Raw genomic sequence first — 57,671 nt, 5'->3', positions numbered from 1 at the left:
AAAGGCACTGGACATGAAGGATGTTTTTATCCCTTAGAAGAATTTGATTCTCTTGATGCAGTAGTTCAAACAGAATTCTCTCTTTTTATGAGAGCTTGTTTTCTTGATCTTCCTAAAGAATTTGAGCAATTTATTCAGTGCGATCGCTGTGGTTATATTGGCCAATCAATTTTAAGTAAAAAAGACCATGTTTCCTCACAAAAAATGTACTGGCACCTCTGTCGCCAATGTAGTTATCATAAGTATCATAGTATGTCAGATCCAAAGGTTAGAGATATTTATTTTAAACGGTTTGAAGCAGTGTCAAGATCAAATAATTCAATGTAAACTCATATTGTAATTATGTCGTAATGAGAATCATGAAATCTTTTATTTTAATTCTATTTTTATCCTTTTTCTGGTTGTTAAATCCTTTAAATGTAGGGGCTGAAACTTCAAGCTCTTGTCCAGAAGGAATGACTTATATTCCTGGGGGAACCTTTCGCATGGGATCTGATAATCAAGACTTTATTGAAGAAAAACCTGTTGATGATGTAACGGTAGATAGTTTCTGTATCGATACTTATGAAATTACTAACTCACAGTTTGCCAAATTTGTCAAAGAAACCGGTTATCAAACTATTGCGGAGCGTCCCCTCTCTAAAGAACAGTTTCCCAACCTTCCCGACGAACAGAGAAAACCTGGATCTTTGGTCTTTCAACCCCCAAATGAAGGTATCGAACGGGTTGCTTATCTTAGTTGGTGGCACTGGGTAACGGGGGCAAACTGGCAGCATCCTTATGGAGAAGAGAGTGATATTCTCAGCAAAGAAAATTATCCCGTTGTTCATATCTCTTATGATGATGCTTTAGCCTATGCAAAATGGGCAGATAAACAACTCCCTACCGAAGCACAATGGGAATATGCAGCGCGAGGGGGACTCCAAGGAAAAGACTATACCTGGGGCGATCAATATTCGGCAAAAAATGCCAACACTTGGCAAGGCATTTTTCCTTTTTTTAACACCAAAGAAGACGGTTATTTAGGTGCTGCTCCGGTTGGTTCTTTTCCAGCCAATGGCTATGGGTTATATGATATGTCTGGGAATGTCTGGGAATGGACGCAAGACTGGTATCAAGTGGAACGGGAAAATATGGCGCATAAAACAAACCCTAAAGGACCCAAGATAGGCTATGACCCGAAAAAGCCCCAGGATAAGTTAGTTCATGTTATAAAAGGCGGTTCTCATCTCTGTGCTAAGAATTATTGTAGTCGTTATCGTCCTGCTGCTAGAGAGTCCCAGTCACCAGATACAGGAACCACTCATATTGGCTTTCGTTTGGTGAAAAATTTTTAAATTCAAGGCAAAAGGCAATAGGCAAGAGGCAAAAGTCAGTTTATTTACAATGTTTCCTGTAAAACCTTTGTTACTGTTAGCTGAGAGGTTACATTTAACGTTGATAATATGGATGAGGCGATCGCATCATTTCCTTTAAATATTGTTTCTTCATATAATCCTTCTACTAAACTTAATACAGTAATTTGTTGTTCTATCGGATCAACAATCCAATATTGAGAAATTCCTCTAGCTTGATATTGCGACCGCTTGTAACGATAATCCCTATTTCTATTTTTTTTCCCTGGTGATACCACTTCTACAACTAACTGAGGGGGTGGCATATCCATTGTTACCGTTGAACGACTCGCTGATTTTAAGGCAGTTGCTAATTCTTCTGTTAATATCATTAAATCAGGTAAACGTACCGTTGCTCTAGTTCCTGTAACTACAATTTCTGTTCCAATTCTTAAACGATATGATGGAATTCCCTGCTGAAGAAAATAAGCAAATAAAAACGAGGCAATACGTAAATTCAAGTCCCTTTCAGGAGCCATAATTAATAACTCTCCATCTTCTAGTTCATAGCGAGTCTCTGTATCATCGTCATAGTTAAAATAGTCTTCTAAAGACATTATTTGAGAGGTGACAACCATAATGACTAACCTTTAATGAAAGAATCATCTTAATTACAATTGTACTTTAATATAAAATATATCAAAAATCTTTAAGTAATAATTATGTCAACATCAGAACCTCCAAAAACTGATATTTTCCTTAAAATAATCAAGTGGAGTCGTTATAGTAGTGTTTTATCCATTTTCTCTTCTCTCGTTAGTTCCATCTTTATGTTTGGTTTGGGAACAGTAGATACTGTCAAAGTTTTTATCAGAGTTGCCACAGGAAATGAAACCGCAAGGGGTGAAGTAGAATCAAGTATTATTATTATTGTTGATTTATTAGAAGCCTTAGATGATTTTTTAGTCGCTTTAGCTTTGTTATATTTTGCTTCAGGAATTTATTTTTTATTTCTTGGATCTCAAGATAATTTAATCAACTATCCTAGTTGGTTGCGGGTTAATAGTATTACTACTCTGAAAAAGACCTTATTAGAAATATTAGTTGTCTTATTAACCGTTGTTTTTATTAAAGGTATTTTAGAATCTGAAACCATTCAGACTGTAACGTGGAATATTTTAGTGATTCCTGTTTCAATTATTGCGATCGCTCTTAGTATTCGTTTGATTTTAACTGAGAAAGAAACGTAATTAAAGTTCGGAGTTCGGAGTTTGGACTATAAAAAAATTATTGTTTATAATCAAGCCATAATTGTTTAAATTGTTCCCTTTTGTATTTTTATCAATGCCTATAGTAAATCCTGTAGGGGCGAACGGCCGTTCGCCCCTACTTAAAACTTATTATGAAAGTATCAACAGTTACAGATAGTTACAAAAAAGGACAACGGGACTTCTCAAATCAAAAACTGAGAGGCCAAAACTTTGCAGGAGAAAACTTATCAGAGGCAAACTTTAGTAACTGTGATATCCGAGGGGCAAACTTTAAAGGAGCAAACCTCACAGGGGCAAACTTTACAGGAGCTAAAGCAGGGCTACAAAAACGCTGGATGATAGGGTTATTATTGATCGTATTGATCCTTCTTTTTATAGCTGGAATTTCTTCTGTTTTTATTGGTGGTTTAATTGCTTATTTTTTTAATAGTTCTAGCATGGCACAGAAAGTGGCAGCATGGACAAGCCTAATTGTATTAATAATTTTTTGTTTTTTTACATATTTTAAAGGACTAGGTAGGGGTTTAAGAGTGGTAGCGATAGCCTCTGCTTTAATTGGAGCAATTGTTACAAGTATAGTCTTTACCTTAATGCCTGGATCTGACTTAGCTGGAACTGTAGTGACAGCAATCATTGTTGGTATAGTTTTCAGTATCGCCTTTGCTGGAGCATTTATTGCAACTTTTGCTGTAGTTTTTGCCGTAGTTTTTATTGTGAGAGACGGTTTTACTGGTTTTGGATGCTTTATCCTCGCTTTCAGTGGAACTAAAATTTTTGCTTTTACTGGTGCTGGAAACGGAGCTTTTTTAGGAGCGGTAATACTAGCTCTGTTGGCATATTATATTGCTTATCGTGCCATGAAAGGCGATTCTAGAAATGCTTGGATACGCAACTTTGCTGTCGCCTTTGCTGCAAGCGGTGGCACTACTTTTAAAAATACGAATCTAACAGATACCAACTTCACCAAAGCAACACTAAAAAGCACCGATTTTAGACAAGCGATTTTAATCCGTACTTGTTTTAAAAACACTGAAAAATTAGATCGGATTCGTCCAGGTAAAACCTACCTCAGTAACAGCAATTTAAAACAATGGTTAATCGGAACAGGAATTAATAAAAATTTTGATCGCCAAGACTTAAGAGGGGTTCATTTACAAGCAGCTAATTTAACCGATGCTAGTTTTATAGGAGCAGATTTAAGTAACGCCAATTTACAAGATGCTGACTTATCGAGAGCAAAATTAATTCAAACACAATTAGATAATACCGACTTAACCGGGGCAACATTAACAGGTGCAACTATTGAAGATTGGGGAATTACTAGCCATACCAATTTACAAGGAGTAAGATGTCGTTATATCTTTATGAGAGAACCGACAAAAAGCGATCCAAACCAACGCCGTAAACCAGATAATTGGGAAGAAGAATTTGAAGATGGCGACTTTGCTGAATTTATTCAACCCTTAGTAAATACGCTCGATCTTTATCATAACCAAGGAATTGATCCTCGTGCCATCGCCATTGCTTTTAAACAGTTAGCAGAAGAACATCCAGACGCAGAATTACAAATTGTCGCTCTCGAAAAACGAGGTGATGATAAACTATTAATTAGAGCAGCAACTGCACCGGAAGCAAATCATTCTGAATTGAATAGGGAGTATTTTACTAACTATAATCAATTAAAAATATTAAATGAACAATATCGAGCAAGATTAGAAGAAAAAGATAGTCGTATTCAATCCCTAGAAACCATGATTACGACTACATTAGCGAAACCAAGTTTTTATTATCAACATCAGGAGGAATTTATTTTGTCTAAAAAAATTGATAACAGTCAAAACACCAATCTTAGAGATATTAACGCTAATCAATCGATTGTTAATTTAGGGGAGATTAGTGGACAAGTTTCTAATAATATAAAACAACTTCCTGATAACGCCGAAGGTGGAAAAGCAAATATTAAAGATATTTTAAAAGAATTACAAACTGCTATAGAAACTGAAGAACATCTCAAAGATGTTCAAAAATTTGAAGCATTAGAAGCACTTGAAACCCTAAGTCAAGCCGCTAATAATCCAGAAGATAGTAATCTCAAAAAATTAGCCCGACTGTCAAAAAATGCTCTATTTGGAATTACCTCAAATATTCCCCACGCGACTCAATTTATTCAAGCGTGTAACGAACTCTTACCAGCGATCGCTAAATTATTAAAACTATAATAAACTCCTGACACCTGACTCCTTTTATTTAGAAGCAAAAATCTCTTTAATTGCTGCGATCGCTAAACAACTAATTCCCCCTAATTCTAATAGCCAATTCATCTGCATTCCTCCTATGTTCCATCCTAATAATTGATCAACATGATGAAATGATGTTGCTCGAATAAGGATAAAAATTACCAAAAAAGTAAGACCTAATAAGGGTAATAGAAAATGTTTAATTTTTGTTCCCATCCATTGCATTATAAACATTACACTAGCACAACTAATAGCAATCAATCCAATAATAAAATCCTTTTGAACGATACGCCGTTTCTCATACCATCCTTGTTCTATAGCCATTTTTTTACCTATTAGAGTAAACCAGGATTGTAAATCTAATTGTTTATTAATGCCTAACAACACTAAAATAAACGCTAATCCCCACCAAATTAAATTATTTTTATCATTTTTTTGTCCACATTTAAAACATAAAAAAGCAGTTATAAAATAAAAAAAAACTGTTAACCATCCCATGATTGTCGGGTCGCCATTTCCAGGTTTCCAACTATTATCTACTACAATAATTAAATACTTTATCATTATATTTATTTTAAAAATAATCTAAAATCTTATTGTTGTTTAAAAGGTAATTATTTTTTTGTATTGACTTTAAAATATATTTTTGCTTTTTGAATTATTACTCAATGTCTAGAAATAAAAAACTTTTTTCCAATAAGGAGAACTAATGATATAATTAGTTGTTAATTATCAATTTGCTAACAAGTATCTTAAGTGTTTTTTTCTTGATTTTTTTTACTTTATCCTTAATGAGTTCATTAATTTATAAAAAAAATCTTTAAAATGGTTTATGCTTAAGATCAACAGCTAACTGTATTATCATAGTTAGACCATTATCATAGTCATGACTCATATTTCTAGAATTTTAAGGTTAAAAAGTTTTTAAAATTTTGTTTCATGATTGTAACATAATTTAACTTGTTCATAAATAAAAACAAATTTGAATGAATTTTATCTTCGTTTTTGGGTTACTTGTAGCGGGACTGGTCTTGTTAGTGGTTGGGGCAGAAATTTTAGTAAGAGGAGCTGCCCGTCTAGCTGGAAGTTTAGGCATTTCCCCCCTGGTGATTGGCTTAACCATTGTTTCCTATGGAACCAGTTCGCCAGAAATGGCTGTTGCTGTCCAGTCTAGTTTAGTCGGTGAAGCGGACTTAGCTTTAGGTAATGTCATCGGCAGTAATATATTTAATATTTTAGTCATTTTGGGATTATCATCTCTAGCCATTCCCTTGATGGTAGCGCAACAGTTAATCCGTTTAGATGTTCCCATTATGATCGGGGTTTTTTGTTTAACCTTCTTTTTTGGTCTTGATGGAACGATTAACCGTTCTGATGGCATTATTCTCTTAATAGGTGGGATTATTTATACAGGATTTTTGATTTATCAAGGGTCAAAAGAATCCAGTGATCCTGATTCTGAATATGAAACAGAATATGGTAACAAAGGCCCTTTATCCCTGATGCAATGGATTAAAAATATTGCCTTTATTTTATTAGGAGTCGGGTTCTTAGTATTGGGATCACAATGGTTAGTCGAGAGTGCTACCACCATTGCTCGTCAAATTGGAGTCAGTGACTTAATTATTGGTTTAACTATTGTGGCTGCAGGAACCTCTTTGCCAGAGTTAGCCACATCTGTCGTGGCTGCCATTAAAGGAGAACGAGATATTGCAGTAGGGAATGTAGTTGGAAGTAATATTTTTAATATTTTAACCGTATTAGCCGTATGTGCTATGGTTTCCCCGATAGGAGTTCCTGTATCCGATGCAGTTTTACACTTTGATTTACCCGTAATGGTAGCCATCGCTATTGCTTGTTTACCCATTTTCTTTACCGGTAACGTGATTGCCCGTTGGGAAGGATGCTTATTTTTAAGTTATTATATTGCCTACACAACTTATTTAATTTTGTATGCAACCGAACATGATGGACTGACTATCTTTAGTAGTGTCATGTTATTCTTTGTCATTCCCATTACAGTGATTACTTTAATCATTGTTACCTTGAATAGTTTACGAAAAAAACAACAAACCAAACAACTTAGGAATCAATCGATAGAAGATAAAGATGAATTTAATTAAGGATTAGTTAAGGGAAGTAAAACAACAAAGAAAGTAGTAGGGAAGAAAAGATACAATGAGAATTGTGAACAGGAAAATGGAAAACATGAACATTGTGTTGAAAATTGGCGATCAAGCCATCTCATCTGAGGACATATATCCTTTACTTGCCCAATATCGCTTACTACCTCAACTCGCCAAAGAAATCATCATCGACCAAGCGATCGCCGATATAACCTGTACACCCGAAGAAACCACCCTCGCCAAGCAACAATTTTACCAAAAGCAACAAATTAGCGACGAAAATCAACTAAAAGTTTGGTTAAATCATCATGGCATGACCCCAGAACAATTAGAAACATTAAGCGTCAGAGATTTAAAAATCGAAAAATTTAAGCACCTTACCTGGGGAGACAAATTAGACCCTTATTTTGTCAAATGTAAAGGACAATTAGATCGGGTCGTTTACTCTTTAATTCGTACTAAAGATCCAGGAGTTGCCCAAGAACTCTATTTTCGTATTCAAGAAGGGGAAAATACCTTTAGCGAACTTGCCAGACAATATTCTCAGGGTTCAGAAGCTCAAACAGGGGGACTTCTCGGGCCAGTAGAACTTAACACGCCTCATCCCAAGATTGCCCAAATTTTAGCAGCCAGTCGCCCAGGACAACTATCACCCCCAACTCAAGTGGGAGAATGGTGGATTATTGTGCGTTTAGAAAAATATATGTCAGCCCAACTCGATGACAATACCAAACAACGACTACTTAACGAACTCTTCCAAAGTTGGTTACTGGCCCAACTTCAACAAAATGTTTCGTTTTCCCCCTCTCAAGGGTTCCAAGAGGACGAACAGAGTTATACTGAAAACTCTAATTAAACTATTGAAATTATTGGAAGGATTCATTATAAAAAAGAGGGTAAATAATTCTTCTTCAACCTCAAGTTTGATGAAAACCTTAAGTCATTTTTTGAAGTTAATTACTTCTTAAGTTTGTCTTAATACAAGAGTCGATCATCAACAAAAGTCATGTTTAACGAGAATCTCAATTAATATTTTTATTAAAACCCTCTATCATAGTTAGACAGACTTTTGTCACAAAGATTCAGCAAAAGATTGCTAAACTTCCGCGCTTAGGGATTAGAAGAACAGAATCGAAAGCTCTTAACTTGATTGCGTCATTATGACCCATACTACTAGCGACATACAAGATTTTCTTTATCACATAGACCCCTTTGACCAATTATCCGAAACCGCCATCACCGAAATGGCTAACAAATGTCAAATTTGGCGTTATCGTATGGGTCAAGTGATTTTAATGCGAGGGAAACTATCGTCTTACGTGACCATCCTCTTAGAAGGACAAGGACGGTTATTAGGGTACGACCCTCGAACAAAAATGCCCAGTACCCTACAAAGACTACAGCCAGGATCTATCGTAGGAGACGTTAACCTGATCAGAGGAGTTCCCTGCGAAACCGTTATCGCCTCCACAGAAGCGGTCGGATTAGCCCTAAAACAAGAAGACTTTTGGCGGTTATTAGAAGAATATCCCAGGCTAAAAGAGCGATTTAAAGACCAATGTACCATTAGTGAACTCTATGATCTCCTAGGCACTTATTTAGCGCAACAAGCTCAAGGAGATATCGATATCAAATCCCTGGCCGAAGACCTCTTAGAAGATGCTCAAGTTTACTACTTAGACCCAGGAAAAAATAGTTTACCCCCAGAGCATCAACAACAACTATGGTTAGTGAGTGGGGGAGGAAGCATCGAAAATTTTGCAGTGGGTAGCCGTTTAATAACAGACCATGGCCAAGCATCTGTAGAGGTGAAAGGTTCTCAGCCCGCTCGTGTTATTATTTTACCCTTGTTAAATCTAGGAGAAATCCAATACCAAAGCCAGTTAAATATTGGCCAAGAATCGACTGCTATTTCATTAGAGAAAGAAGAAGAAGAGATTCCCTATGCAGATGTAGAAGTAGTGGGAGTTGCTCCTCCCCCAGAACCTACTAGGAACCAAAAAAGGCGAAAATCCTATCCGTTTGTCAAAGGAAAAACCCCTTTAGGCGTGGGATCAGCCTGTTTTCAGATGCTTAGTCAATACTTTGGGATGCCCTATCGTCGAGATGTCATCCGTCGCATTCTCGCGCAACAATTACAACGAACAGGAACCCTATCCTTACCCTTATGTGGGGCAATTACCGAATTAATGGGATTGAATGCCCAATTAATTAAAATTCCAGCTTCTTCTTTTACTCAATTAAAAACCCCTGCCTTACTCATGTGGCAAGATAGTTTGGCGATTTTGTACGACGTGAGTGAGAAAGAAGTGGTCATAGCAGTGCCAGAACTGGGCATCTTAAGTCGTCGTCCCCGTGAGTTCTTAGAAATGTGGGGAGAAGGAGGAGAAGTTTTATTATTACAACCCACCAAAGAAACCCCTCAACAACGGTTTGGTTTAAGTTGGTTTATTCCTGCCTTACGACAATATCGCAGGGTATTAGCTGAAGTCTTTATTGCCTCGTTTTTTGTACAATTATTCGGCTTAGCTAATCCTTTAATGATTCAGGTAATCATTGATAAAGTGATTGTGCAGAATAGTGCGGATACGTTACAAGTATTGGGGACATTTTTATTAATTATTGCCATTTTTGAAGCAGTTTTGACCACCCTGCGAACTTATTTATTTGTCGATACCACTAACCGCATCGATATGAGTTTAGGGTCAGAAATTATTGATCACCTGTTGCGGTTGCCTCTACGGTATTTTGAACGAAGACCGGTAGGGGAAATTTCCACAAGGGTTAATGAATTAGAAAATATCCGTCAATTTTTAACAGGAACTGCCCTAACCGTCGTCTTAGATGCAGTGTTTTCGGTGGTCTATATTGCAGTCATGGTAGTTTATAGTCCCCTGTTAACCTTGGTTGCTTTGGGCATTGTACCGATTTTTGTGGCCATGACCTTGGTTTTCTCCCCCACCATTCGCCGTCAACTGAGAACCAAAGCTGAACGAAACGCCCAAACCCAGTCCTACTTAGTTGAGGTGATGTCAGGGATACAAACCGTGAAGGCACAAAATATTGAACTGCGATCGCGTTGGCAATGGCAAGAAAAATACGCCCGTTACGTCTCAGCCGGGTTTAATACAGTCATTACCTCCACTTTAGCCAGTTCTACCAGTGGCTTTCTCAATAAATTATCCGGGCTATTAGTGTTATGGGTAGGGGCTTATTTAGTGCTGCAACAAGAACTCAGTTTAGGACAATTAATCGCCTTCCGCATCATTGCCAGTTACGTAACTTCACCCATTTTACGACTAACTCAACTGTGGCAAAACTTCCAAGAAACCGCCCTATCCTTAGAACGGTTAGCCGATATTGTCGATACTCCTCAAGAAGCGGAACGCGATCGCAGTAATATTCCGATGCCTGCCATTCGAGGAGGCGTTAGATACGAAAATGTTTCTTTTCGCTTTAAACAACACGGGCCCCTGCAACTAAAAAACATCGATATCGACTTTCCCCCCGGCACCTTCATCGCCGTTGTGGGAGGGAGTGGTGCCGGAAAAAGTACCCTAACTAAACTAATTTCAAGACTGTATGAACCGGAAGCAGGACGCATTTTAATCGACGGCTATGATATTTCTAAAGTGGAATTGTATTCCTTACGTCGTCAAGTCGGTGTGGTTCCCCAAGAAACCCTTTTATTCGACGGTTCAGTACAGGATAACATCGCCCTCACTAACCCCGATGCCACCACCGAAGAGATCATAGAAGCCGCCACCGTCGCCGCAGCCCATGAGTTTATCATGACCCTACCCAATGGGTACAATACCAATGTAGGAGAAAGAGGTTCAGCCCTGTCCGGGGGACAACGACAACGGATCGCCATTGCTCGGTCTGTACTGCAAAATCCTCAGATCCTAGTCCTAGACGAAGCCACCAGTGCCTTAGACTATGCTACCGAACAGCAAGTCTGTCTAAACCTGTTGAATGCCTTTAGCGATCGCACGGTTTTCTTTATTACTCACCGTTTAGGCACTATCAGAAGTGCCGATGTCATTTTAATGATGGATTCAGGATCAGTAGTAGAACAAGGAACCCACGACGAATTAATGGCTCTCAAAGGTCGTTATTACTATCTCTATCAACAACAAGAAGGCCATCAATAAAGCCGATCTCAAAACGTAATATTCGGTAACTGATATCTGGTCACTGCTGCTCTATTCAACACCCATTTAATCCTATTTATCAGGTATGAATTATGATTAACACTAATGGCCAACACGAACGAGACGACGATCTCACTCAAAAAAACTCAGATCAAGGTTCATCAGCTTTAGCCACCACTCATTCCAACGACCCCTTATCGAGTAATTTCCTTGCCCCCATTACCTCCGAACAAGCCGTTATCCTTCGTCAATCTCCCAGTTGGTCTAGAGGAGTTGTCTGGACTATTATCGGCGTAACCACCGCGAGCATTGTCTGGGCGGGCATTGCCAAAATAGAACAAGTAGTGCCAGCACAAGGACAACTTAAACCACAAGAAGCCGTCAAAGAAGTCCACGCCCCCCCAGTAGGTGGTGCAGTAGTTGAAAAGGTATTAATCGAAGATGGGCAGAAAGTTAAACAAGGCGACATCTTAGTTATCTTAGATTCTGAAGCCAGTACCGCAGAATTAAAGTCCCTAGAAAAAGTTAAGGCATCCTTAGAACAGGAAAATCGATTTTATCGTACCTTGATGAATGCCTCTCTCAACCCCTCAGACGTAGAACGGGCGATTATTAAACTAGATTTACCTACAGAAGTAGCAGCCCTTGCCCGTAACCGTGCAGCCTTAATTGCAGAAAATCGTCTCTATCAAGCAGAATTAGGAAATCAAAGCCCAGGAACCGCCTTAAGTCCAGAACAACTAGCTCGACTTAGAGCCTCTCAAGCAGAGTCGTCTTCTAGAGCCTTAGCAGCCCAACTAGAAATGGATCAGCTAGAAAAACAACTGAGACAAACTCAAGTCGAATTAGCCGATGCTAAACAGCAATTGATCGACGATCGCAAAGTATTGAATGAAATTGAACAAAGAAACGAAAAAGCGATCGCTGAAGCAGAAAAAGCCCTAGAAATTGAAGAAGCCATCCTAGAAGATATTGGACCATTGGCCGAAGAAGGGGGTGTGGCTAGGTTACAAGTAGAACGACAGCGACAAACCATCGCTGAACGACGGCAACAACTGACAGAACAACGTTCCAATGGAACCATTGAATACGATCGCCAAAAACAACAAGTTCAAGATCGTCTTAAAGAAATTGAACGATTTACAGAAGAAGAAAAACGTTTAAAAATTGCCATGAATCAGGCACAAGCTCAATTAGTCAATACCGTCAAACTAACAGAAAAAGACTTGAGGGATAAAGTTTCTGATAATAACGAAAGAATTGCCGACATTGATAGTCAGTTAAATAAATCCATCGTCGAAAACGATAAACAAATTGCAGAATTAGGAAGTCAAATAAGTCGTACAAATGTGACTCTCAAATATCAAGAAATTAAAGCACCAGTGAGTGGTACTGTCTTCGATCTTAAAGCTGGCCCCGGTTATGTTCCCCCCCCAAATCAAACCGAACCCCTATTAAGAATAGTCCCCGACGATAATTTAATCGCCGAAGTCAATATTACTAACCAAGACATCGGTTTCGTGCGAGTGGGACAAAAAGTTGATGTACGAATCGATTCTTTTCCCTTTAGTGAATTTGGCGATATTAAAGGGGAGGTAATGTCTATTGGTTCTGACGCTCTAGAACCCGATGAAATTCATCAATTTTATCGCTTTCCCGCCAAAGTAGAACTAGACCAACAAGAGTTACAAACCGCCGAGCGCGATATTCCTTTACAATCAGGAATGTCTGTAACAGCTAACATCAAAGTTCGGGAAAATCGTACAGTGCTAAGTTTAATTACAGAACTATTCAATAAAAAAGTCGAAAGTCTCAAACAAGTTCGTTAATGGGACAAACAAACAAGAAAAATGGATTTATTGGAATATCAAGCAAAAGAACTGTTTCATCAGGTAGGCATTCCCGTTTTACCCTCCCAACCCATTGCCCAATTAAGTGAACTCAAACATCTTCACATCCGTTATCCAGTGGTTCTCAAATCTCAAGTTCATTCCGGTGGACGAGGAAGAGCCGGAGGGATTCGTTTTGTACAAAATACCATTGATGCAGTAGCAGCAGCCCAGGCCATTTTTAGTCTACCTATCTTAGGAGAATATCCTGAAGTCATTCTCGCAGAAGCTCGCTATGACACCCAGGAAGAATTTTTCTTATCTATTCTGCTCGATTATCAATTACAACGACCTGTCTTAATGGGTTCAGCTAAAGGAGGCATTGACGTAGAAACCCTACTAAAACATACGCAAAAAGTGGTTCTCGATCAAGGGTTTTCTCCCTTTTATGCCCGTCGTTTAGCTACAAAAATGGGGCTTAAAGGTCGTCTCATTCATGGGGTTAGCACTATCCTCGAAAAAATGTATCAATTGTTTATCGAAAAAGACCTGGACTTGATTGAAATTAACCCCCTAGCTGTTAGTGCCTCTGGAGAAGTAATGGCGTTAGACGGGAAAATTACCGTTAATGATACAGCCTTATCCCGTCATTTAGATTTGTTGAGTTTTCTCACTCCCAAAGCTGATCGTCCATCCACCGTTACCCCCCAAGGAAACATCGTTACCACTCCCCCTCAAAAACCCCGTTGGCTTGGCAGCAAGGACAAAGGAGGTAATGTAGGAATTATTGGTAATGGTTCAGGACTCACCTTAACCACTTGGGATCTTATTCTTAATCAGAAAGGAAAACCAATAGGGGCTTTTATTATAGAAGAAAAAAGTAGCAGTAAATCCTTAATTAAACAGTTAGGAATTGCCATCGACAAAATACTTAATATTGCTGAGGTAGAAGTTATTTTGATCAATATTGTTAGTAGTGAGCAAACATCGGACTTAGTAGCCGAAGCCATGAAAGATTATTGTCAACCTTTAGAGGTGACAAGCGATAACGAAGAACAGTTATCTAGACCTACATCAGCTAATTCGGCGCATCAAAGAAAAGTTAACCCTAATCTTAATTCTAACGCCGTCAAATGGGTTCTGAGACTGGCTACAGGGGATTTAGAGTCTAGAGAAACGTCTTTTGGGGATTTACCGATTCATTGTTTTGAGGATCTTAACGAAGCAGTGAAAAAAACCGTTGCTTTAATTAGTAATTAGATCAATTTAATCGAAAATATAACAATCATGAAATGGGAAGCCGATAGTAAAGTTTTAATTCAAGGAATCACTAATCCTTTGGGAATTAGTTATGCCGGACGGATGAAAGCTCAAGGAACCAACATTGTCGCAGGGATCACCCTCGAAGAACAAATAGACCAAATTGATGATATTCCTATTTTTACTTTGGTTGAAGAAGCAGTCAAGACAGTTGGAGAAATCGATATAAGCTTAATTTTAACCCCTCCCTATGAAGTATTAGATGCAGGGCTAGAAGCCATGGCCGCCGGCATTAAACAGTTAGTGATTGTTACCTCTTGGGTTCCTCCCCTAGATTTGATCGCTCTCCTAGAACAAGCTCAAGTGACCAATAGTTTTGTCTTAGGATCAGGGAGTGAAGGGTTATTGGTTCCTGAACAGTTTTGGCTAGGCATTATGGAACCTGAATTTTATACAACCGGACCAGTGGGAATGATTAGCCGTTGCGATCGCTTAATGGATGAAGTCGCAAAAACTCTATCGCAAGCAGGTTTAGGGCAATCTTTAGCCATTAGTCTCGGCTGCGATGCAGTCATGGGATCGAACTTTGAACAGTGGTTACAAATAATGGAAGAAGACGAAACCACCGAGGCGATCGTTTTACTTGGCCATCCCTACAGTAGTGCAGAATTATTGGCTGCTCAATATATCGGTTCAGCCATCGAAAAACCAGTTATTGCCTATCTTCCAGGGATTCAAGCCCCCATTAACCGTAATTTTGGCGATGCCACCAGCATTATTGCCAGTCAACTCTCTTATCAAACAGGGAAAACCAACGAAAATCAAACCATTACGGCATTCAAAAAAGCAGGGGTGAAAATGGCCAACACCATTGAAGATATTACAAAATTAACGAAGGGTGTTTTTTCCAGTCGACGGCGTAAGTCAAGAACCGTCAATAAATAATAACTATTAAAAATTGAGTGATCACTGGTGACTGGTCACTGGTAATTGTTAAATTAATCTAGTCCCTTTGGTAAAAAGTATCGGAAAATAGGAGTAACATTCAGTGACCGTAAAAATTGGTTTACTCGGTTTAGGAACAGTAGGAACAGGAACCGCACACATCTTACTAGATCCGACAGGACGAAATCCGTTATTACAAGAGATTAGCATCGGTAAAGTGGGCGTGCGATCGCTCGATAAATCTCGTCAAGTTCAACTCGCGCCAGGGGTTATCACCACTGACTTAGAGGCAGTAGTTAATGATCCCGAAATTGCCATAATTGTCGAATTATTAGGAGGCATTGAACCAGCGCGATCGCTCATTTTACAAGCCATTGCTCAAAAAAAGCACGTGGTTACCGCTAATAAAGCAGTGATTGCTCGTCATGGCGATGAAATCTACGCAGCAGCCAATGACGCAGGGGTCTACGTCCTCTTAGAAGCAGCTGTCGGTGGTGGTATTCCCATCATTAAACCCCTGAAACAGTCCTTAGGAGCTAATCGTATTAGCAGTATTATCGGTATTGTGAACGGCACCACCAACTATATTTTGACCAAAATGACCACCGCCGGAGCAAATTTTACTGAAGTGCTTATAGAAGCACAAAAATTAGGCTATGCTGAAGCTGATCCCACTGCCGACGTAGACGGGTTAGATGCGGCCGACAAAATCGCTATCTTAGCCTCGTTGGGGTTTGGAGGACGAGTTAAGCGGGAGGATGTTTATTGCGAAGGCATTCGTCAAGTGAGTGCAGCAGACATTACCTATGCCGATCAATTGGGGTTTGTCATTAAATTATTAGCCATTGCCAAAGGAGCAGACGGCGAAATCTCCGAACAATTACAATTAAGGGTTCATCCTACCCTTGTTCCGAAAGATCATCCTTTAGCTAATATCAACGGAGTTTCTAATGCGGTTCTCGTGGAAGGGAGTCCCTTGGGACAAGTAATGTTTTTTGGACCTGGAGCCGGAGCCGGCCCAACAGCCAGCGCAGTGGTATCGGATATTATGAATATTGTGGCTATCCTCAAAAGTAGCGGACTAACTGAGACCCTTGATCCTTTGTTAAGTTGTGTTCATCAACATTTTTGTCAAATTACGCCTATTGAAGCTATTAATACCCGTTTTTATGCCCGTTTTCTCACCAAAGATTTACCAGGGGTCATCGGTCATTTAGGGACTACCTTCGGTAACCATGAAGTGAGTCTTGAGTCGGTGGTACAAATTGGCTTTCAAGAGAAACTAGCGGAGATTGTTGTGGTGACTCACCAGGTTTGTGAAGGTAACTTTCGTACCGCTTTAGATGAAATTCGTACCTTAGAGGCAATTGACAGTATTCCCAGTATTTTAAGAGTTTTATAGAACAGTGACCAAAAAAGAGTAAATAATGATGAATTTTGCCAAAAAAGTAAGCTTTTTTTTACTGGTTTTATGGGTAGAAACAAATAGTTTTACAGCAAGATTGGTCATTGCTTTACTTTCTGCGATCTCCTGGTTCTCCCCTTTATCTGCGATCGCTCAAACTCCTTTGTCGGAACTGTGTCCGACTCCTGTCTTATCCCGTTTACAACGTCATCAGGTCATCTCAGGGGAAACCATCGAAAGTATCGCTCAACAGTATAATCTAATTCCTCAAACCTTGATCGGTGTTAATCCCAGTCTCCAAGGGGGACAAGTCCAGGTGGGACAAGACATTTTAATTCCTCCCTTTAATGGCATTAAAATTACAGTACCCAACGGCGCGACTTGGCAAGACTTATCCACTGCTTATGGTGTTCGGGCCGATGTTTTGTTTGAGATTAATGGTTGTGTAGAAACGCCAAAAGTTGCCTTTATTCCTGGGGTTAATTGGAAACCTGGGGAACGTCCGTCTCAAGATAATTATACTGGGTTAAGGGGTTATCCGTTGCCTGCGATCGCACAAGTGGGATTAACTTACGGATGGCACATTGAACCCAATACGGGAGAGTCTTTTTTTCATGGAGGGATGGATCTTTTGGCCCAAGAAGGAACCCCTGTCTTAGCTGCTGACTCTGGTAACGTCATTTATGTAGGTCAAGAGGGAAATTATGGCTTTTTAATCATTGTTGATCATGGTAATGGCAGACAAACCCGTTATGGTCATCTCAGTCGCTTTAACACACGCATCGGTCAGTCGGTACAAATGGGGGATGTGTTAGGGTCTGTGGGAACAACGGGACGGCCGGATATTTTAAATCCTCATCTACATTTTGAAGTACGATTTAAATCTCCTGTGGGTTGGGTAGCACAAGATCCTCAAATTCATTTATCTCAGTAACCTGAGTTAATCTTCAAAGCAAAATAAAGTATTTATCTTAATTTATAGCCAACTATTTCTCCCTTTTCTGATCCGAAACTTAGGTTACGTTACGATAATAAAATTTTCTATAAGTTTTCGTAAATTTTGACTCTGGTAAATAATGAGATAATTAATATATAGCGATAAGCTGTTAACTATTTAAAGGAATAAGGAACAATTTAAGTGACAAGCTCAACGATTGGCAGAGTACCTATTTTTCAGCCTGGTTCTTTACTAGATCCATACATCAAAGATAACGATGCTTTAATCGAACCAGCCGAAGACTTTACTATATCTATTAACTATATTCCTCATCAACTTTACACAAAGTATAAAAGTCACTATAAAGCGGGGGAATTTAATAATAATTATTTTGCTATTCTGAGCCAGATAGGAATCGGTGATGTAGAAACACCAGTTCTCAAAGCTCATTATCTTAGCCATATTGATGAAGTGTCTCAAGATTTAGAAACCGTTTGGGCTGAAAATGTTGCAGTAGTTGAAGATTTTTTAAAAAATTTTTCAAAGAATCAAAAATCTGAAAGAATTTATCTTTCTTTTAGTAGCTTTTGTCAAGGATTGGGTAGTTCAAGTTTAGAAGATGTTACTGGTGCGTTACGAGAAGTTATAGGTTATGTAGGGGCTGCATTTCCTAGTCTTGTCCCTTATACGACTTTAGGAAAAGTTGCTTTAGAAGGAGTTAATAATATTGTTAAAACAATTCTTGAACCCCGATTTCAACCTCAAATAAAAACGACAACTTTTGCCTTCTATCCGACTACAAAAGATGAAGCCGTACCCATTGGAGAAGCTCCCTTACAGACAGGGAGTTATGCTTTCTTTTTTGAACCCGTTGAATTAGATAATTTATGGATGGATAATAAAGGTTTGGTGAGTTCAACTAACGGTGAAGAAGTCAGTCCTTATATTGTGATTAATATTAAAAAAGGGATTGATTTAGCCCCTGGTCAAATTGAGCAAAATATAGCAACAGAAGTATTAGAAACCTATGATCGTTTATCTGGCTATCCTTTAACCAATAAGAAGAAAAACACAACTTATTTTGAAGGGTTAAAAGAACTAGGAAAAACCATACGTATCGCAACAGCTGTAGAGCGATATTTTGATTTACGAACTAAAGGAACTTCTGTTTCACCCGCAGAAGCTAAACGCCTTGAAAAGTTATCAGCCTATTTAAAAGAAACGTTAGGGGAAGATTTTCCCTAACCTTGTTAGTAAATTGGTTAATTCTGACAAAAAAATCAAGCACTTACCTATATATTCATTTCACTCTACCTGACAATAGGCTTTTTCTTCATCAAGATATAAAGCTTCTGAAACTTCAAGTCAAAAAATGCGACTTGGCATACTTAGTACAGTTTAAATAAAAAAATATAGAGGATTTTGCTTGAAATCCGTAAAATATCTTTTATGATCAAGAAAGACTGGCGCAATCTGGGTAATCCATGCAGCCTTATTCAATGCCTCGACGTTTTTATCAATGGCTCAAATCGAGAAAATTGGCATTTAATGCCACGGATACCCGTTATGCCTTAGTTGAAGCCAGTTTAATTGGAGTGCTTTCTGCGATCGCTGCCTTAATTCTGAAACAAGGAGTCGGTTGGTTAGGGGGTTGGCGTGTCGCTTTAGCCAACCAGTTTGGGGCAATGTGGGTGCTTCCTTTAGGCGGACTGATCTTAGGTTATTTATCGGGTTTGATCATTGAAACCTTTTCCCCAACTGCTACAGGAGGCGGTATCACTCAAGTAAAAGCAGCTTTAGCTCGATATCCAGTTCCCTTATCCTTACGGGTAGCAGTGGTTAAACTTATTGGAACCATTTTAGTGTTAGGCGGAGGTTTAACCTTAGGCCGTCGCGCACCAACAGTGCATATTGGGGCAGCGTTAGCAGCACAACTGAGTAACTGGGTTCCCACCTCCCCAGAACATCGACGACAAATGATCGCAGCCGGAGCAGCAGCAGGACTAGCAGCCGGTTTTACAACGCCTATTGCCGGGGTTTTGTTTGTCATTGAAGAGTTGATGCGAGATGTTTCAGGGTTAACCTTAGAAACGGCTATCGTTGCCTCCTTTACCGGAGCGGTGGTTTCGTTAATTTTACAGTCATCTACCCTCAATTTTCCCTCTTCACTACTGGAACTGCCCGATATTACCTTTTCTATCTCAGACATTCCTTTTTATCTACTTCTAGGCATTTTAGCCGGACTATTAGGGGCGTTATTTAATCGGGGACTCCTAACCAGTGTCACAATACAAAGAAAGTTCAATTTACCCTTATCCTGGCGTATTGGCTTAATGGGAATGGTGTCAGGCATTATTATCGCTTTATTGCCTCCTTTCTTTCGGGATAATGCAGGACTTCGCATCTTTTTAGTTACAGGAGAATTAGATGGGAGTCGAATTTTATTAGCGTTTGTGGCTCATTTTTTCCTCACCATTTTGGCCTATAGTTGCAATGCTCCTGGAGGGTTATTCGGTCCGGCTCTGGTGTTAGGATCGGCTTTAGGCTATTTGGTAGGAGATTTTGAACAATTTGTGACGGGAACTGGCGCACAATCAAGTTATGCTCTAGCAGGAATGGGAGCCTTTTTTACGGCAGTGGTTAGAGTACCAGTAACAGCGATCGTCTTTGTCTTTGAACTGAATACAGACTTTAACATAGTCTTACCCCTAATGGTCACTTGTGCGGTGTCTTATATCGTGGCCGAAAGTGTTTCACGGGGTTCTCTGTACGAACATATGTTACACGCTCGGGGTATCTATATCAACGAAGCGGCCACAGGACAAGATTTTCTCTCAAAATTAACCGCTTCTCAGGTGATGGAGTCTCAAGTCGAAACCTTATCTAGTGATTTAACGCTAGATGAAGTGCTACAAGCCATGTCTAACTCCAGTCATCGAGGGTTTCCTGTGGTAGAGCAAGGTCAACTGGTGGGCATTGTTACTCAAACGGATCTGGCGAAATTAAAAAAAGAACCAGGATATACTCCTTTACAGGAGTTTATGACCCGAAGACCCATTACAGTGCAAGCAGAAGCGTCTCTGAGTGATGTTTTATATCTGCTGAACCGTTATCAGTTGTCCCGTCTTCCTGTGACAGAAGGTCATAAGTTAGTGGGAATTATCACTCGAACGGATATTATTCGGGTTGAAGCCAATCAATTACAAGGGGATGATACCACCATTAACGAAGTGGTTCCTGATCCTTCCTATATTGCCTATCAAACTCGGGCCCCCTTAGCTGGAGACGGTCGTATTTTATTACCTTTAGTTAACCCTGATACGGCTACGTCTCTGTTTAAAATTAGTTCAGCGATCGCTCAACAACAAAACCAAGAAATTGAATGTCTACAGGTGATTACCGTTCCCAAACATAGTGATCCTGCTCAAACCCCCGTAATTACCCAACACAGTCGTCAATTGTTACAAAGAACTGAAAGATTAGGCCGTCACTATCATATCCCAGTTCATACTCAAATTCGTGTCGCCCACGATCGCGCTCAAGCCATTTTAGACACCATTCGAGAACGACACATTAATCTCATGGTGTTAGAGTGGACCGATGACCATCACACCCCAGGAACCATTTTTGATCCAGTCATTGACATTTTAATTCGCAAAGCGACTTGCGAATTAATCTTAGTAAAATTGGGACAAGAAAAAGAAGCTTATCCCCAAATTTTAGATAAAGATACCACTTGGTTAATTCCTATTGCTGGTGGTCCCAATGCCAAACGGGCTATGGAATTGTTACCCGGATTAACAAAATTATATACTCGTCCTCGATCCCCTATTATTTGGTTATGTCAAGTATTTCCCCCCCATAAATCGACCCCTAATTATCAAGCCTTAGAAATTGAAGCTAAACGCTTAAAAGAAGAACTAGAACGTCCTGTTATTCCCCTCCCTGTTCGTTCCCAGTCTGTCGCAGATGCGATCATTCATTTAGCTGAAGCAGAAAGCTGTGATGTGGTTATGTTAGGGGTCAGTCGCGAAGGGTTATTAGTTCAAGTGATGCAAGGAAATATTCCTAAAATGATCGCTCAACAAGTGAAAAGTACCGTCATTTTAGTGCGAGGAAAGTTAGATAATTAGTCATTATTTTGTGATAATTTTCCATTAAAAGATATTGACTAAAAGGCCAATTTACGGTAATTAAATTATAGAAAAGCAATCGAAAAATAATATTGACTTTAATGAATTATTTTTATCTTCGTCCCGAAGACTTACCCCCTAGCACCCCTGTTGATGATTCTCTACAACGCAAACTAGATCAAGCGGTAACCCGTTATTTTTATGAAAGTTGCGATCGCCTAACTCAAACCGTCTTATCCCGTACCGGATGGTATTTAACCACCTGTGGCACAGCCTTAACGTTAATTATTGTTTGTGCGGATAGACGACAAAATTGGGAAGTTTTAAAATATCTTCCTTCCTTGGCTAAATATCTCAAAGAATTTGCTCCTACGACCAATATTCGTATTTATCCCCCACCAGGAGACGGAACATCTTTAGAAATGCGCTTTAAGCTGCCGATGATGTCTCGATTATAAATGAGGAAAAGTTACCAGTGAGCAGTTATCGGTGTTAACTGCTTGCTAAGATATAAAGAAAAAGTATTAAATTAAATATTCCGAAATTTTAAGAACTCTTAATGGAAATAAGCGTCATAATTTTTTAAGAGCGTGTACCATAGAACCAAACTAGGTGAATAGCTGGCTAATGGTCTATAAGCTGTTCATCTATTACGGTTGGCTAACATAAACTGCTTTTTAATTCCCGTTCGACATCGATAAACCCTATGAATAACCTCATAAAATCCTTGTGCCGTCATCAATCACTCATATTAGGTGGAACCCTAGCAGCGATTTCTCTCCATACTTTAGCCCTTCCCGTCAAGAGTGCGCCCCAACCAGAAGTCTTAGAAGACAATCCTAAAGCCATCGTCGACGAAATGTGGCAAATCGTCAATAATGAATTTGTAAATCGAGACTTTAATCGAGTTGATTGGCAAGAAAAACGTCGGGAACTGTTATCTGAGGATTACGATAGTCCAAAACAAGCTTATAAAGCCATTCGTGAAGCCTTAGAAGACTTAGGAGATCCTTACACTCGCTTTTTACCCCCGAATGAATTTTCTGTATTAACCAGTCAAACCACAGGGGAATTATCGGGAATTGGGGTAAGATTAGCCATTGATAAACGTACCAGTGAAATTTACGTCGTAGAAGCGGTGAGAAATTCCCCCGCCATGGAAGCAGGATTAAAACGAGGCGATCGCCTGATTCGTATCAACGGCAAACCCACCGCATTAATGACCCTAGAACAAGCACAAGAAGCTATTACTGGTGAACTAGGAACAGAAGTTAGCCTACAACTCTCCCGACGGGAAAAAGGGGTTTTTCAAGTGACCTTAGCCAGAGAACAAATTGAAATCCCCGCAGTTACTTATCATCTCGAAGAAAAAGAAGGCCATCGCGTCGGTTACATTAAACTTGATGAATTTAGTTCCCACGCCACTGAACAAATGAAACTGGCCATCGAAGATTTAGATCAAAAACAAGTTTCTGGATATGTTCTTGACTTACGGGGAAACCCAGGGGGTTTACTCTTTGCCAGTGTCGATATTGCCCGTCTCTGGATGAAAAAAGGAGAAATTGTTAGCACCATTGACCGCAAAGGAGGCGATCGCCATTTCTGGGCTAATGGAACTTCTTTAACCGACTTACCTCTGGTGGTTTTAGTTAATGAATGGTCAGCGAGTGCCAGCGAAATTTTAGCAGGGGCCCTCAAAGAAAATGGACGGGCTACCGTTGTCGGAACAACTACTTATGGGAAAGGAACCGTACAATCGGTTCATAACCTCTCAGATGGTTCAGGGTTAGCGGTGACTATTGCTCGTTATTATCCTCCCAGTGGCACTGATATCAATCACAAAGGCATTAGCCCCAATGTCTATTTAGAATTGACGATGGAGCAACAAGCTCGTCTCAAAAGCGATCCAACCTTAATGGGAACCGATGCTGATCCTCAATACAATCGAGCCATTTCCATTTTAAAAGGCCGTAGTCAACCTATTTCTAATCCTGCCACTCCTAAGCCTGTCGGTCTACGTTGGGAAGAGTTACAACAAACTGTTAAAGATCCCGATCCCCGTTGGCAAAGAATGCAAGATAGGGTTAATTAATAATTAGTATAAGGAAACAAGAGGATAATTAATCTTTTTGTTCCCTTATACTAAATTATTGGTTGGATCTTTTAACTTAAATTCTCCATTATGATTACTCGTAAAAACTTAGTTTTTACTTTAAATTTGCCTATTGGAGAAAAGGTAGTGTAATGGTATGTCAAATACGCCTCTCTCCGATTCTAAAGAAGATTATTTACAGTTAGCTCTTCGTGCTGGTCGATTTGGTGCTTGGCAATTAGAGTTACCCAATAAAAATTTAATAACATCAATTCAGTGCAAAGCGGATTTTGGTCGGACTCCTGATGATGAATTTACCTATGACCAATGGTTAAATGACTCAATACATCCTGATGATCGAGATCGAGTCCAAGTCATCATCGAAACAGCGATCGCACTCAATGAAGATTATGAAGCTGAATATCGCGTCATTCATCCTGATGGTAGCCTTCATTGGGTTTTAGGGCGAGGCCGTATTATTGATCATGTAAATGGTCAACCCAATCGTATGATTGGTATTACCGTTGATATCACTGAACAAAAGCAAGCACAACTGGAAAAAGAACAATTACTAGCACAGCAAAAACGAAGTAGTGAAAGATATCGCTTTTTATCAGAAATTAGTATCTTATTATCATCATCTTTAGACGATTATAAAACCACTCTCAATCGTGTCACCCATTTAGCCGTTCCCATCATTGCTGATTGGTGCTTTATTGATTTAATAGAAGACGATCAAGTGAATCGTGTCTCAATTGCCTATAGTGATCCCCATCAGTCCGAACTAGCTAAAGAAGTTCTCAAATATCCCCCCGAAAATAATTTATACGATCCTCCTGCTAAAGTGTTGTTCGAGCAGAAATCTCTGTTAATTTCTGAATTTACGGATGAGATGATTTCTAAGGCGACTAAAAATTTAGAACACGAGAAAGTGATACAAAAAACTTATCCTCTCTCTCTGATGGCGGTTCCTTTAGTGGCTCGACAAAATACTTTAGGGGTAATAACTTTTGTAACAACAGGTTATTCAAATCGTCGTTTAACAACAGAAGACTTGGCGATCGCTGAAGAAATTGGCAGACGTGCAGCACAAGCAGTTGATAATGCTTGGTTATACCATCAAGCACAAATTGCCAATCGTGCTAAAGATGACTTTTTAGCTATGCTTTCCCATGAATTACGTACTCCTTTAAATCCTATTATCGGCTGGTGCGAATTGTTAAATCGGGGCAATCTTTCCCCTGAGCAAACGAAACAAGCAGTAGAAATTATTGATCGTAATGCTAAATTACAAAGCCATTTAATTGAAGATTTACTCGATGTGTCTCGTATCTTACAGGGTAAACTTCATTTACAAAAATGTTCACTCGATCTCAAAACAATTATTCTCAGTGCCATTGAAACAGTTCAGTTGATGGCTAAAAAATCATCTGTTACCATTGAAACCAAGTTAGACACCGATGTACATCCAATTAGCGGTGACATAACACGCCTACACCAAGTTGTTTGGAACTTATTATCTAACGCCATTAAGTTTTCCCCTAGTCATAGTACAGTCACCGTTTCTTTGTCTGCTGTTGATGGTATGGCTTTGATTGAAATTAAAGATCAAGGTAAAGGGATAGAACCAGAATTTTTACCTTATATCTTTGATCGCTTTAGTCAAAGTGAGTCTTCTAAAAACCGAGATTATGGCGGACTAGGGTTAGGACTAACCATTGTTCGTAATCTCGTTGAAATGCACGATGGCAAGATTAAGGCAGATAGTCTGGGGATTAATCAAGGGGCAACTTTTACAGTTGCTTTTCCCATTCTCTATGAAGACAAAAAAACTGTCACAGATGAAGAACCAAAGATTTCAACCTTAACAAATTTAGAAGGGATCAAAGTATTAATTGTTGATGATGAACCAGATTCACTAAATCTATTAGTATGTGTTTTTCAATCTCAAAAAGCTCATATCAAAGCCGTTATGTCTGGATTTGAAGCTCTAGAGATTGTTGAGTCCTTTCAACCTAATATTTTAATTAGTGATATTAATATGCCTCTTATGAGTGGACATGATCTTCTTCACAAAATACAAAGCTTATTTCCAACGCTAAAAAACAAGCTTTTAGCTATTGCTTTTTCAGCCAATGCGTCTGAAAGCGATATTGAAAAGAGTCTAAAAGTTGGGTTTATACATCATCTTGTTAAACCGATTAATATTAATGATATTATCAACATATTGGTTCAAGAGATAAAGAAAAAATCTTTGAATTAACAATAATTGCCTTTATGTGAGATATACCAACATAGCATTATCTTTAAGACTTGTATCTTGATAATATTCAGATAATAAGTGATATTGATTTAATAAGAAAGTTATGATATCTGATTTTAGGAATAGTCCTGATTCTTGGATAATTTCTTTTATTCTTTCGTCAGAAACTGTTGATAATGCTTCTGTTATTTGCTTTACTTCTTGAGGATTATAATAACGAACATAATCATAAGTAGATTCACCTTTTGTTATTGTTCCACCTAAAATTGCATTAATACCAGGAAATTTTATTATTTGATTGTTAGAGAAAAATTTTTCTCCAGTTAAAATAAAATGAGTCTCTTTCCAAATTCTCTCCATCTCTAGCTTTTTTGTTTTTTTTCCTTCTGTAATAATTTCTTTTAAGTCTTTTTTGATTTTCTTGTATTCTTCCAAGTGATTTGTCAAATCTCTAATAATTGATTTCCAAATTTCCTGTCTTTCATCTTCATCTAAATATGTTAAATAGTCACTATTTAATTGATCATCATTTAGTGTCTGTCGTTTTTTTGCTGATGATTCTGAAAACTCAGCATATAGGTATATTTCAATAGCTTGAGGTATATCTTTGATCTTTTTCATCAAAGGCCAAGAAATTTGTTTCAATTCTAAATCTATTCCCATGATTTTTTTCGATTTTAAAGACAATTAGTCTAGAGTGTATTTTAGTGACTTACATTGACATCAGACCATTCTCAAAAAAGAAAACCCCCATGAGTCATAAATTGTGATACAATAAACTACAACTATAATTCAAAAACCACGAATCTTAAAAACTCATGACAATTCAGATTAAAAACTATTAGCATAGAAAAGTGAATGATAATTTATCTCCTTTACAGTCCTTAAAAACAGGGCAATGGTTCAAACTCATTTGTGGCGCAAGTTTCCAAGACTTGCCAGCCATTCGTAGTCTGTCCCTAATTTACACTTTAGCCGGTGCTAATTGTATCGATGTTGCAGCAGAGCCTGCGGTAATTAATGCAGCCATAGAAGGAGTAAATTTAGGGATAAAATGGACAGAAATTGCTCAAACTAAAGGATATCCGAGGGTAAATAAACCTTGGCTCATGGTTAGTTTGAACGATGGGGAAGATCCTCACTTCCGTAAAGCCTATTTTAACGGAAACTTGTGTCCTACTGATTGTTTGCGTCCTTGTGAGTCTATATGTCCAGCACAAGCGATCGCTCCTTCAGGGATTATAGAACAGCGATGTTACGGATGTGGTCGTTGTTTACCCGTTTGTCCCTTAAACCTAATTGAAACGCGATCGCACATTATTACCCCCCAAACCATCCTACCGTTGATCAAAAATAATTGTGTCGATGCCGTCGAAATTCATACCCAAGTAGGACGAGAAAAGGAGTTTAAACGACTATGGCAACAATTATCTCCTGGCGTAAAACACCTAAAACTGCTGGCCATTAGTTGTCCTGACGGAGAAGGGTTAATTAACTATTTACAAACCCTTTACGAGATCATTTCCCCCTTACCCTGTCCCTTAATCTGGCAAACCGATGGCCGTCCCATGAGTGGGGATATTGGTAAAGGAACCACCCATGCAGCCATTCGATTGGGTGAAAAAGTGTTAAACGCTGATTTACCAGGATGGGTGCAACTAGCAGGGGGAACGAATCATCATACCGTCCCCAAATTAAAACAATTGGGTTTATTACAACCTCAATCATCTTACAAAAAAACCATAGCAGGAGTTGCCTATGGTAGTTATGCTCGCACTTTAATCTCCCCTTTTCTAGAAACCATCGAAGCACCAGCGATGTCAACTAATATGACGGATTTTCCTGAATTACTCTGGCAAGCACTAGAAACTGCTCATTCTTTGGTGTCACCCCTAAGAGAGAGATTAACAATAAGCAGTGTGACTGAGTAAGGAGAGTAAGAAAGACAAGGAGAAAATAAACTCCAAACTCACCTTAAGTATCTTGACGAAGCTCGCTAAATTATGTTAAATCCCAAAACAAATAACTTTTTAAATACATCATCCATAACAGTGCCATCTATACCCAAAAAAGCGTTATCCCAACGGATGCAGATTACCGACGACCTTAGTAAACTGCTCGATATTTTACCCTCAAGCATTCGCAATCAAATCAAAGACCATCCTAACTGCGATCGCTTAGTTGAAGTGGTCATGGACTTAGGACGACTTCCAGAAGCTCGTTTTCCTGGGGAAGCTATCTATCTAGGAGACACCCCTGTTTCTGCTTCTGATCTACAATACAGTATCCAGCGAGTGGGAATTTTTAGCGGTGATAACCGAGCAGGAATCGAACGTACCCTACACCGTATCAGTGCCATTCGGAATCGAACGGGAGATATTATCGGTTTAACCTGTCGGGTGGGACGGGCTGTTTTTGGCACCATTTCTATGATTCGGGACTTGGTAGAAACGGGTCAATCTTTACTCTTATTAGGTCGTCCTGGTGTGGGTAAAACAACTGCATTACGGGAAATTGCCAGGGTTTTAGCTGATGACTTTGATAAACGAGTGGTTATTATCGATACTTCTAACGAAATCGCCGGTGATGGAGATATTCCTCATCCGGCCATTGGTCGCGCTAGACGAATGCAGGTAGCAGCCCCTGAACTACAGCATAAGGTGATGATTGAGGCAGTGGAAAACCATATGCCTGAAGTCATTGTTATCGATGAAATTGGTACGGAATTGGAAGCCTTAGCTGCTCGTACCATTGCTGAACGAGGAGTGCAGTTAGTAGGAACCGCTCACGGTAATCAGATCGAAAATTTAATGAAAAATCCCACCTTGTCCGATTTAGTGGGAGGCATTCAAGCAGTTACGTTAGGGGATGATGAAGCCAGACGAAGAGGGTCACAAAAAACCGTCTTAGAACGTAAAGCACCCCCTACGTTTGAAATTGCCATCGAAATGTTAGAACGGCAAAAATGGGTGGTTCATGACGATGTGGCTTATACTATCGACATTTTGCTACGGAATGGGCAACCTAACCCCCAAGTAAGAACGGTGGATGAGAATGGAAACGTTCAAATTACCCAAGAAGAACCTGATTTGACCCCTAACCCTGCTAGTTTTGGACGGGGTATGGGAGACATGATACAACAGCCCAAAGGATGGCGTGCGTCGGGCAAAATGACTCCTGTGGCGACCTTTGGGTCGAAAAAAGGTAATAAGTTAAGCTCTGTATCAGAGTTTGACCGTCTTTTAGATGCGTCTTGGTCTCAACCCGAACCTAAAGGCGATAAAGTAAGGGTTCCCGGTCCCAATGGGGAGGATTTTCCTGTCTATATTTATCCCTATGGTATTGGGCGATCGCAGTTAGAACAGGTGATCGAGGTGCTGAATTTGCCCATTGTTTTGACCAAAGACTTAGATAGTGCGGATGTGGTGGTGGCCTTGCGATCGCATTTGAAAAATCAATCTAAGTTACGTCAGGTGGCAAAAGCGCGTCAAGTTCCTATTCATGGAATAAAATCTAACACCATTCCTCAAATTACTCGAACTTTGCAACGATTGTTAGGGATGGATGAGGCGAAAACCCCTGAAACTGCTGATTTACGCCTGTTTACCCGTGGCAGTAATGATGATGAGTTGGAGGCGTTAGAAGAGGCAAGACTGGCGGTAGAACAGATTGTGCTGCCTAAAGGTCAACCCGTGGAATTATTACCGCGATCGCCGAAAGTTCGGAAAATGCAGCACGAATTAGTAGAACATTATCGACTACAATCTGATAGTTTTGGAGAGGAACCTAACCGCAGATTAAGGATTTATCCTGCTTAATTCTTTAAGACAATTTTAGATACTATTTAATAGGTAGACTTGTCATGGTTTGCCTATTTTTTTATCAAATTAAGTATAATTACGACTATTTTAATAAAGTTAATTATGGGAGAATATATATAAATATTTTGTTTGAACTTTTCTAAGTATTTCTATCGGGTTGGGAAAAATGTTAAAAAAGTTTCAGAAGTTTTCATTTTTCCGTAAATCTAAACACAGATTATTATTAATATTTTTCATTGCTACTATTTTTTTAACTTGGTGGGGACATAATCATCTTGACTGGGATCTATTTAACTCAGAAGAATTAAAAAAAGTTTTAGCAGAAACGGGTTGGATTGCTCCGTTTATTTATATTAGTATTTTAATCATTTCTGTGGTCATTTCTCATATTCCAGCTTTACCATTAGTAATGGCTGCTGGTATGGTTTGGAGTCCAATTTTAGCGACTATCTATAGTGTTATTGGTGGATTTTTAGGTGGATTATTAGCTTATTTTTTAGGTCGTAACCTAGGAAGAAATGCTCTTAAAATGTTAACAGGAAAAGTATTTTATTTTTCTAAAAACAAAGGTGAAGTTTATCTAGGTTTTTTGATTTTTATCACACGCTTAATTCCTTTATTTTCCTTTGATTTAATTAGTTATGCTTCTGGTTTAGCTGGAATTTCCTTACCCATTTATTCTTGTAGTACCTTAGCTGGTATGATTCCCCCTACCTTTTTATTAACTTATATGGGATCAAGTTTAACTTTAAATTCTTATCAAAAATTAGAGATAATTATTTTTTTATTAATCAGCACTTTTGTTTTAATTTGGTTAATTAATCGCTATAATTTCTTAGGTTTAAAAGATATTATTCATGTTGAGTAATTGTTTGCAACCCACTACTAAGGAATAAAAGGTAATAAACTAATAATTTTCAGTAAAACTATCTTACAAGCAGTCGCTAATTTTGTAGCAGGTTCTAAACCTTTGGTAAGAGTTTCTAATAGTTTAATGGCGCGAGATGCTTTCTTTTGTAACCCTTCATCTTCTGGGTTTTGACTTGCTTTAGAAATAGTTTTTACTTTATTCGCTGCGTCTGCTTTTTTATCTTTATCTAGTTCGTTTTCGCTTTCAATAGCGGTCATTAATTCTTGTAATAAGGTTTTTAATTCATCATTTTTATTATCTTTGCTACTATCAGAATTCTTGTTCATCGCTTTTGCCTCTACTATTATAAGCACAAAATAGGTTAAGATAATAACAATAATTTTGTGCATTAATCCAATGTAATGCACCCTAGAAAATCGATTAGCTTAGGGTTTTAACTTTAGCGATCGCCTCTTCAAGATCAGGTAGTTTTTTTCCCGATTTTTGAGCAGTTTCTAACCATAATTCTCGAACAATCATTAATTCTTGTAAGGTATCTTCTAGGGTTTCTCCTTGCGCTAAACATCCTTTTAAAGCAGGTATTTCAGCAACAAATCCTCCTTCTTCACAGGGATAAACAACCATAGGATAATTCATATTTATTCTCCTTCTATTAATTGGATAACTCTTTTAACATACACTGATTTTACTCGATTACGATGTACTGGGATAACAAAAATTGTATCAGCTTTCTGAAAAATATGATGACTACCACTAATTCTATCAAGTATAAATCCTTCTAATTCTAATAATTTACGAATATCTGTAAAGGTTACATTATTGGGACTATTTTTTAAACGCTCAATTAGTTTATCTTTTTTGACCATTTTATCTATTGTAGGGGCATAATATTATTATGTCCATTATTACATTAGGATAGACTGGCCGTAGGGTAATCCACCATAAAATAGTTTAATATGATAACAATAATTCGGTGCATTAACGAAGTGTAATGCACCCTAAAAAAAAGAATTTTCCTAAATTCAATGATCATCATCAGAAAATAGGTTGAAATAATAACAGAAATTTGGTGCATTACATTATTTTATTCTCATCTTCTAGAATTTTTATTTTTTCATAGAGACTATCTACGGTTTCCCCTTCAAAAAGTTTTTCTTTGAGGTTTAAATCATCTACACTACCTAAATTACAAATAGCTAAAAAACGCATCAATTTAGACTGTTCTAAATGTTGACTTAAAACTTGTAAAGCTTCTTCAATAATGGCTGGATCTTTATCTATATTAATTTTCATTGTCTAACTCCTTAATCAAATCAATGGGATTAATAGCTGAAATAAGAAAGGTTTTACAACAATCGCACTATATTAATTTTTTAACAAATTCTCTTGCCTCATGTAATTCTGGGTCATTAGCTAAGTCTTTATATAATACTTCATTAACCCATTTTGGTCCGTGATTTCCAATTGATCTAACAAAGCTTTCTAGTTCTCCTACTTCTACAATTATTAATCCTATTTTCTCTAATTCTATAATTAATCTTTGATAAGCTTTGGTCGGATCACCATTAGGAACAAAACTTTTACCGACTTTTTTAGCATCTTGCCATGCTGAAACTTTTTTTAAAATACTGTCAATTTGTTTTATTTTATTGTTAGGAAAAATTCTGTCTGTCGTTGATTCAAGAATTAAACTCAACTCTTTTTTTACATCTTCTGTTGTAAGTTCAGGTCTTTTTTCATCTATTTTTGTTTTAACAAGTTTCCAGTCTTTTTCAATAATTGACCAATCACCTCCTAATTCTTCAAAAATCTTTTTTAATGGGTTTTGATTATTTAAAACATCAAAGTCTAAGATAGTATTAACATTTACGTTTAATTGTTTTAATGCTTTCACCACAGAACTAACTCTATGTTTTCCTCCACAATGAACAAAGAGAAAATCAGGACTAATATTAGATTCATTTTCATATATACTTTGTAAAATTGCTGAATAAAATCTACAATCAGAATCACTTTCACAAATAATTACTTTAGAATGAAATAAACCATCTAAAATATTTGAATGTCTCAGTAATGGATCATTCCACACTTCTATAATCTCTGAATTATCTAAAACACTAATTTGATTGATATCATGTTCTCTTTCTATTCTAATAATTTTTAGTCTAGAAACTTGTGCTTCTAATAATCCTCTTAAGAAATCACTGCTATGAGTTGCTAAAAATAATTGTCTATCTATTGGTAAATCTTTGGCTAACATTTTCCCTAAAAGTCTCGCTTGAGGAGGATGTAAAAATGCTTCAGGTTCATCAATTAATAATATATTATGATTAGAAATAAAAGCATTTAATAAAACCCCAACAAAGCTACGCATTCCATCCCCTTGTTGATGTAATAAAGGTAGCTTTTCTAATTCTTCTACATAACTTCTTGAAACTCTATCTTCACCCTCTTTAGGTATGGGTTTTTGACCAATATGTAAAGGAACATGATCTCCTGCATTTCTATGAACAATTAAATCTTGACTGAATGCTTGCCTAAAATAATCACTAAATTCTTTTTCTATATCATCATATTTTTGTAAAAAGTGAATCGGATGTTGTATTGCATCTTTTGTTAGTGAGATGTTCTTAGGTGGGTTTGCAGCAGTTAATCTATCTTCAGTTTTAATTAAATTAACAAACACAGGATGTAAATTCGAGAGTTGATTACTCATACTCCACCAACTAGAAATATTACTTTTAGGTAAGCTAAATTGATAACCTGTATATATAGGATCTGGGCTATTTGGATTAAATTTTTCTTCTGAGTATCGGTTGAAAAATTCTAGTAAATCATTAAGCTGACCTTCTTTTCTTAAACTGAAGTCTTTGATAACCCTTCTATTTGGGTGATTGGTTCTTGTTAAAGTATTTAGTTCTTTCAATGATGCACTTTTCCCTACATTATTAGGACCAACAAATACGATAATTTGATTAGAATCAAAGGTGACTTCTGAATCATCACTAAATTTTATTTTTTCAATCCAAACTTTAGGCTTCATTCTAGTTATTTTACTCCGATTTTATAATGTTTTATTGATCTGGATCATTTAAAAATTCTTGTAATGCAGTTTTATATTTATTTTTGAGACGTTTAGAAGCTAATCCTCCTTGTTGAATTCGTTTTAATAAGGTTGGGGAACAAGTATCTTTTGGAATTGGACTATTATGAGTAACGACTCTTGCTAATTCTTGACTATCCATTTCCCTTGCGTAGCGATAATCAATAACTGATTCACGTTTAATAAATTTAGGAACATCTAAACCAGGGTTAAGAATACACACAGTTTCAGACTTTGGCCTTCTAGTTGTTACATTAACAAATAAATATTTAGTTTTAGATGTTTTGGCAATAGCAATATAAAGATGCTGTTGATTAGGAGGTGTATCGATTAAAAATGCGTCTCCTAAATTAATCGAAATACTAGCCATTTAATGCCCCATCTAAATAATACTCTCGTGCAGCCTCCTGACGAATTTCTTCAATTTCTTCATCAGTTTTTCCCAGATATTTCAAAATTTCTTCAATAGTAATGGGAATTCGAGAATTACCAGGATCTTGCCATTCTTTGAGATCATGAGTCCACTCAGCAACAGTAAAAGGATCAAGATGTCCGAATTTTTTATAAACTTTTTTAATTATTTCCTCTTCTTCTTCACAAAGTTCTTCATTTCCTGGATCTTTTTTTAAATATACATAATGCTTGTTATATCGAGGAGAAATAAATTCAGACCAAAGAGGTAAAGTATGATCCACGAGTTGCCCTTTAATTAAATCATAAACTTTACTCAAAACCGGACCATATTTCATAGAGAAATAATGATCTCCTGTGATGGGTTCTTCTATCTGTTCTAATGCCATACGATCAGCAATATAAAGCATTTTCAGCAAGCCTAAATATTTCATAGGTTTACCATGTAACTTTAATAAGATTGCTGCGGCCTCAACAGCTTTTTTTGGATGAAACCGAAACTCGATAGACATAAATACTCCAAAAGAGCTTTGTTCTTAGTATATTTTTATTATACAGCCAAGTAATTATAGCTAAAATCAAATAAATAATAAAGTAAGGTGGACTCAAAAAAGCCCACCCTAAACTAACAATTAACCTTTCTCTCTCAACTTATCCAAAACACTCGGATCAACGACAGTAGACTTATCCCCAACAATGTCTTGACCGGCAGCTATTTGACGTAAGAAACGTCGTACAATTTTACCCGATCGCGTTTTAGGTAATGCCTCTGCAAACTGAATAGTACCCGGACGAGCGATCGCACTAATCTTAGTTACAACGTGCTGTTTTAACTCCTTATTTAACTCGTCACTGGGGCTATAATTATCCTTCAAGGTAACAAAGGCATAAATATCTTCCCCTTTTACCTCATGGGGAACCCCCACCACAGACGCTTCAGCAACCGCAGGATGAGACACCAACGCAGACTCTAACTCCATTGAACCCAAACGGTGTCCAGACACATTCATCACGTCATCGGTACGGCCCATAATCCAAAAGTAACCGTTTTCGTCTCTTCTGGCACTATCACCAGCAAAATAGACCGGTTTACCTTCAACTTGAGGAATGGGGTCCCAGTAGGTCTTTTGGAAGCGTTCAGGGTTCTTATAAACAGTGCGTAACATACTGGGCCAGGGATGTTTAATGACGAGATATCCCCCGGCATTGTCGGGAACTGCATTACCGTCTTTGTCCACTACATCAGCAATAATACCAGGGAAAGGTCGTGTTGCTGATCCAGGTTTGGTGGGTGTTGCACCAGGTAAAGGAGTAATCATGATCCCACCGGTTTCGGTTTGCCACCAAGTATCAACGATAGGGCATTTTTCACCCCCAATAACCCGGTGATACCACATCCAAGCTTCGGGGTTGATGGGTTCTCCCACCGTACCTAATAAACGCAAGGATGAAAGATCCCGCGCGTTTGGTAACTCTTCTCCCATCTTCATAAATGCACGGATAGCAGTGGGTGCGGTATAAAAGACATTGACTCCGTATTTTTCTACTACATCCCAGAAACAACCAGGGTTCGAGGGACGGGGAACCCCTTCGTACATTAAGGATGTTGCACCATTGGACAACGGACCATAAACAATATAACTATGTCCTGTGATCCAACCCACATCGGCAGTACACCAGTAAACATCTGTGTCTTTGAGGTCAAAGATCCATTTTGTGGTCATGTGGGTGTAAAGGTTATAACCGCCGGTGGTGTGGACAACGCCTTTGGGTTTTCCTGTACTACCACTGGTATAGAGAATGAATAGGGGATCTTCGCTATCCATTACCTCTGCATCACATTTAGGAGAGGCATCTTTTTGGAGATCGTGCCACCAATAATCACGTCCCTCGCGCATGGTAACGTCTTGTTTGGTACGTTGTACCACAATCACTTTTTGGACGCTAGAAGCCCCATTTTCGAGGGCTTGATCCACTTCGGGTTTGAGGGGAACGATCTTATCTTTGCGAAAACCTCCATCCGCAGTGATGACGACTTTTGCCTCTGCATCTTCTAAGCGATCGCGTAATGCTTCGGCACTAAACCCCCCAAAAACAACACTGTGGGGCGCACCGATACGAGTACAGGCTAACATAGCGATCGCTGCTTCGGGAACCATGGGCATATAAATACCGATGCGATCGCCTTTTTGGACTCCCATATCTTTGAGTACATTAGCAAACTGACAGACTTCTCGGTGCAGTTCCCCATAGGTTAAGGTGCGAGAGTCCCCTGGTTCCCCTTCCCAGATAATGGCTGCTTTGTTGCGTCGCCAAGTGCTAAGATGGCGATCGAGGCAGTTATAGGACATATTGATTTTGCCATTGACAAACCATTTGGCATTGGGTGGGTTCCAGTCTAGAACTTTATCCCATTTTTTAAACCAATGTAATTCTTGTTCTGCTAATTCTGCCCAAAAGCTTTCGGGATCATTTTTAGCTTTTTCGTATAGTTGTTCATAGTCTTGAATACTTTTGATATGTGCGTTGTTAGAAAACTCAGTGGGTGGCTGAAATACTCGTTCTTCTTGTAAGACAGATTCAATGTTATTTTTTTCAGAGGATGCAACCATAAGTATAGACCTCAACAAAGGTTCATGTAATCTTTATGATTATAAGTCGGAAGTGACGCTTATCAAGGGTTTCAAAGGATTTACAAAAATTAACCAAATCCCTTACTTTTTATTTTGCTCTTTAGATTAAACAAATCAAGATTTCACTTTCAATTTATCTAATTTTGGGTATTTTAACCTAAAATTATTAATGTTTGATTATTTTTTTTGAAGTAATATATGAACTTATTTAAACCCCTTTCATTCTTCTGGTTATAAAGAAATTTAGAAAAATTGGCTCATTAAACTATAATTAAAATTTGCTCAGTTTTAATTTGTATATATAGTATAATACTTGCTGTTTCTAATATTAAATTTAACTATGGTTATGCCACTAATGAATAGACAGAATAAAAATAAAGCAATTAAACTAATTCTTCAAGCATTAGGTATTCAACTTATCTTTCCTATTATAATTGCTGGACTTTCAAATGCCAATATTATTTCAGAAAATTCAAAATTATATAGTTTTTTGGGATTGATAGCACTTGGATTATTTGTAGGTGGATATTTCCTTTTTATTAGAGGATGTTGTCATTATATTAAAAGTAAAGGATATTCATCTCATTGGGGATGGTTAGGATTATTGAGTATTATTGGCTTATTCTTTTTATCAGTAATTCCACCAAAAAATTTAGTAATTTCTTCAGGAAATTTGCCCAACGAGTCCTTAGAAAATATTCCTTTTGAGGAAATTAATCTAGTAGAGATTTTCGTATTCTATTTTTTGAGTTCAGCAACTGTAATTATAATGGCTGCAAGTATATTTTATACTATTAATGATTGGGACACAAATAGACTATTTGATAATATGGATAAATTAACGGAATACTTATTAGCTTGTCTCATAGTTATTGTTTGGGGTATGTTGATTTTAAGAGATTTAAAAATCGCTGGGTTTCAAATTAAACATTTTATTCCTAATCTAAAAGTTGCTTGGCAATTAATTTTAAAAATTGCAATTATTTATACTTTTTTTGCTGTATCATTCTGGAGATTGTTTGGCTATTATTTTTCTTTTGTTTATCCTGACTATATTAACTACTATCTCAAAACTTCCATTAATAATGATTTTCATTTAAGTGTTAGTGAATTTATACTAAATTTATTGGTACTATCTATATTTATAGAGATTCTTCCATTTACTATTATATTTCAAGGTATAGTTTTACAAAAATGGTGTCTTAAGTTAGGAAACAAAAAAGGAATATTGTTATTATCTTTGTTATTATCGTTATTATCATCAATAGCTTTCGTCCCCTTACTTATATCAACATTTTTTGACGGATTAATTTCATCTTTTTTATTTTTTAAAACAAAAAATTTATTAAATACTTTTTTTTATCAAGTTCTAAAAAAATTGATACTAAGCTTTTTATTCTTCATTGTTTATTTTCAAGATTTAAAATTATCGCCTATATCAATTAGTAATTATAGAGAAAAACATGAACCTTTTTTAATTCTATATGTAATTCTAAGTATTATATCTTGTGTATTTATAATTAATTTTATTTATAAGAATTTCCCAAAACCAAATGATAAAATTCCTTATGATGAAAATAATAATAAATCATTGATTTAGATGAATTATAATATAATAATAAAATTAGAAAAGAAAACTAATATTTAGTAATTATTCTAATGTTGATAATAATACATTAAAAAAGATTTATATATATTCTTTTTCTTATCACTAAGAGTAGGCTAATGCACTGCTTACCTTACCATGCCACTTCATTTAAGTTTAATTCTAGTAATAATTGAAATAATAAATATTTTTTGATTTACTAATCTGATAAGATATTACTGTGATTCGGTAAACCATTAAAGGTAAATCATGGGCAAAGTTTGGGAACTCGATTTTTATTCACGACCAATTTTAGACGAAAATAACAAAAAACAATGGGAAGTCTTGATCTGTGAAACCCAGACAGATACAACAGAGTCCTTAGATAAAGGGTTTCGTTATGCTCAGTTTTGTCCCCCCAATACAGTTAACTCGATCTGGTTACGAGAAGCATTAGAAATAGCCATAGAGAAAGCAGGAGAAAACCCCAGCAAAATCCGCTTTTTCCGTCGTCAGATGAATAATATGATAGTAAAAGCTTGCGAAGATGCGGGACTTGTTGCCTCTCCTAGTCGTCGCACCTATACCCTCAACCATTGGCTAAATCAACGTTTTCAAGACTTTTATCCCTCTCAAGAAGGTTATGATGAGAAAGCAGCCACTAACGCATCTGTAGCCTATCCTACCCTCAATGCGATCGCTTTACCTGATGCAGTCAGAGGAGACAAGTCCGATAAATGGGCCTTTGTCAGTCTTGAAGCATCAGCGTTTGAAGACATGAAAGAGTGGGATATTCGCTTTGGGGAAGGGTTTCCCCTAGAGTTGGTTGATCTTTCTCCTGACACGAAAATTCCTGGTTTTATCATCTTTTCTCAACGGGCTTTACCCTTAGCTGGTTGGATGTCTGGATTAGAATTAGTCTGTCTCAAGGTGCAAGAAAAACCCCGTCCCATCCTTTCTTTAGAAACTGGGTTAAGTGATAGTTGGATTTTAGCTAATTTAACTGATAAAAGTAGTGTTGCTGAGGCCCAAGGGTTTGAAGACACCAAAAATAAAGCGAAAGGGGTTCATTTTCTAGCCATTCAATCTCGTCCCGATGTAGAGACATTTAGCGGTTTTTGGTTACTTAAAGAGGATCAATAATAAGCCAAATAAAACAATAACGAATGAAACAAATTAGATGGAGTAAGCAGAAAAATGAAACATTGAAAATAGAGAGAGGTGTGTCATTTAAACAATATCTCACAGGAAAAAAGTGAGCAGGGATTACGCTAGTATTAGTGACAACTATTTTTACTGCTTTAGAATAGTAAGAAAAAAGTGACAATTCTAAATGGTAACTATGAATACCCAATCTACCATATCCAGCGATCACTGCATGATTCCAGTGATTAAAAGTCCTGAAGATTATCAAGTTTTTCGCATCACTCCCCATGATACCAACCGTTTAGCGATCGTCTTTGATACCAGTATGGCCGATGATTCGTTGACAGTTTGCATCGAAATCTTTGATCCTGGAGGAAGTACCCCAACCCATCGACATAATTTTGCACTAGAAATGTTTTTTATCCTTAAAGGGGAAGGGTTAGCGGTTTGCGATGGTAAAGATATCCCTTTGCATCCAGGGGATAGTTTGTTAGTTCGTCCTACAGGGATTCACGAAATTAGAAATATTGGTAAAAATCGTTTATATGCAATCTGTTTTATGGTTCCTAATGAAGACTTTTCGGAATTAATTCGGAATGGAGTCCGAGAAAGTTTTGATGAAGAAGATTTACAAGTGTTACGAGGATTAAAACATTAATATTATTACTAAGTTAAAACTAAAACTCTGGTATTCATCACGTTTTTTAACTAATATGTTAACTAGAGGTAAAACCAACCTTTCACTTATTTATCCTTCAAAGCAGCTATTATCAATATGAATCACGAAAAATTTATGCGTGAGGCTCTAGTAGAAGCCAAAAAAGGCGATTTACCCTACGGGGCTATATTAGTAAACAACGATGAAATTATCATGAGAGGCTATAATACAGCCCAAAGGGATAATGATGTTTCTGCTCATGGGGAAATCAATGTTTTACGGGCTATGACGCAGAAAATTGGTTATTCTCTTGATTCACTCAAAAACTATACGCTTTATACCACCTGTGAACCTTGTCCCATGTGCGCTGCTGCTTGTGTGTGGGCTGGAGTTTCTCACATTGTTTTTGGGGCTTCGACTGAACAACTGATCTCATTAGGAACACAGCAAATTAATTTGACTTGTCAAAATGTGGTTACTCAGGGCTTTCAAGACATTCAAATAACTGGAGGAATTTTAGCTGAGGAATGTCTAGATTTATTTAAGTAAAACCTGTCCAAACACCCTGTTAACCTAAGAGTTGCTTTATCGGGCTATTGAAACTTATCGTTAAAAACCTTCCTGTTTTATATCAAGGAAGTTATTTTAAATGACTGTTAAAGTTGTTTCAATAATCAAATCATTGTAATCAAAATCCCTGCGATCTTCAAAACCAAAGATGTTTTGATCTAAGAGACGAATGCGATCTTTCTTATCATCATTGGCTCCTAAAAATGGAAAGTAAAGTTTTGATGAATCTGTCATGGTTTCCGGATTTGCATTAACAATCATAAAGGGAGCATAAATACTGCCTCCTGTCAATAATTCAGTGAAATTAGCTGTTTGTTTATTCTTAATTTGTAAGCCAATTTCCGATAGTTGACGGGATAAAGCAGCCTCTCGATAACCTTGATCTCCTGGGGTTATACCGTCAATTGTTCCCGTAAGATCGTCAATTTCATAAAAGCCAACGAAGTTATTTAAACTAGCACTACGACTAACTAAAAAGTCTGCTTGTACCTGCATTCCGCTAAATTCTCTTAAGTCGAATAATTCCCCTTGGTCTTCACTTTGCGGGAGAGTATTGGGGTCATTATTTTCTACCATTGAATCGGAATTTGTGGGATTGGAATTATCATCAATATCTGATTCACTTTCCCCTTCAGTAATGGGTGTTACATCATTATCATCAGGAACAGGATCATCAATAGATGGTTCAGAATCACTCGTATTAGAGAAGAAGAAATCATTAAAACTTAAGCTATCTGCATCGGTATTTTGGAGAATAGCAACAGGTTGCTCAAAAACAGTGATAACGGTGTCATTATTGTCTTGAATGGTATCCCAATTTGCTCCGCGATCGCCATAAACAAAACTGGTATTTAAGAGGCTAATTGTATCTCCTTCTGACGGATTAAAGTCAGTGATAATATTTGGTGCAATGGGTAAGTCTTCTTCATCGGTAACAATAACAAAATTATCAGCATCTTCCCCTCCTGTTATGGTATTATTTCCGGCACCCGTTCCCACAAAAAAGGTGTCTTTTCCTGTTCCTCCATATAACGTATTATTAACTCCTGCAAAGACAATATCATCATCTTCTTCTAGATTAATTATGTTGTTTCCTGGTGCAACAGAAACGTCAATAAAATCATTCCCTAAACCAGCAAAAAGAATCTGATTATCGCCATTGAAATTGAAACTATTATCAGGCTCAACTGAGTCAATAAAGTCATCGTTATCTGTGCTGTAAACTGTCTTCGGGAAAGCATTATTAACCTTTGCATTAACAACAAATTCACTAACAATTTTTGGCTGACGAGAAATAATATTATCAATATCAGCGAGTAACTCATTTTCAGAATAAGCTTCAATTCCGTAGGTGATTACCTTCAATTGCTGTGTTTCAGGGTCAATATCGAACTCTGTCCAACCATAAGTATGACCGACAAAATAATCACCTTGTAGTAAAGTCGCATCAATTAATCCGTCAGCTTGCTCTAAATTATTGTTCAGACCTAATGGATCAAATCCCAATGGAGTTAATAAAGTCTCGTTGACTAAGCTCTTAACAAAATCATCTTTGTCATTAATGATGTCATCAGTATCTGGTGCAATAGGTAGGGAATTATATAAAGTTTGTGCTTCAGAATTACCCGATAAAAAGATATTTGCTAAAAATTCTCCTGTCGGTGCATCAAAGGCCACAGCGCCGGTAGTTATTTCAAACGCATTGGTGGCAATTTGTTCGCCATTTATTTCTTCTTGATAGGTAAGATTATTAACAAAGGTAGTATGAACATCCGCAGCTACAAAAACCACATTATCAATACTATTTTCATTAATAAATTTGAGTATTTCTGTCCGCTCTTTTCCATACCCTTCAAACGCATCGGTATTGATCCCTGGAAAGATGTTTTGTATGGGTTCAGGGACCATGACAAATTTCCAAGTAATACCGTTATTTTCTGCCTCTAATAAGTCTTGTTTGAGATCGGAAAGTTGGACACTTCCTAATAAGGTTCGATCCTCAGTTAAAGATTCATTTAAGACATCCAAGCGATCACCTGTATCTAAAAAGTTTTCTGGCCCATCTAACCCTTCATCACGAAAAGAACGAGTATCTAAGACAAATACAGCAGCATCACTCCCATAATTACTATAGCGGTAGAGTTTCCGTTCTCCGTTAAAGCGTTCGTCCCCCACATCCCCATAAAATTCGTCTCTGAGGGGGTTATATTCCTGGAATGTTTGCATCCCATTTTCATACAGTTCTGTGTCGTTAATCAACCCTTCTGTTTCGCTGAAGCGATCATCTGTATCTGCATTGGCCCCTCCGGCGAAGTCGTTAATGACTTCATGATCGTCGATGGTTGCAAGGATGGAAGTTTTGGATCGTAACTCCTCCCAAAAGTTGAACCCTAAACGGGAGTCATACACCTCGCTATGTTTGGCACGATACTCTTGTATTGTTTCTGCTTGTTGTTTGCGGGTTCCGTCGGGGTTTTTCACTGCATCAGACTCGATGTCTGCATAGATAGTGTCACCATGTTCAACGAAAAAGTCCAGATCCCGATCCACTGCATTGGCGATCGCAGGATACGGGGCCAACTCCCCTCTCCAGTCTCCACTCACTCCAAACCTTAACCCTGCATTGGTTCCCAGTTCCGCAGAGGTTTTAAACTCTCCTATTGCGGTGTCTCCTGCTGCATCTGTCACACGATAGTAGTATTCGGTATTAGGGGTTAAGTTATCAATTTGCACCTTAACGGGAAGGGTGGGATCAGTAACAGTTAGGGTTTCGGTTGCGATGACAGAGGAGAAGTTAGCATCAGTAGAATATTCAATAGTAACGTCTCCTGTAAAGGTACTTCTGGCCCATAACACGGTACTATTTTGGGTGGTGTCACCGCTTGCAATACCATTAATAAGAGAGTTGGGGACAGGGTTACGGGGATCGTATCCCTCTGTATCTAATTTAAAAAAGGGTAAAGTTGCGTTTAAATCTTCTAAATCAATGTATTTAAAATTGGTGTTAAAATTCTGAATTTCCCCATCTTCTGGATCTTGAAATACCGTTGCATCTTCATTTGATCCATCATGAACCACTAACAGTCCTTTGGGAAACTTATCCCCTAAAGCAACATTAATAATATCGGCTCCGTCAGATTCTTCGACACCATCGATCCCATTATTTTCTCCTACCACAAAGTTACCTAAATAAGAATTACTTCCCTGGCGATCGTAAACAGCAAAAGAACTATCTCCTTGACTGGATGCAAGTAAGTAACCTTTCCCATCTTCTCCGTAATAAATGGTTAATCCTTCTACATCTGCGGTTAAATTACTATTAGGATTAATATCTTTTACCGTATCAACAATTGTTCCTGTATCACTGCTATCAGGTTCAGCATAAAATTTCCAAATTCCAAACCCTTCTTGACCTACATATAAATATCCTAATTCTCGATCCACTACCATTCCTTCGACTTGTGCATCTTCTACTTCACTATCATCAGGAATAGGAACAGATAAAGTGCGAACAATTTCAGCAGTTACGTTACCTTGTCCATCAGATATTAATTCTAATTGTGTAATTTGATCCCCATCTGCTTGAGAAACAAAGGTATAAACTTGTCCAGTAACGGGACTGGTATACGTAGCTAAACCATAAGCAGTTGCTTCTCCATCATCTACCCCAAAAATGCTTTCTAAAATATTAGAAGATGTAATATTTGTTAACTGTTGTGTGGTGGGATCAATTTTAAAGATGACTAACGTATCATTTCGGCGATCGCTAACAACTGCAATATCGATACTTTCTCCATCTAAGTTAAACCCATAAACCAGATCAACGTTGTTATAACGAATATTATCAGGGGTAATTTTTTGTATTTCGTTTCCGTCTAAGTTATAAAGAGCTAAACCACCATTTTTTAGTGCTGTAATGACTAAACTTTGTTCTACATCATCGGGATGAATATAAATTGCAGGATCATCTGAGTCCGAACCTTCTACTATATCTGGATCAGTGGGATTATCATAACGAATTTCTGAAGGAGTTTCTAAGGTTGGGGTAACAAAGGGAATAGAATCAATATCTAATTCAAACGCTGTAAACTGGGTAAACTGACTGTCATTAAAATTGTTATCACTGACAACAATTAAGGATTGATTGCCATTCGGTAAAGTCGGACCGAAAGCTAATGCTTCGCTATTATCTAGGGTTATACCTAAGTTATTAAAGTCAACTAATAGACGTTTTTGGGCAACCGCATCCACATCAAATAGACCATCATTCGGATTATTAGGATCAATGGCTAAACTCTCAAACTGACTAATATCTGTTGCACCTTGTAGGTTAACTTCATAGAGGCGAATATTATTGCCAACCCCGTCAGCGTATGATCTTTCTAACGCCAAAAAAGTTCCTGTATTATCAATCGCTAGTAACTCTACTAACCCATTATCAGCAAATCCCCCAGACGGATTAGAATCATTCGGAATAGTATCAGTAAAATAGAGAAATTCTTTCCTAGGTTCTCCCGTTTCTAAGTCATATTGCAAAATTCTTACTGCACTTTCATCTTCTAGAGTTGAATTCGTTCCATCTTGCCATAACGCATTTTCTACGGCTGTATATAAATAGCGTTCATCGGGAGTAATGGTTAAACTTTCAAAGGCTTGATTATTGCGAATTCCACTACTTTGATCGGCTGTTGGTAAGAATTTTTCGGGAACAGGTAACGTATTAAATTGTTGTCCAGATAAAGAAAACTCATTGACAAACGGATCGAGTAAGGTATTAGCATTGCCTTCAGAAGAAATAAATAAAGTACCCCGTGAGGTTACAGCAATACCTTCAGGATCAATCCCATTATTAATAAACGGGTTACCATCTTCGTTTAATAAAGTTGTAACACTGTTAAAACTAATATCTTCATCGTCTAAACTGCCATCGCTTAAATCTATATTAAGATTGTAAAATCGTGCATCATTTAACTGACTACGATCATCGGATAAACCATAGTAAACACCGTTAAACTTATCGTAAGTCAAGCCAGATATACCACCAAATTCTGTCCCTTCAACAGTAAACCCCGTGTCAAAATTAATATCACCAATAAAGTTAATACTTTTAACTGTTTTTCTAGTAGAATCAATCATGTTTTTTTCCACATTAACATCTGCATAAACTAAACGATGATCAGAACTTGGAAAGGGAAAATCTCCTACTAAATCAAATAAAGCATTATCAGAAGTTGGCCAAAAAATACCAGTTTCTGCAATCTCCAAATTCTGAGAAGGTAATACATAATCTACCCGTAAATTCCCTGAACTATTATCATTAAAGTCTGCTGTATCAAACTTAGGATCTCCTTGATGATTATTATTAATACCTCCCTGTCTATTAGAAGCATCTACACCTCCCTCACTTTCTGGAGTTACTGAAGTATTAATATAAGGATTATCTAATAATTGATTGATAGCATTGTTAACACTATCTCCATCAAAGGGATCAGCATTTTGATCTCCCGCAATAACAAATTTTTCCCCTACTTTTAAACCCCCAAAATTCCCTAGATCATCATAAATATAACTACCCTCTCCTGGTGTGATATAATCAGCCCAAAAACGAATTTCGTCGTGATTTCTTCTACCATTTCTATCTTCTTCCCCATCAAATACTGGAGGAGTAGGATGACTAACCAAAAAGTGGACTGTTTCTCCATTAATTAATAAGGGTAAATCCCAATGACTCTTAGAAGATAAGCGAAAATTATTTAATTCTTCTTCTGAGTAATAAGACTCCCCACTAACAGGATCAACTGGTAACAAAGCATTCGGCATATCCTTCCATAAAAAGGTCTGAAATGTTCTAACATTACTAAAGTCAATGGGATATTTTGAATAAACCGCCATACCAAATTGACCAGGAAAATTCCCAAAGCCAAAGGCATCATTACCATAACCCAATTCTCCAGGATTAGTAATAACTTCACCATTGTTATCTAAATCAAATTCTGATGCAATTCCTGTGTTAGAAGGAGCAACATAAAAATAAGGGTAATCAATCGGATTTACCCCCTTTTGACTAACGTTTAAATAGTTATTGTTAAAAAGTTGAGCAGCACCACCAACACTATCAAAGTCAAATTCATTAATTAAAATAACATCAGGATTAACTCGTTGAATAATCTCAGCAACGGTTTGACCTTGTTCATTATTAGGGGTCAATAAATCCGCAATTAACTCACCTTCTGAATTACGGTTTAAAGAAGCATTAAAAGTAGCAAAGCGAATCATAACTTTAACTGTTAGATGTTAGGGAAATAAGAATAGACAAAGCTAGAAATCTTCATTATGAAACAAGCTATTTTGAATCAATAGCTTCAGTTAACTATGAAAAAACTATTAAATTATGGAAAAAATACTCAATAGCTTTAACATACTTTGTTATTTATCAATCACAACTAACAGGCTCGCATCTTTTGATTAAAAAAAAATAATATTAGGGTTAAAATTAAGTTAAGTATTAATTTAATTGACAAAAATTCTTATAAATGCAATGATAAAAAAATTTAGTTGAAATACTATTTAGTAATTATTAAAAGGTTAAGAATAATATAAGCATAATTTAAGTTAAAATAAATCATTAAAAATACGTAAAATCATTTGACAAAAATTAACTAATCAATATATTTTTATATGTGGGTTAGCTAATCTAATGTGCTTTTTCAGGAAACGCAGGAAAAATTAAATTTCCCTGCGTTGAGGGAATAATCTTGTCTTTTCATGACAATAATTTCCCCCTTAACTTGTTATTTATTTTTATTGTAACAGGAGCTTACATATTGCTTCTGTTCAGTTTAATCATCCCGAAAAGTTGCTGCCCGATTCACAAGGAACAAAGTATAGAGGAAGGCGATTAGACATGGCAAAGAATGTCATTATTATGATCGGTGATGGTATGGGTTGGGAAATGACCCGTGCCAGTGCAATTCAGTTAATTATTGAAGAACAGATCGAACAGTACAAAGCAGAAAACCCTTCGGCAACCAACCAAGAAATTTTTGATCAGTTATTCGCAGGAGATACCCTGCAAGATGCTGATTATTACACTGAAGGGGCAGGATTTGGTACAAGCTACCACACCTTAGAAGGGTATGTCATTTCTACCACGGGAAATACCTACATTGACGGTGATAAAGGTAACTCGGCCCTACAAGGTGATCCGTTTGACCATAACACCGGTCAAGCACCTATTAGAGAGGGATTTGAATTCAATCCCGATCCAGCCTTAGTGGAAGGTTTCTTTGAAGAACTACGGGATCAAGGGTTTGATGAAGATGCCATCCTTGATGAAGATGGCAATATCCGAGGCGGTAACGTTCCTATTTTCAACCTAGAAAAAGGAGGGGAAAGTCCTTGGGACTCCGACTATTACGAAAACCGTGATAACCCCGATGAAGGGTTCGACAAAGAGTATATCAAGAACCTCTATCCCGACTCAGCAGGAACCGCAACAGGATTATACACAGGGGTTAAAACCTATGTCGGTGCGATCGCCGTTGACATCTTTGAAGAAACCGTCGAAACCACTGCAGAACGAGCGTTATCCACTGGTAAATCCGTCGGGGTTGTCAGTTCCGTTCCCTTTAACCATGCCACTCCGGCTGCTGCCATTGCCCACGTCAACCAACGGAATAAAACCACAGACGAGAGTGTTACAGACGAACTAGATGAATTTGGTCATCCTATTGAAGATACCGATAACATCTTCAGACAGATAGTAGATGAAGTCAAACCTACCGTCGTCTTAGGGGGTGGACATCCCGACGGCCGTGGAGATGAGCGTTATGTTACCTACGAAGAACTCGAAAAGCTTCGTAATGGGGAATATGACTACGAATTTGTCGAACGGGCGCCCGGTGCATCCGAGACATTAGCCGAAACAGCATCCGAAATTGATCCCGATGCCGGAGAACGGTTATTTGGTATTTATGGGGCCCGTGGCCAAGGGGGTAACTTACCCTGGCGCGGTGCCGATAGTGACTACAGTGAAGCAGGAACAGTACGGGATGAAGGCCGACCTCGTACAGAACGCCCCCTAGAAGAAGGGGAAACTGACGAAGAATTCATCGCCCGTGAAGTGGATGAAAACCCTACCCTCCAAGAATTAACTGAAGCAACCTTAGACGTTCTCGAAGACGATAACGAGGGTTTCTGGATGATGGTGGAAAGCGGAGACATTGACTGGTCTGCCCACGATAATGACATGGATGCCATGTTAGGGACGCTCAAGGACTTTGATGACTCTGTAAGAAGCGTTCAAGAGTGGATCGCAGAAAATGGTGGCTATGAAGAAAACCTACTGATTGTCACTGCTGACCACGATCACTATTTGACCTTAAACGATAACTTCCCCGAAGTGGTAGCCGAAGCCTTACTTTTAGGGGAAGGGGGTCTTGAGTTAACCATGAACGATGATCCCAACGAGTCTGGTCATTTCTGGGGATCAGATCCCGATGTCAAATATGGATGGGGAACTCATACCAGTCGTCCTGTTCCCGTTTACTTCCAAGGACCTAGCGAAGACGAAGCGTTTCTGCAAGGATTTCTTGGCGACGGTTACGAAGCTTACGGCACCGAAGTCGAAGGTGTGGGAACCTACATCGACCAAGTTCACTTAGGACTCACCCAATTAAACGCCCTTTCTGAAGAGTTACCCACCGCTACCCTGGTGGGTTTTTCTTCTTTACCGGCCGATACCTTTGAACCTGGACTCCCTGGCGGTTCTGGAAATTCCATTAGTTCAGATAACCGTGATGTTCCCTTTGATGAACAACCCGTACAAGGATTTAGTGGCGTACAGTTTGCTGAAGATGGTAACTATTGGTTCTTATCAGATAACGGTTACGGATCGAAAGCCAATAGTGATGATTATCTCCTGAGAATCTTTAAAGTTGATCCTAACTTCCAAACTGAAGATGGGGGAACAGGAGAAGCAGAAGTTTTAGACTTCATTCAACTCTCTGATCCTAACGATTTAATTCCCTTTGATATCGTTCAAGAAGGTACGACAGAAAGACTGTTAACCGGGGCAGATTTCGATATTGAATCCATTGTTATTGCTGAAGATGGTAGTATCTGGATCGGGGAAGAATTTGGCCCTTATTTACTGCACTTTAATGCCGATGGGGAACTCATTGATGCACCCTTTGCCACTCCTAATATTTACGACTTCAATACCTTAGATGGGGAAGATCCTCTGGTAATTGCTCATCGTGGGGCTAGTGGCGATCGCCCTGAACATACGGCCGGATTCCTCAGTTCTGATTTAGTCGGTTCCTACAATTTGGGCATTCGATTTGGTGCTGATTTCATTGAACCTGATCTAGTTCCCACCAAAGATGGGGTACTTATTGCCCGTCATGAGAACGCTTTAGCCATTGTAGAAACTGACGAAAATGGCAATCCCATGATGGATGAAAATGGGGATTATGTCATTGCTGAAGCCACCACCAACGTTCACTTATTGCCTCAATTTAGCGATCTCCTAACCACCAAAGTGGTCGATGGAAGGAGTTATACGGGCTGGTTTTCTGAAGACTTTACTTTAGCCGAAATCAAGCAATTACGAGCTTTAGAACGGATTCCTGAGATTCGTCCTGATAACACTGATTATGACTTCTTCTTTGAAATTCCCACCCTCGAAGAAATCATCGATCTCGTTAACGAAATTGAAGCAACCACCGGGGAACAAATTGGTATCTACCCTGAAACCAAACACCCCACCTATTTTGCTGAAGAGGGAAGCTTTATTGACGGATCTCCCATCAATATCAATACCTCACAAATCTTGATTGATACCTTAGTCGAAAAAGGATTTACCGATCCCGATCGCATCTTTATCCAATCCTTTGAAGTTAGCAACCTTAAGGATCTCTCAGAAAATATTATGCCAGAGGCCGGGGTTGATATTCCTTTGGTTCAGTTAATTGGTGGCGGTGGTGCGCCTTATGATTTAGAGGCCAGTGGTGATGGTCGCACCTATAGCGATTTAATTACCCCCGACGGGTTAGCAGAAATTGCTACTTACGCCGATGGTATTGGCCCGTCTAAACGTCGTATTGTTGGCACCAGCGATAATGAGTTACTCGAACCCACTACCTTAGTCGAAGACGCTCACGAAGCAGGATTACAGGTTCATCCTTACACCTTCCGAGATGAAGATGTCTTTTTGGCTGATGACTACAACGGCAACCCAGAAGCAGAATACGATCAATTCTACTCGTTGGGTGTGGATGGTTTATTCTCTGATAACCCCGATACTGCTCGTTTGGTATTAGATAAAATCACGGCTGAGTTTGTTAGTTCCCCTGATAATCCAGAAAACGCTGAATTTGTCAATTTAAGCCGTTCTCGTGGTTATGAAGGGTTAGGGTATAGTCCTGATTTAATGACCCTCTATCCCATGTTAGAAGGGCGTGTTATGGGTGATCCTGAAAACGCTTTACGGATCTATGAGTTTGATGTCGCATCCGAAAGCTTCGCCGACGAGTTAGCTGGTTACTACGAATTAGCAGATGGTAGCCATGCGATCGGTGATATGACTCCCATTAACGATAACGAGTTTATTGTCATTGAACGGGATGGCAACCAGGGAGAAGAAGCGGCCTTCAAGAAACTGTTTAAGGTGGATCTTTCCCAAGTGGATGAAAACGGCTTTGTTGAGAAGACCGAATTAGTGGATCTCTTAAATATTGCCGATCCCGACGACCTCAATAATGATGGTGAAACCTTCTTTAGTTTCCCCTTCGTTACTATCGAGGATGTTCTCGTTTTAGATGAGCAAACCCTGTTAGTGGCTAATGATAATAACTATCCCTTCTCCATTGGTCGTGGCCCTGATATTGACAATAACGAAATCATCCAGATTCAGTTAGACGAACCCTTAGATGTTGATCCTCGTGTGGGAGTGATTTCTGAAGTGGGTTTAAGCGTGGATAAAACCACTGTTTCTGAAGATGGGGAAACCTATACCCTCACCTTTACCCTGGATGAAGCAGCACCTGAAGGGGGTTTACGGGTGGTTTGGTCTGAAGTAGACTCCGATAATGCTTTCGGAGACATCGAATTTCCTCCCACCTTAACCAACGCCAGCAACCTAGAACAATTAACCCCAGAAGATGGCGAATTAGCTCGTTCTGCCATCACTATCGATGAAGGAGCAACCTCTGCAACCATCACCTTAACCACTGTTGCAGATGAGGTAACAGAAGGGGATGAAACCACCACTTACACCTTAATCGATGAAATTGGTTATGCACCAACTGATGATAGTAGTGTAACCGTCACTATTGAAGACACTTCTATGGCTGCACCAGCAGTTCCTATGATGGTACGGGGGTCGTCTGATGGTGATTTCTTCGATACAGAAAATCCAGGTGATGCAGAATTCATGGGCGATAATCAGATCCTTTTTGCTGGTTCTGGGGATGACTTTGTGGATGTTAGTCTTGCTCCTGGTGGTTCCCGCAGTCGTATTGACTTAGGTAGCGGTGATGACATCATTTTTGCCGGCAGCAATAACCGCATCTTAGCTGGATCAGGAGATGATATGTTATTCCTCGATTCTGGTGAAGGTAATAACATCGTCACTGGTGGTTCAGGTATGGATCAATTCTGGCTGGTGACTGATGCAGAAGCGTTACCCGCCAACCCTAATACCATCACTGACTTTACTATCGGTAAGGATGTGATTGGTTTTGGCGCAACGGATCTCAGCTTTGACGACTTGATGTTAACTCAAAACGGTGCAGATACCACCCTCAATGCTTTAGGACAAGATTTAGCGATCCTACGGCAAATTGAGTCTAGCGATTTGAGTGCAGCAGATTTTGTTTTTGCTTAATTAATTTTCCTTGGGGTAGGTAAGACCTACCCCTTGCTTACTCGGAGACTACTCCGCTCTGTAAAGACGGAGTAATCTCTGACCGCAAGTCATCTGATCCATCAATAAATAAAGGAAATCCCTAACTATGCCAAATATTGGAGAAACCACAGCACTTATTCCTCAGGCTGGTAGTTCTTACGAGCCTGAACATTTGCAAGACGGAGGAAGCGGTGATACCGACTTTCCTTATGGTCATTTTAAAGCCCTAGCTACAGTGGGGGAGATTGACCCAAACAACGGCCATGTATTAACTGGCTATCCTGACGGTCAAGCAGCTTGGCTACTAGATGAAGATACCGTAAGGGTGGCATACCAGTCCGAGTCCTATGCAACTTTATCCAGTGAAACCTATCCCTGGGAAATGGAAAGTGGGACGACCTTTACCGGCTCCCATGTTCACACCATCGACTATAATCGTGAAGCCTTTGCAGATTTTCTCAACAATGACAGTGCTGCCAGCGAAATGTTCGAGGGTGCAGGACATTTGTTCAACACCGTTTATAACGTATTTGGTGAGATCGTCGACGGCAAAAACGATGACCCCAATGATTTAAGTGCTAAGTGGGGTAATCAAACCTTAGCAGACGGGACACTGGTTGAGTTTGACGCAGATCAGCAACTAACCTTAGCAGACTGGTTCTTCCACTCTTTCTGCGGAGCCTATTACGAGCAAGCTAATAAGTATGGCGACGGCATCGGCTTTGAAGATGACGTATGGCTGATGGGTGAGGAATGGAACATCGGCGATATGTTTGAGGAGGCTGCTGCTGCGGCCGGTATCACTGAAGAGAACGCACGTCTTTCTCCCGGAGAAGATTTCTTCACCACTACTATGGGTTTGGCTTCCATGGTGGTCGATATTGAAAACGAGACGGCTTACACCGTACCTGTATTGGGTCAATCTGGTTATGAAAAAATCATGCCCATGAACTCCGGTCATGAAGACTATGTTGTTCTGGTTATGGCAGGTTACAACTTAGAGATCGAGCCAGCACCTCTGACTATTTACATCGGGAAAAAGGGTGTAGACGAAGATGGCAATGCCTTAACCGAAGATGCCAGTGAACGGGATTCATTCTTAGGTCGTAATGGTTTGCTATACGGTCAGTTGTACGGGATGGCTCTTGATGATGCGACCTACGCTGATATAGGTATCGAGAACGTAGATGCTGACGAGTTCATGATGGATGCCTACGCTACTGACGCTGACGCTCCTGATACCTTCAGTGCGCGGTACGTCCCTACCAGCTACCGTTGGGATGGTTTCGACACTCCAGAGGCCGCAGCCGATACTGAAGTATTCCTGTGGGAGCAAGATGGCGACACATTAGAAGATGGCACGGTTGAGGCAAATGAGCAACCAGACGGTTACACCTATTTCAATGGGGATAGCAAGACCGAACATCCAGCAGTTGACCCAGATATTACCAAGCATCGCTATGTCCAGAACCTGACTGTACCTAGCGCGCAGTTGGGTATCGAGTTCACCGATATTGTCAATGAGCTTGAGAACAATGATGCTGATGGCAATGGTTTACCTGACTATTTATCAGCAGACGTAACCCGTATTTTGGCAGGTGTAGATGGTGCATTAACCTTGGAAACGGGTGGCAAGGGACAAGGTAGCATTGGCCCGAATAATCCTGATGGCACGCAGACTCATGCAACCCATTTAGAAATTGAAGAGGCTCGGATGCACCAACCTGACGGTTTACAGTGGGTTAAGGCTTCTGACGGTGATTTCTTGATCGTGGATGAAGATTCAGGGAACGATTACGGCGAGCGTAAGTACGTTCTGCCTGTTGATTCTGAAACGTTACAACTAGAAGAAGACGGTAAAGGCTACTTTTTGGCGCAAGCGGGTGGTTCCCTTAACCCCCGTGCGATCGCAGAAGTTTCAGCCATTCCTGATACATTCAGAAATCGAGGAAGTTCTGAGTTTTCAGGCAGTTGGAACGTGACTCATCTTGTGGCGAAAAAGGAAGACGGCAGTTTCTACACCCAAGAAGAGATTGCAGGAACCGGCGCACAAGAAATTATCGGTAGCAAGACCTTAGCTGAACAGACTTTTATCGGTGTGGTGCAGCATAGTGGTGAGTCTGGTGGCATTATTGCTGAGCGTAATGCAGACCAAGGGGGTCAGATATTCCAGTTCAACATCGATCTCAATCAAACTTCTGAACCTGAACCCGAACCTCTTCCAACGACTGTTTTTGGAACTTCTGGGGATGATTATTTTGACACAGAAGTACCTGATGACCAGCGATTTGAAGGAGATAATCAGATGCTCTTTGCTGGTTCTGGGGATGACTATGTAGATGTCAGTTTTGCTCCTGGTGGTTCTCGCAGTCGCATTGACTTGGGTAGTGGTGACGACATCCTTTTTGCTGGCAGCAATAACCGTATTATGGCTGGTTCTGGGGATGATATGTTATTCCTCGGTTACGGTGAGGGTAACAATACCGTCACGGGTGGTTCTGGAATGGATCAATTCTGGCTCACTACTGATGACGAAACCTTACCTACTGAAGCTAATACCATCACTGACTTTACCATTGGTGAAGATGTAATCGGTTTTGGTGCAACGGATCTTAGCTTTGACGATTTGATGTTAACTCAAAATGGTGCAGATACCACCATTAATGCTCTCGGAAAAGATTTAGCCATCTTACGAAGCATTCAATCTAGTGAATTGAGTGCATCTGATTTTGTCTTTGCATAATTGTTATTAGTAGGGTGGGTAAATCATTGATATGTTTTAATGATTACTCACCTTTCTTGTCGTTTTTGTATTGAGAAAAAATAACCAATAATTGTTGTAACAAGGCATAAAAAAGGAAAATTAAACTCAATTCTATGATAGAATGTTCCAATGATTAGGCTTCTAGTAACATTTCTTTATGAATAACGACTTTAACAATCCTAATGATGATGATCTAGAAAATTTAGAGCGTCTTGAAGCACATCTGAGAGAGATTGATAGCCGACTATCTGAACTTCAAGAAAATCGCCAACAGCTAGATAATCAGCTTAAAGTTCGTAATTTCATGGACAAATTGAGAGATGTGGCTAGACAAGCGGATCAACAGATAAATTCCCTGAATTTTAGAGAGAGATTCTGCCTTTTATATCGTCAATGGCTAACCAGAACTGTTAGTTCGAGCATTGATCTTCTCAATCTTGCTAGTTTAGCCGCAACTGTCTTCTTTGGGCTTAATTTACCTATTTTAACTGCTTCCTTTTCTGCTATTGGTATTATGCGGAGACTTTCTGACAATTACTGCAATGATATCATGGAAGATAAACAAGAGGATGAACAATAAAAACCCTACCTAGAACTTTCTTATTTTGACTCTAGGTTACGTTTGGAGCGTATCATTGCTATTTTTCTCTCTATCTCAGACTTTTCTTGCTCTAGTCCCTCAATTTCTTTGTCCGTTTTCTTAATTTCTGCTTCAATTTCCTCTTTGGTGGGTATTTGTCCGTACAATTCTGTCTCTTTGTCTGTTAATTCACTCAAAACCCTTTCGACAGACTCACTGAGACTGCAAGAATCATCGGGTGTAATACCAACACGGACTAAAGCCTCAACTGTTTCGACTACACTCTCTTTGTAGGCTTTTTCCGATTTGTTCTGTTGGAATCTATCTAATTTTAGAAGTTTTTGCAAATTCATTGAATCTATGTTGACAGTGGGAAAAAAGGTAGTGTTAGCCAAGTTAATTTTAATCAACCAACAATTGTTAGTCTAACTGATTTTTAAAAGTTTTGTCAATCAGTTTGATAAATTATGTAAATTATCAGATCTTTTTTCGCAAAAATAGAGAAAAGGAGAAAAATCATCTTCATCTTTCTCCCTTAAAATATTCATCGGCATTTGTGTTATTTGACGGAACTGAAGGACTCGAACGTCTTATCAATCGCTTCCAATAATCCCCAGTTTTCCGAGTAAGAAATACCTGCTTCTACTTCTCTTTCTCTGTCAATATAAATAAGCATTGACGTGATCACTGCTCGGTCGTTTATGATGATAATCATGGACAAGACTATCGCCTGTTAAGACTAAAAGACGCACAGGAAGATGATAGAATTTGTAATCAAATAATTGCAACAATTGTTGGTATAAAAGAGTAATAATTGTTGGTTTTCAATCTTCAAAAAATCCCTTATGATAACTTCAATGCTTTACTGAAGGTAAGGATATGTGTCAGACAATTGTAAATGAAAAAAAAATTAAAAGTATTTATGTTAACGATACGGACAGAATGGTTATCCTAAAAATTGATAGAGGACAATGGCGAGAAAAAGTCGTTTATCCAAGAGATAATTGCATCTTTTACGCTCATGAAGACGCTTATCTAGAGATTTATAGTTATGAATTTACTAGCATGATTTTGTCTGATCGAATCCCTGTTAAACAACTTATCTTAGTAGATGGGGTTGCCTCGTCAAAAGAGAATCCTGAATTAGTCGTTGTTTAGATTGTTTAAAGTCAATACAACAAATGTTGGTGGTCTTTTGAAAGAACTTCTCCTATTTTCTTAAGAGTGGCATTAATCTTATTAGTGTCATGGCAAGAGGAAATTCTGTAAATTGTATTGGAAAATACCAAAATGACTACTTTTTTTAGATTTAATGTACTGATTCAAGTAATATCTGGAGGTCTTTCATGTCCACTTTCGACATTGGTCCAAATCTTGAACAAGCTAAAGACATGGCAGATCATAATGGCTTAGATGTGGATAAGATTGAAGCTTTATTACAAGATATTGAGAAGATTTTACAACGTTCTTTATCTGAGAAATATAAGGCGATTTTTTACCTATCCGCAACAGGCCTTTTTTCAGCAGAAGATTTAGCTGAAATATTTAACCATAACCCTAAAAATCTTAACGGAGATTTCAATAAAAATTTCGGAGATTATCTCAAACCTGATTTGGGTTGAAAAGCAGTGATCG

Annotated in this window: 41 protein-coding genes and 2 pseudogenes (1 of these 43 running past the window's edge); 30 read left to right on the top strand and 13 right to left on the bottom strand. The window is 38.5% G+C overall.

Annotated features, from left to right (window positions below; translation table 11 throughout):
- A protein-coding gene (locus tag CY0110_RS16740; protein ID WP_035799728.1) for a hypothetical protein crosses the window boundary here: on the top strand, positions 1 to 327 show its 3' end. The gene continues 369 nt to the left of window position 1, outside the view; only the last 327 of its 696 coding nucleotides appear in the window; its start codon lies off the left edge, out of view; the stop codon is at positions 325 to 327.
- Positions 328 to 359: 32 nt separating this feature from the next.
- The gene (locus tag CY0110_RS16735; RefSeq protein WP_008276682.1) at positions 360 to 1,337 is read left to right on the top strand and encodes a formylglycine-generating enzyme family protein; all 978 of its coding nucleotides are present in this window, start codon (positions 360 to 362) and stop codon (positions 1,335 to 1,337) included.
- Positions 1,338 to 1,381: 44 nt separating this feature from the next.
- Here the strand turns inward: CY0110_RS16735 and CY0110_RS16730 are convergent, their stop codons facing one another.
- Entirely contained in the window at positions 1,382 to 1,972 is a 591-nt protein-coding gene (locus CY0110_RS16730) for a Uma2 family endonuclease (protein ID WP_008276681.1), read from the bottom strand.
- A gap of 84 nt (positions 1,973 to 2,056) precedes the next feature.
- Here CY0110_RS16730 and CY0110_RS16725 point away from each other — a divergent pair, with 84 nt between their 5' ends.
- Both CY0110_RS16725 and CY0110_RS16720 read left to right on the top strand, forming a co-directional pair.
- The gene (locus CY0110_RS16725) at positions 2,057 to 2,584 is read left to right on the top strand and encodes a YqhA family protein (RefSeq protein WP_008276680.1); all 528 of its coding nucleotides are present in this window, start codon (positions 2,057 to 2,059) and stop codon (positions 2,582 to 2,584) included.
- A gap of 152 nt (positions 2,585 to 2,736) precedes the next feature.
- Complete coding sequence (locus CY0110_RS16720) at positions 2,737 to 4,824, top strand: pentapeptide repeat-containing protein (protein ID WP_008276679.1); 2,088 nt, start codon at positions 2,737 to 2,739, stop codon at positions 4,822 to 4,824.
- Positions 4,825 to 4,848: 24 nt separating this feature from the next.
- On the opposite strand, the gene CY0110_RS16715 is transcribed toward CY0110_RS16720, so the two are convergent.
- On the bottom strand, positions 4,849 to 5,406 hold the full coding sequence (locus CY0110_RS16715; protein ID WP_008276678.1) for a hypothetical protein: 558 nt from the start codon (positions 5,404 to 5,406) through the stop codon (positions 4,849 to 4,851).
- A 422-nt stretch (positions 5,407 to 5,828) separates the two neighbouring features.
- Here CY0110_RS16715 and CY0110_RS16710 point away from each other — a divergent pair, with 422 nt between their 5' ends.
- From CY0110_RS16710 to CY0110_RS16650, 13 genes are all read left to right on the top strand, one after another.
- Positions 5,829 to 6,965 carry a calcium/sodium antiporter gene (locus tag CY0110_RS16710; RefSeq protein ID WP_008276677.1) on the top strand — a complete coding sequence of 379 codons (1,137 nt, stop codon included), beginning with the start codon at positions 5,829 to 5,831 and terminating at the stop codon, positions 6,963 to 6,965.
- Between the two features lie 85 nt (positions 6,966 to 7,050).
- On the top strand, positions 7,051 to 7,824 hold the full coding sequence (locus CY0110_RS16705; protein WP_035799725.1) for a peptidylprolyl isomerase: 774 nt from the start codon (positions 7,051 to 7,053) through the stop codon (positions 7,822 to 7,824).
- A gap of 304 nt (positions 7,825 to 8,128) precedes the next feature.
- Entirely contained in the window at positions 8,129 to 11,122 is a 2,994-nt protein-coding gene (locus CY0110_RS16700; RefSeq protein WP_008276675.1) for a peptidase domain-containing ABC transporter, read from the top strand.
- 92 nt (positions 11,123 to 11,214) lie between these two features.
- Positions 11,215 to 12,951, top strand: a complete 1,737-nt coding sequence (locus tag CY0110_RS16695; protein ID WP_008276674.1) for an HlyD family efflux transporter periplasmic adaptor subunit — start codon at positions 11,215 to 11,217, stop codon at positions 12,949 to 12,951.
- 21 nt (positions 12,952 to 12,972) lie between these two features.
- Positions 12,973 to 14,211, top strand: coding sequence for an ATP-grasp domain-containing protein (locus CY0110_RS16690; protein WP_008276673.1), 1,239 nt, complete (start codon positions 12,973 to 12,975; stop codon positions 14,209 to 14,211).
- Positions 14,212 to 14,238: 27 nt separating this feature from the next.
- Positions 14,239 to 15,156: a succinate--CoA ligase subunit alpha gene (locus tag CY0110_RS16685; RefSeq protein WP_008276672.1), complete on the top strand. Its 918-nt coding sequence runs from the start codon at positions 14,239 to 14,241 to the stop codon at positions 15,154 to 15,156.
- A 103-nt stretch (positions 15,157 to 15,259) separates the two neighbouring features.
- On the top strand, positions 15,260 to 16,558 hold the full coding sequence (locus tag CY0110_RS16680) for a homoserine dehydrogenase (protein ID WP_008276671.1): 1,299 nt from the start codon (positions 15,260 to 15,262) through the stop codon (positions 16,556 to 16,558).
- 28 nt (positions 16,559 to 16,586) lie between these two features.
- Positions 16,587 to 17,495: a peptidoglycan DD-metalloendopeptidase family protein gene (locus CY0110_RS16675; RefSeq protein WP_008276670.1), complete on the top strand. Its 909-nt coding sequence runs from the start codon at positions 16,587 to 16,589 to the stop codon at positions 17,493 to 17,495.
- 204 nt (positions 17,496 to 17,699) lie between these two features.
- Complete coding sequence (locus CY0110_RS16670; protein ID WP_008276669.1) at positions 17,700 to 18,743, top strand: cytochrome P450 family protein; 1,044 nt, start codon at positions 17,700 to 17,702, stop codon at positions 18,741 to 18,743.
- A gap of 239 nt (positions 18,744 to 18,982) precedes the next feature.
- Entirely contained in the window at positions 18,983 to 21,631 is a 2,649-nt protein-coding gene (locus CY0110_RS16665) for a chloride channel protein (protein ID WP_035799723.1), read from the top strand.
- Between the two features lie 101 nt (positions 21,632 to 21,732).
- Positions 21,733 to 22,089, top strand: coding sequence for a hypothetical protein (locus CY0110_RS16660; protein ID WP_008276667.1), 357 nt, complete (start codon positions 21,733 to 21,735; stop codon positions 22,087 to 22,089).
- Between the two features lie 248 nt (positions 22,090 to 22,337).
- A complete protein-coding gene (gene ctpB, locus CY0110_RS16655) occupies positions 22,338 to 23,723 on the top strand; it encodes a carboxyl-terminal processing protease CtpB (RefSeq protein ID WP_008276666.1) in 1,386 nt (461 codons plus the stop codon).
- Positions 23,724 to 23,880: 157 nt separating this feature from the next.
- On the top strand, positions 23,881 to 25,986 hold the full coding sequence (locus CY0110_RS16650; RefSeq protein ID WP_008276665.1) for a hybrid sensor histidine kinase/response regulator: 2,106 nt from the start codon (positions 23,881 to 23,883) through the stop codon (positions 25,984 to 25,986).
- A gap of 12 nt (positions 25,987 to 25,998) precedes the next feature.
- On the opposite strand, the gene CY0110_RS16645 is transcribed toward CY0110_RS16650, so the two are convergent.
- Positions 25,999 to 26,649: a DUF1877 family protein gene (locus CY0110_RS16645; RefSeq protein ID WP_008276664.1), complete on the bottom strand. Its 651-nt coding sequence runs from the start codon at positions 26,647 to 26,649 to the stop codon at positions 25,999 to 26,001.
- A gap of 191 nt (positions 26,650 to 26,840) precedes the next feature.
- On the opposite strand from CY0110_RS16645, the gene ldpA reads away from it, so the two are divergent.
- The 3 genes from ldpA to CY0110_RS16630 all read left to right on the top strand — a co-directional run bounded on the left by ldpA (position 26,841) and on the right by CY0110_RS16630 (position 30,675).
- Positions 26,841 to 27,917 carry a circadian clock protein LdpA gene (gene ldpA, locus CY0110_RS16640; RefSeq protein ID WP_008276663.1) on the top strand — a complete coding sequence of 359 codons (1,077 nt, stop codon included), beginning with the start codon at positions 26,841 to 26,843 and terminating at the stop codon, positions 27,915 to 27,917.
- Between the two features lie 72 nt (positions 27,918 to 27,989).
- Complete coding sequence (locus tag CY0110_RS16635) at positions 27,990 to 29,804, top strand: R3H domain-containing nucleic acid-binding protein (protein ID WP_035799721.1); 1,815 nt, start codon at positions 27,990 to 27,992, stop codon at positions 29,802 to 29,804.
- A gap of 169 nt (positions 29,805 to 29,973) precedes the next feature.
- The gene (locus CY0110_RS16630; protein WP_008276661.1) at positions 29,974 to 30,675 is read left to right on the top strand and encodes a TVP38/TMEM64 family protein; all 702 of its coding nucleotides are present in this window, start codon (positions 29,974 to 29,976) and stop codon (positions 30,673 to 30,675) included.
- 17 nt (positions 30,676 to 30,692) lie between these two features.
- Here the strand turns inward: CY0110_RS16630 and CY0110_RS16625 are convergent, their stop codons facing one another.
- The 8 genes from CY0110_RS16625 to acs form a co-directional block, all read right to left on the bottom strand.
- Positions 30,693 to 31,004, bottom strand: a complete 312-nt coding sequence (locus CY0110_RS16625; RefSeq protein WP_157464594.1) for a hypothetical protein — start codon at positions 31,002 to 31,004, stop codon at positions 30,693 to 30,695.
- A 94-nt stretch (positions 31,005 to 31,098) separates the two neighbouring features.
- Positions 31,099 to 31,314, bottom strand: coding sequence for a type II toxin-antitoxin system HicB family antitoxin (locus CY0110_RS16620; RefSeq protein WP_008276658.1), 216 nt, complete (start codon positions 31,312 to 31,314; stop codon positions 31,099 to 31,101).
- Between the two features lie 2 nt (positions 31,315 to 31,316).
- Entirely contained in the window at positions 31,317 to 31,544 is a 228-nt protein-coding gene (locus CY0110_RS16615) for a type II toxin-antitoxin system HicA family toxin (protein WP_008276657.1), read from the bottom strand.
- Positions 31,545 to 31,752: 208 nt separating this feature from the next.
- Entirely contained in the window at positions 31,753 to 31,971 is a 219-nt protein-coding gene (locus CY0110_RS16610) for a hypothetical protein (RefSeq protein WP_008276656.1), read from the bottom strand.
- A gap of 67 nt (positions 31,972 to 32,038) precedes the next feature.
- Complete coding sequence (locus tag CY0110_RS16605) at positions 32,039 to 33,721, bottom strand: ATP-dependent nuclease (protein ID WP_008276655.1); 1,683 nt, start codon at positions 33,719 to 33,721, stop codon at positions 32,039 to 32,041.
- 31 nt (positions 33,722 to 33,752) lie between these two features.
- The gene (locus tag CY0110_RS16600) at positions 33,753 to 34,151 is read right to left on the bottom strand and encodes a hypothetical protein (RefSeq protein ID WP_008276654.1); all 399 of its coding nucleotides are present in this window, start codon (positions 34,149 to 34,151) and stop codon (positions 33,753 to 33,755) included.
- The gene (locus CY0110_RS16595; RefSeq protein ID WP_008276653.1) at positions 34,144 to 34,704 is read right to left on the bottom strand and encodes a Panacea domain-containing protein; all 561 of its coding nucleotides are present in this window, start codon (positions 34,702 to 34,704) and stop codon (positions 34,144 to 34,146) included. The genes CY0110_RS16600 and CY0110_RS16595 overlap by 8 nt, the downstream gene beginning before the upstream one ends.
- Positions 34,705 to 34,824: 120 nt before the next feature.
- Complete coding sequence (gene acs / locus CY0110_RS16590) at positions 34,825 to 36,804, bottom strand: acetate--CoA ligase (RefSeq protein WP_008276652.1); 1,980 nt, start codon at positions 36,802 to 36,804, stop codon at positions 34,825 to 34,827.
- A gap of 361 nt (positions 36,805 to 37,165) precedes the next feature.
- On the opposite strand from acs, the gene CY0110_RS16585 reads away from it, so the two are divergent.
- The 4 genes from CY0110_RS16585 (at position 37,166) to CY0110_RS16570 (ending at position 40,763) form a co-directional block, all read left to right on the top strand.
- Complete coding sequence (locus CY0110_RS16585) at positions 37,166 to 38,425, top strand: hypothetical protein (protein ID WP_157464593.1); 1,260 nt, start codon at positions 37,166 to 37,168, stop codon at positions 38,423 to 38,425.
- 255 nt (positions 38,426 to 38,680) lie between these two features.
- Positions 38,681 to 39,553, top strand: coding sequence for a Tab2/Atab2 family RNA-binding protein (locus CY0110_RS16580; protein ID WP_008276650.1), 873 nt, complete (start codon positions 38,681 to 38,683; stop codon positions 39,551 to 39,553).
- Between the two features lie 199 nt (positions 39,554 to 39,752).
- On the top strand, positions 39,753 to 40,214 hold the full coding sequence (locus tag CY0110_RS16575) for a cupin domain-containing protein (protein ID WP_035799719.1): 462 nt from the start codon (positions 39,753 to 39,755) through the stop codon (positions 40,212 to 40,214).
- 117 nt (positions 40,215 to 40,331) lie between these two features.
- The gene (locus CY0110_RS16570) at positions 40,332 to 40,763 is read left to right on the top strand and encodes a nucleoside deaminase (RefSeq protein ID WP_008276648.1); all 432 of its coding nucleotides are present in this window, start codon (positions 40,332 to 40,334) and stop codon (positions 40,761 to 40,763) included.
- A gap of 96 nt (positions 40,764 to 40,859) precedes the next feature.
- On the opposite strand, the gene CY0110_RS16565 is transcribed toward CY0110_RS16570, so the two are convergent.
- A complete protein-coding gene (locus CY0110_RS16565; RefSeq protein WP_008276646.1) occupies positions 40,860 to 47,060 on the bottom strand; it encodes a phytase in 6,201 nt (2,066 codons plus the stop codon).
- Between the two features lie 628 nt (positions 47,061 to 47,688).
- On the opposite strand from CY0110_RS16565, the pseudogene CY0110_RS30970 reads away from it, so the two are divergent.
- From CY0110_RS30970 to CY0110_RS16550, 4 genes and pseudogenes are all read left to right on the top strand, one after another.
- A pseudogene (locus CY0110_RS30970) lies at positions 47,689 to 51,630 on the top strand (alkaline phosphatase); the annotation flags it as partial.
- Positions 51,631 to 52,155: 525 nt separating this feature from the next.
- Positions 52,156 to 52,671, top strand: a pseudogene (locus CY0110_RS29985) (M10 family metallopeptidase C-terminal domain-containing protein); the annotation flags it as partial.
- Positions 52,672 to 52,798: 127 nt separating this feature from the next.
- On the top strand, positions 52,799 to 55,435 hold the full coding sequence (locus CY0110_RS16555; RefSeq protein ID WP_008276643.1) for a M10 family metallopeptidase C-terminal domain-containing protein: 2,637 nt from the start codon (positions 52,799 to 52,801) through the stop codon (positions 55,433 to 55,435).
- A 178-nt stretch (positions 55,436 to 55,613) separates the two neighbouring features.
- Entirely contained in the window at positions 55,614 to 56,036 is a 423-nt protein-coding gene (locus CY0110_RS16550) for a hypothetical protein (RefSeq protein WP_008276642.1), read from the top strand.
- A gap of 20 nt (positions 56,037 to 56,056) precedes the next feature.
- Here CY0110_RS16550 and CY0110_RS16545 read toward each other — a convergent pair whose 3' ends face one another.
- Positions 56,057 to 56,389 (bottom strand): hypothetical protein, encoded by a 333-nt coding sequence (locus CY0110_RS16545; protein WP_008276641.1) that lies wholly within the window; start codon positions 56,387 to 56,389, stop codon positions 56,057 to 56,059.
- A gap of 526 nt (positions 56,390 to 56,915) precedes the next feature.
- On the opposite strand from CY0110_RS16545, the gene CY0110_RS16540 reads away from it, so the two are divergent.
- On the top strand, positions 56,916 to 57,194 hold the full coding sequence (locus tag CY0110_RS16540) for a DUF1830 domain-containing protein (protein WP_008276640.1): 279 nt from the start codon (positions 56,916 to 56,918) through the stop codon (positions 57,192 to 57,194).
- 188 nt (positions 57,195 to 57,382) lie between these two features.
- The gene (locus CY0110_RS16535) at positions 57,383 to 57,658 is read left to right on the top strand and encodes a hypothetical protein (RefSeq protein WP_008276639.1); all 276 of its coding nucleotides are present in this window, start codon (positions 57,383 to 57,385) and stop codon (positions 57,656 to 57,658) included.
- The last annotated feature ends 13 nt before the right edge of the window (positions 57,659 to 57,671 follow it).

This window comes from Crocosphaera chwakensis CCY0110, from assembly GCF_000169335.1.
GTDB classification, from domain to species: Bacteria; Cyanobacteriota; Cyanobacteriia; order Cyanobacteriales; family Microcystaceae; genus Crocosphaera; species Crocosphaera chwakensis.
This window is presented reverse-complemented; position numbering and strand designations above follow the sequence as displayed.

Bases quoted from the DNA above. Each gene is read 5' to 3' on its own strand.
- CY0110_RS16735 (WP_008276682.1), top strand. From the start codon at position 360: ATGAAATCTTTTATTTTAATTCTATTTTTATCCTTTTTCTGGTTGTTA.
- CY0110_RS16730 (WP_008276681.1), bottom strand. From the start codon at position 1,972: ATGGTTGTCACCTCTCAAATAATGTCTTTAGAAGACTATTTTAACTAT.
- CY0110_RS16725 (WP_008276680.1), top strand. From the start codon at position 2,057: ATGTCAACATCAGAACCTCCAAAAACTGATATTTTCCTTAAAATAATC.
- CY0110_RS16720 (WP_008276679.1), top strand. From the start codon at position 2,737: ATGAAAGTATCAACAGTTACAGATAGTTACAAAAAAGGACAACGGGAC.
- CY0110_RS16715 (WP_008276678.1), bottom strand. From the start codon at position 5,406: ATGATAAAGTATTTAATTATTGTAGTAGATAATAGTTGGAAACCTGGA.
- CY0110_RS16710 (WP_008276677.1), top strand. From the start codon at position 5,829: ATGAATTTTATCTTCGTTTTTGGGTTACTTGTAGCGGGACTGGTCTTG.
- CY0110_RS16705 (WP_035799725.1), top strand. From the start codon at position 7,051: ATGAACATTGTGTTGAAAATTGGCGATCAAGCCATCTCATCTGAGGAC.
- CY0110_RS16700 (WP_008276675.1), top strand. From the start codon at position 8,129: ATGACCCATACTACTAGCGACATACAAGATTTTCTTTATCACATAGAC.
- CY0110_RS16695 (WP_008276674.1), top strand. From the start codon at position 11,215: ATGATTAACACTAATGGCCAACACGAACGAGACGACGATCTCACTCAA.
- CY0110_RS16690 (WP_008276673.1), top strand. From the start codon at position 12,973: ATGGATTTATTGGAATATCAAGCAAAAGAACTGTTTCATCAGGTAGGC.
- CY0110_RS16685 (WP_008276672.1), top strand. From the start codon at position 14,239: ATGAAATGGGAAGCCGATAGTAAAGTTTTAATTCAAGGAATCACTAAT.
- CY0110_RS16675 (WP_008276670.1), top strand. From the start codon at position 16,587: ATGAATTTTGCCAAAAAAGTAAGCTTTTTTTTACTGGTTTTATGGGTA.
- CY0110_RS16665 (WP_035799723.1), top strand. From the start codon at position 18,983: ATGCAGCCTTATTCAATGCCTCGACGTTTTTATCAATGGCTCAAATCG.
- CY0110_RS16660 (WP_008276667.1), top strand. From the start codon at position 21,733: ATGAATTATTTTTATCTTCGTCCCGAAGACTTACCCCCTAGCACCCCT.
- ctpB (WP_008276666.1), top strand. From the start codon at position 22,338: ATGAATAACCTCATAAAATCCTTGTGCCGTCATCAATCACTCATATTA.
- CY0110_RS16650 (WP_008276665.1), top strand. From the start codon at position 23,881: ATGTCAAATACGCCTCTCTCCGATTCTAAAGAAGATTATTTACAGTTA.
- CY0110_RS16645 (WP_008276664.1), bottom strand. From the start codon at position 26,649: ATGGGAATAGATTTAGAATTGAAACAAATTTCTTGGCCTTTGATGAAA.
- CY0110_RS16635 (WP_035799721.1), top strand. From the start codon at position 27,990: ATGTTAAATCCCAAAACAAATAACTTTTTAAATACATCATCCATAACA.
- CY0110_RS16630 (WP_008276661.1), top strand. From the start codon at position 29,974: ATGTTAAAAAAGTTTCAGAAGTTTTCATTTTTCCGTAAATCTAAACAC.
- CY0110_RS16625 (WP_157464594.1), bottom strand. From the start codon at position 31,004: ATGAACAAGAATTCTGATAGTAGCAAAGATAATAAAAATGATGAATTA.
- CY0110_RS16620 (WP_008276658.1), bottom strand. From the start codon at position 31,314: ATGAATTATCCTATGGTTGTTTATCCCTGTGAAGAAGGAGGATTTGTT.
- CY0110_RS16615 (WP_008276657.1), bottom strand. From the start codon at position 31,544: ATGGTCAAAAAAGATAAACTAATTGAGCGTTTAAAAAATAGTCCCAAT.
- CY0110_RS16610 (WP_008276656.1), bottom strand. From the start codon at position 31,971: ATGAAAATTAATATAGATAAAGATCCAGCCATTATTGAAGAAGCTTTA.
- CY0110_RS16605 (WP_008276655.1), bottom strand. From the start codon at position 33,721: ATGAAGCCTAAAGTTTGGATTGAAAAAATAAAATTTAGTGATGATTCA.
- CY0110_RS16600 (WP_008276654.1), bottom strand. From the start codon at position 34,151: ATGGCTAGTATTTCGATTAATTTAGGAGACGCATTTTTAATCGATACA.
- CY0110_RS16595 (WP_008276653.1), bottom strand. From the start codon at position 34,704: ATGTCTATCGAGTTTCGGTTTCATCCAAAAAAAGCTGTTGAGGCCGCA.
- acs (WP_008276652.1), bottom strand. From the start codon at position 36,804: ATGGTTGCATCCTCTGAAAAAAATAACATTGAATCTGTCTTACAAGAA.
- CY0110_RS16585 (WP_157464593.1), top strand. From the start codon at position 37,166: ATGGTTATGCCACTAATGAATAGACAGAATAAAAATAAAGCAATTAAA.
- CY0110_RS16580 (WP_008276650.1), top strand. From the start codon at position 38,681: ATGGGCAAAGTTTGGGAACTCGATTTTTATTCACGACCAATTTTAGAC.
- CY0110_RS16575 (WP_035799719.1), top strand. From the start codon at position 39,753: ATGAATACCCAATCTACCATATCCAGCGATCACTGCATGATTCCAGTG.
- CY0110_RS16570 (WP_008276648.1), top strand. From the start codon at position 40,332: ATGAATCACGAAAAATTTATGCGTGAGGCTCTAGTAGAAGCCAAAAAA.
- CY0110_RS16565 (WP_008276646.1), bottom strand. From the start codon at position 47,060: ATGATTCGCTTTGCTACTTTTAATGCTTCTTTAAACCGTAATTCAGAA.
- CY0110_RS16555 (WP_008276643.1), top strand. From the start codon at position 52,799: ATGCCAAATATTGGAGAAACCACAGCACTTATTCCTCAGGCTGGTAGT.
- CY0110_RS16550 (WP_008276642.1), top strand. From the start codon at position 55,614: ATGAATAACGACTTTAACAATCCTAATGATGATGATCTAGAAAATTTA.
- CY0110_RS16545 (WP_008276641.1), bottom strand. From the start codon at position 56,389: ATGAATTTGCAAAAACTTCTAAAATTAGATAGATTCCAACAGAACAAA.
- CY0110_RS16540 (WP_008276640.1), top strand. From the start codon at position 56,916: ATGTGTCAGACAATTGTAAATGAAAAAAAAATTAAAAGTATTTATGTT.
- CY0110_RS16535 (WP_008276639.1), top strand. From the start codon at position 57,383: ATGTCCACTTTCGACATTGGTCCAAATCTTGAACAAGCTAAAGACATG.